The 57,671-nt window shown below is 41.2% G+C and carries 55 protein-coding genes (2 of these 55 cut by a window edge); 24 read left to right on the top strand and 31 right to left on the bottom strand.

Annotated features, from left to right (window positions below; all coding sequences use genetic code 11):
* Positions 1 to 1,501, top strand: partial view of a PAS domain-containing protein gene (locus tag IEY40_RS17410; RefSeq protein WP_188958435.1) — the 3' portion only. The gene continues 749 nt to the left of window position 1, outside the view; only the last 1,501 of its 2,250 coding nucleotides appear in the window; its start codon lies off the left edge, out of view; its stop codon occupies positions 1,499 to 1,501.
* An 83-nt stretch (positions 1,502 to 1,584) separates the two neighbouring features.
* Here IEY40_RS17410 and IEY40_RS17405 read toward each other — a convergent pair whose 3' ends face one another.
* The 9 genes from IEY40_RS17405 to tkt all read right to left on the bottom strand — a co-directional run bounded on the left by IEY40_RS17405 (position 1,585) and on the right by tkt (position 12,876).
* Positions 1,585 to 3,036: a hypothetical protein gene (locus tag IEY40_RS17405; protein WP_188958433.1), complete on the bottom strand. Its 1,452-nt coding sequence runs from the start codon at positions 3,034 to 3,036 to the stop codon at positions 1,585 to 1,587.
* A 73-nt stretch (positions 3,037 to 3,109) separates the two neighbouring features.
* Positions 3,110 to 3,703, bottom strand: a complete 594-nt coding sequence (locus tag IEY40_RS17400; RefSeq protein ID WP_188958431.1) for a hypothetical protein — start codon at positions 3,701 to 3,703, stop codon at positions 3,110 to 3,112.
* Positions 3,696 to 4,403, bottom strand: coding sequence for a hypothetical protein (locus tag IEY40_RS17395; RefSeq protein ID WP_188958429.1), 708 nt, complete (start codon positions 4,401 to 4,403; stop codon positions 3,696 to 3,698). Before IEY40_RS17395 ends, IEY40_RS17400 begins: the two co-directional genes overlap by 8 nt.
* A gap of 288 nt (positions 4,404 to 4,691) precedes the next feature.
* Positions 4,692 to 5,432, bottom strand: coding sequence for a DUF481 domain-containing protein (locus IEY40_RS17390; protein WP_188958427.1), 741 nt, complete (start codon positions 5,430 to 5,432; stop codon positions 4,692 to 4,694).
* A gap of 197 nt (positions 5,433 to 5,629) precedes the next feature.
* Positions 5,630 to 6,970, bottom strand: a complete 1,341-nt coding sequence (locus IEY40_RS17385; protein ID WP_188958425.1) for an MATE family efflux transporter — start codon at positions 6,968 to 6,970, stop codon at positions 5,630 to 5,632.
* A gap of 186 nt (positions 6,971 to 7,156) precedes the next feature.
* Complete coding sequence (gene fba, locus IEY40_RS17380) at positions 7,157 to 8,221, bottom strand: class II fructose-bisphosphate aldolase (RefSeq protein WP_188958423.1); 1,065 nt, start codon at positions 8,219 to 8,221, stop codon at positions 7,157 to 7,159.
* A 148-nt stretch (positions 8,222 to 8,369) separates the two neighbouring features.
* On the bottom strand, positions 8,370 to 9,545 hold the full coding sequence (locus IEY40_RS17375) for a phosphoglycerate kinase (RefSeq protein ID WP_188958421.1): 1,176 nt from the start codon (positions 9,543 to 9,545) through the stop codon (positions 8,370 to 8,372).
* 128 nt (positions 9,546 to 9,673) lie between these two features.
* On the bottom strand, positions 9,674 to 10,696 hold the full coding sequence (epd, locus tag IEY40_RS17370) for an erythrose-4-phosphate dehydrogenase (RefSeq protein ID WP_188958419.1): 1,023 nt from the start codon (positions 10,694 to 10,696) through the stop codon (positions 9,674 to 9,676).
* Between the two features lie 185 nt (positions 10,697 to 10,881).
* Positions 10,882 to 12,876 (bottom strand): transketolase, encoded by a 1,995-nt coding sequence (gene tkt, locus IEY40_RS17365; RefSeq protein ID WP_188958417.1) that lies wholly within the window; start codon positions 12,874 to 12,876, stop codon positions 10,882 to 10,884.
* Between the two features lie 594 nt (positions 12,877 to 13,470).
* On the opposite strand from tkt, the gene metK reads away from it, so the two are divergent.
* Positions 13,471 to 14,622 (top strand): methionine adenosyltransferase, encoded by a 1,152-nt coding sequence (metK, locus tag IEY40_RS17360; RefSeq protein WP_188958415.1) that lies wholly within the window; start codon positions 13,471 to 13,473, stop codon positions 14,620 to 14,622.
* 73 nt (positions 14,623 to 14,695) lie between these two features.
* A complete protein-coding gene (locus tag IEY40_RS17355) occupies positions 14,696 to 15,259 on the top strand; it encodes a GNAT family N-acetyltransferase (RefSeq protein ID WP_188958413.1) in 564 nt (187 codons plus the stop codon).
* A 37-nt stretch (positions 15,260 to 15,296) separates the two neighbouring features.
* Here IEY40_RS17355 and IEY40_RS17350 read toward each other — a convergent pair whose 3' ends face one another.
* From IEY40_RS17350 to IEY40_RS17340, 3 genes are all read right to left on the bottom strand, one after another.
* Complete coding sequence (locus IEY40_RS17350) at positions 15,297 to 15,653, bottom strand: hypothetical protein (protein WP_188958411.1); 357 nt, start codon at positions 15,651 to 15,653, stop codon at positions 15,297 to 15,299.
* A 69-nt stretch (positions 15,654 to 15,722) separates the two neighbouring features.
* The gene (locus IEY40_RS17345) at positions 15,723 to 16,271 is read right to left on the bottom strand and encodes a GNAT family N-acetyltransferase (protein WP_188958409.1); all 549 of its coding nucleotides are present in this window, start codon (positions 16,269 to 16,271) and stop codon (positions 15,723 to 15,725) included.
* Positions 16,272 to 16,274: 3 nt separating this feature from the next.
* Positions 16,275 to 16,493 carry a hypothetical protein gene (locus IEY40_RS17340; protein WP_188958407.1) on the bottom strand — a complete coding sequence of 73 codons (219 nt, stop codon included), beginning with the start codon at positions 16,491 to 16,493 and terminating at the stop codon, positions 16,275 to 16,277.
* 122 nt (positions 16,494 to 16,615) lie between these two features.
* Here IEY40_RS17340 and IEY40_RS17335 point away from each other — a divergent pair, with 122 nt between their 5' ends.
* Positions 16,616 to 17,056: an META domain-containing protein gene (locus tag IEY40_RS17335; RefSeq protein ID WP_188958405.1), complete on the top strand. Its 441-nt coding sequence runs from the start codon at positions 16,616 to 16,618 to the stop codon at positions 17,054 to 17,056.
* Positions 17,057 to 17,226: 170 nt separating this feature from the next.
* Positions 17,227 to 17,697, top strand: a complete 471-nt coding sequence (gene argR / locus IEY40_RS17330) for a transcriptional regulator ArgR (protein WP_160053518.1) — start codon at positions 17,227 to 17,229, stop codon at positions 17,695 to 17,697.
* A 133-nt stretch (positions 17,698 to 17,830) separates the two neighbouring features.
* On the opposite strand, the gene IEY40_RS17325 is transcribed toward argR, so the two are convergent.
* The 6 genes from IEY40_RS17325 to IEY40_RS17300 form a co-directional block, all read right to left on the bottom strand.
* A complete protein-coding gene (locus IEY40_RS17325) occupies positions 17,831 to 18,769 on the bottom strand; it encodes a Dyp-type peroxidase (protein WP_188958403.1) in 939 nt (312 codons plus the stop codon).
* A 208-nt stretch (positions 18,770 to 18,977) separates the two neighbouring features.
* A complete protein-coding gene (locus IEY40_RS17320) occupies positions 18,978 to 20,012 on the bottom strand; it encodes an ABC transporter ATP-binding protein (protein WP_188958401.1) in 1,035 nt (344 codons plus the stop codon).
* A 1-nt stretch (position 20,013) separates the two neighbouring features.
* The gene (locus IEY40_RS17315; RefSeq protein WP_188958471.1) at positions 20,014 to 21,645 is read right to left on the bottom strand and encodes an ABC transporter permease; all 1,632 of its coding nucleotides are present in this window, start codon (positions 21,643 to 21,645) and stop codon (positions 20,014 to 20,016) included.
* Positions 21,646 to 21,729: 84 nt separating this feature from the next.
* Positions 21,730 to 22,737, bottom strand: a complete 1,008-nt coding sequence (locus IEY40_RS17310) for a Fe(3+) ABC transporter substrate-binding protein (RefSeq protein ID WP_188958399.1) — start codon at positions 22,735 to 22,737, stop codon at positions 21,730 to 21,732.
* A 188-nt stretch (positions 22,738 to 22,925) separates the two neighbouring features.
* Positions 22,926 to 23,675, bottom strand: coding sequence for a ferredoxin--NADP reductase (locus IEY40_RS17305; RefSeq protein ID WP_188958397.1), 750 nt, complete (start codon positions 23,673 to 23,675; stop codon positions 22,926 to 22,928).
* 133 nt (positions 23,676 to 23,808) lie between these two features.
* A complete protein-coding gene (locus IEY40_RS17300; RefSeq protein ID WP_188958395.1) occupies positions 23,809 to 24,402 on the bottom strand; it encodes a DUF5610 domain-containing protein in 594 nt (197 codons plus the stop codon).
* A gap of 195 nt (positions 24,403 to 24,597) precedes the next feature.
* On the opposite strand from IEY40_RS17300, the gene IEY40_RS17295 reads away from it, so the two are divergent.
* Both IEY40_RS17295 and IEY40_RS17290 read left to right on the top strand, forming a co-directional pair.
* Positions 24,598 to 26,085, top strand: a complete 1,488-nt coding sequence (locus tag IEY40_RS17295; protein WP_188958393.1) for an FMN-binding glutamate synthase family protein — start codon at positions 24,598 to 24,600, stop codon at positions 26,083 to 26,085.
* A gap of 156 nt (positions 26,086 to 26,241) precedes the next feature.
* A complete protein-coding gene (locus IEY40_RS17290) occupies positions 26,242 to 26,436 on the top strand; it encodes a hypothetical protein (RefSeq protein WP_188958391.1) in 195 nt (64 codons plus the stop codon).
* A 219-nt stretch (positions 26,437 to 26,655) separates the two neighbouring features.
* Here IEY40_RS17290 and IEY40_RS17285 read toward each other — a convergent pair whose 3' ends face one another.
* A complete protein-coding gene (locus IEY40_RS17285; RefSeq protein ID WP_188958389.1) occupies positions 26,656 to 26,874 on the bottom strand; it encodes a hypothetical protein in 219 nt (72 codons plus the stop codon).
* A gap of 512 nt (positions 26,875 to 27,386) precedes the next feature.
* Positions 27,387 to 29,180 (bottom strand): ABCB family ABC transporter ATP-binding protein/permease, encoded by a 1,794-nt coding sequence (locus IEY40_RS17280; RefSeq protein ID WP_188958387.1) that lies wholly within the window; start codon positions 29,178 to 29,180, stop codon positions 27,387 to 27,389.
* A gap of 350 nt (positions 29,181 to 29,530) precedes the next feature.
* Between IEY40_RS17280 and IEY40_RS17275 the strand changes: the two genes are divergently transcribed.
* On the top strand, positions 29,531 to 29,707 hold the full coding sequence (locus tag IEY40_RS17275; RefSeq protein ID WP_188958385.1) for a hypothetical protein: 177 nt from the start codon (positions 29,531 to 29,533) through the stop codon (positions 29,705 to 29,707).
* 39 nt (positions 29,708 to 29,746) lie between these two features.
* Here the strand turns inward: IEY40_RS17275 and aroG are convergent, their stop codons facing one another.
* Positions 29,747 to 30,802, bottom strand: a complete 1,056-nt coding sequence (gene aroG, locus IEY40_RS17270; RefSeq protein WP_188958383.1) for a 3-deoxy-7-phosphoheptulonate synthase AroG — start codon at positions 30,800 to 30,802, stop codon at positions 29,747 to 29,749.
* Positions 30,803 to 31,281: 479 nt separating this feature from the next.
* Here aroG and IEY40_RS17265 point away from each other — a divergent pair, with 479 nt between their 5' ends.
* Positions 31,282 to 32,163 (top strand): transporter substrate-binding domain-containing protein, encoded by an 882-nt coding sequence (locus IEY40_RS17265; RefSeq protein WP_188958381.1) that lies wholly within the window; start codon positions 31,282 to 31,284, stop codon positions 32,161 to 32,163.
* 27 nt (positions 32,164 to 32,190) lie between these two features.
* Here the strand turns inward: IEY40_RS17265 and IEY40_RS17260 are convergent, their stop codons facing one another.
* The 5 genes from IEY40_RS17260 to nrfA form a co-directional block, all read right to left on the bottom strand.
* Entirely contained in the window at positions 32,191 to 33,489 is a 1,299-nt protein-coding gene (locus IEY40_RS17260; RefSeq protein WP_229777148.1) for a tetratricopeptide repeat protein, read from the bottom strand.
* 105 nt (positions 33,490 to 33,594) lie between these two features.
* Entirely contained in the window at positions 33,595 to 33,930 is a 336-nt protein-coding gene (locus tag IEY40_RS17255) for a hypothetical protein (protein ID WP_188958379.1), read from the bottom strand.
* Between the two features lie 101 nt (positions 33,931 to 34,031).
* Positions 34,032 to 35,282, bottom strand: a complete 1,251-nt coding sequence (locus tag IEY40_RS17250) for an ammonium transporter (RefSeq protein WP_188958377.1) — start codon at positions 35,280 to 35,282, stop codon at positions 34,032 to 34,034.
* Positions 35,283 to 35,291: 9 nt separating this feature from the next.
* On the bottom strand, positions 35,292 to 35,630 hold the full coding sequence (locus IEY40_RS17245) for a P-II family nitrogen regulator (RefSeq protein ID WP_188958375.1): 339 nt from the start codon (positions 35,628 to 35,630) through the stop codon (positions 35,292 to 35,294).
* Positions 35,631 to 36,082: 452 nt separating this feature from the next.
* Positions 36,083 to 37,474: an ammonia-forming nitrite reductase cytochrome c552 subunit gene (gene nrfA, locus IEY40_RS17240; protein WP_188958373.1), complete on the bottom strand. Its 1,392-nt coding sequence runs from the start codon at positions 37,472 to 37,474 to the stop codon at positions 36,083 to 36,085.
* Positions 37,475 to 37,758: 284 nt separating this feature from the next.
* On the opposite strand from nrfA, the gene narQ reads away from it, so the two are divergent.
* Positions 37,759 to 39,477, top strand: coding sequence for a nitrate/nitrite two-component system sensor histidine kinase NarQ (narQ, locus tag IEY40_RS17235; protein ID WP_188958371.1), 1,719 nt, complete (start codon positions 37,759 to 37,761; stop codon positions 39,475 to 39,477).
* Positions 39,470 to 40,099, top strand: a complete 630-nt coding sequence (locus IEY40_RS17230; RefSeq protein ID WP_188958369.1) for a response regulator — start codon at positions 39,470 to 39,472, stop codon at positions 40,097 to 40,099. Before narQ ends, IEY40_RS17230 begins: the two co-directional genes overlap by 8 nt.
* Positions 40,100 to 40,177: 78 nt before the next feature.
* Here IEY40_RS17230 and IEY40_RS17225 read toward each other — a convergent pair whose 3' ends face one another.
* Positions 40,178 to 40,549 carry a YacL family protein gene (locus tag IEY40_RS17225; protein ID WP_188958367.1) on the bottom strand — a complete coding sequence of 124 codons (372 nt, stop codon included), beginning with the start codon at positions 40,547 to 40,549 and terminating at the stop codon, positions 40,178 to 40,180.
* 189 nt (positions 40,550 to 40,738) lie between these two features.
* On the opposite strand from IEY40_RS17225, the gene IEY40_RS17220 reads away from it, so the two are divergent.
* Entirely contained in the window at positions 40,739 to 41,704 is a 966-nt protein-coding gene (locus tag IEY40_RS17220) for a zinc transporter ZntB (protein WP_188958366.1), read from the top strand.
* Positions 41,705 to 41,842: 138 nt separating this feature from the next.
* Here IEY40_RS17220 and fkpA read toward each other — a convergent pair whose 3' ends face one another.
* Positions 41,843 to 42,598 carry an FKBP-type peptidyl-prolyl cis-trans isomerase gene (fkpA, locus tag IEY40_RS17215; protein WP_188958364.1) on the bottom strand — a complete coding sequence of 252 codons (756 nt, stop codon included), beginning with the start codon at positions 42,596 to 42,598 and terminating at the stop codon, positions 41,843 to 41,845.
* A 167-nt stretch (positions 42,599 to 42,765) separates the two neighbouring features.
* Here fkpA and IEY40_RS17210 point away from each other — a divergent pair, with 167 nt between their 5' ends.
* The 6 genes from IEY40_RS17210 to pepN all read left to right on the top strand — a co-directional run bounded on the left by IEY40_RS17210 (position 42,766) and on the right by pepN (position 49,324).
* Positions 42,766 to 43,737, top strand: coding sequence for a WD40 repeat domain-containing protein (locus IEY40_RS17210; RefSeq protein ID WP_188958362.1), 972 nt, complete (start codon positions 42,766 to 42,768; stop codon positions 43,735 to 43,737).
* A gap of 21 nt (positions 43,738 to 43,758) precedes the next feature.
* Positions 43,759 to 43,971 carry a SlyX family protein gene (locus IEY40_RS17205; protein ID WP_188958360.1) on the top strand — a complete coding sequence of 71 codons (213 nt, stop codon included), beginning with the start codon at positions 43,759 to 43,761 and terminating at the stop codon, positions 43,969 to 43,971.
* Positions 43,972 to 44,064: 93 nt separating this feature from the next.
* Positions 44,065 to 44,577: a peptide deformylase gene (gene def, locus IEY40_RS17200; protein WP_188958358.1), complete on the top strand. Its 513-nt coding sequence runs from the start codon at positions 44,065 to 44,067 to the stop codon at positions 44,575 to 44,577.
* The gene (locus IEY40_RS17195) at positions 44,571 to 45,941 is read left to right on the top strand and encodes a COG3014 family protein (protein WP_188958355.1); all 1,371 of its coding nucleotides are present in this window, start codon (positions 44,571 to 44,573) and stop codon (positions 45,939 to 45,941) included. The genes def and IEY40_RS17195 overlap by 7 nt, the downstream gene beginning before the upstream one ends.
* A 48-nt stretch (positions 45,942 to 45,989) precedes the next feature.
* Positions 45,990 to 46,583 (top strand): penicillin-binding protein activator LpoB, encoded by a 594-nt coding sequence (gene lpoB, locus IEY40_RS17190; RefSeq protein ID WP_188958353.1) that lies wholly within the window; start codon positions 45,990 to 45,992, stop codon positions 46,581 to 46,583.
* Positions 46,584 to 46,660: 77 nt separating this feature from the next.
* The gene (gene pepN, locus IEY40_RS17185) at positions 46,661 to 49,324 is read left to right on the top strand and encodes an aminopeptidase N (RefSeq protein WP_188958352.1); all 2,664 of its coding nucleotides are present in this window, start codon (positions 46,661 to 46,663) and stop codon (positions 49,322 to 49,324) included.
* Positions 49,325 to 49,437: 113 nt separating this feature from the next.
* Here the strand turns inward: pepN and IEY40_RS17180 are convergent, their stop codons facing one another.
* Together IEY40_RS17180 and IEY40_RS17175 are read right to left on the bottom strand one after the other, a co-directional pair.
* Entirely contained in the window at positions 49,438 to 50,232 is a 795-nt protein-coding gene (locus tag IEY40_RS17180; protein ID WP_188958351.1) for a ribonuclease H family protein, read from the bottom strand.
* Between the two features lie 125 nt (positions 50,233 to 50,357).
* Positions 50,358 to 51,161: a DUF4097 family beta strand repeat-containing protein gene (locus IEY40_RS17175; RefSeq protein ID WP_188958350.1), complete on the bottom strand. Its 804-nt coding sequence runs from the start codon at positions 51,159 to 51,161 to the stop codon at positions 50,358 to 50,360.
* Positions 51,162 to 51,420: 259 nt separating this feature from the next.
* Here IEY40_RS17175 and yjjX point away from each other — a divergent pair, with 259 nt between their 5' ends.
* From yjjX to IEY40_RS17145, 6 genes are all read left to right on the top strand, one after another.
* Positions 51,421 to 51,993 (top strand): inosine/xanthosine triphosphatase, encoded by a 573-nt coding sequence (gene yjjX, locus IEY40_RS17170; RefSeq protein WP_188958348.1) that lies wholly within the window; start codon positions 51,421 to 51,423, stop codon positions 51,991 to 51,993.
* Positions 51,977 to 52,489, top strand: a complete 513-nt coding sequence (locus IEY40_RS17165) for a GNAT family N-acetyltransferase (RefSeq protein ID WP_188958347.1) — start codon at positions 51,977 to 51,979, stop codon at positions 52,487 to 52,489. Before yjjX ends, IEY40_RS17165 begins: the two co-directional genes overlap by 17 nt.
* Positions 52,490 to 52,632: 143 nt before the next feature.
* A complete protein-coding gene (locus IEY40_RS17160) occupies positions 52,633 to 53,673 on the top strand; it encodes an NADP(H)-dependent aldo-keto reductase (RefSeq protein ID WP_188958346.1) in 1,041 nt (346 codons plus the stop codon).
* 125 nt (positions 53,674 to 53,798) lie between these two features.
* Positions 53,799 to 55,058 carry an aminotransferase class V-fold PLP-dependent enzyme gene (locus IEY40_RS17155; RefSeq protein WP_188958345.1) on the top strand — a complete coding sequence of 420 codons (1,260 nt, stop codon included), beginning with the start codon at positions 53,799 to 53,801 and terminating at the stop codon, positions 55,056 to 55,058.
* A 37-nt stretch (positions 55,059 to 55,095) separates the two neighbouring features.
* Positions 55,096 to 55,557, top strand: coding sequence for a SufE family protein (locus IEY40_RS17150; protein ID WP_188958344.1), 462 nt, complete (start codon positions 55,096 to 55,098; stop codon positions 55,555 to 55,557).
* A gap of 39 nt (positions 55,558 to 55,596) precedes the next feature.
* The gene (locus tag IEY40_RS17145; protein WP_188958343.1) at positions 55,597 to 56,778 is read left to right on the top strand and encodes a membrane dipeptidase; all 1,182 of its coding nucleotides are present in this window, start codon (positions 55,597 to 55,599) and stop codon (positions 56,776 to 56,778) included.
* Between the two features lie 55 nt (positions 56,779 to 56,833).
* Here the strand turns inward: IEY40_RS17145 and IEY40_RS17140 are convergent, their stop codons facing one another.
* A protein-coding gene (locus IEY40_RS17140) for an SLC13 family permease (protein WP_188958341.1) crosses the window boundary here: on the bottom strand, positions 56,834 to 57,671 show its end. It continues 887 nt past the right edge of the window; only the last 838 of its 1,725 coding nucleotides appear in the window; the start codon falls outside the window, past its right edge; it ends in the stop codon at positions 56,834 to 56,836.

Here is a 57,671-nt window from a genome sequence, read left to right as displayed (position 1 = left end):
AGGCTCGAGTTTAAAACAAACTTACCCTGACTTATGGAAAGACATGGCAATGAATAACTTTGGCCAGTTTTATAGTACAAATGCGACTTTTGTTTATTTAAAGGTGGAACTGACCAGCCAATATGAAACCAAAAGAGAGTATTTCTTACTGTCTTATATTCGTCACGATGATATTGCAGCACGGTATCTTGAGTGGCGAATGGTGATTCTGATTGCAGGGATACTCATTGCGTTACTGGCATCTGCATTGATTGTATTGCGTCACTTATTCGTGCTTGAACGACGCGCTAAGCACAACAGTTTGCAACTCAGCCATGGATTATTTAACAGCGAAATAAGTTGCCTGATTATTAATGATAATGGCCGTATAGGCAGTGCCAACCCTAAAGCATCAAAAGCGCTTGGCTCGCCGGTTGAGACCCTAATCGATCGCAGCTTTCAGCGAGTATTAAACCTCGATGACGAACGCTTTAAGCAAATTAAAGAAGCCTTAGCACATCACCAACAATGGCGTGGCGAAATCAGCATACAAAATACCAATAGTAGTACCTTGCAAACCCATATACGCAGTGAAATATGCCCACACAGCAAAGAGCATTATTGGCTGGTGACCTTTGACGACATCACCATTCTTTACGACAGCCAGCGCCAAGCTTACTTATATCAATTACTCAGTGATAGTGCGGTTGCAACTGCGTTAACCGATGCCAATGGCAAACTGATAAAATGCAACAGCAAGTTTGATCACTTAATGTCTTTAAATGGGGAAACAAATATTGCCATCACTGAGTTACTTGGCAATGAACTGCATAATCAATGGCAAAATATTTGCGCGCAAATAAGTTTACAAGGCGAATGGACCGCTCAGATAATGCCTTTTACTAAAAGTCGCTACAGTCAATGCCTAAAAACGACTTTAGCCGGCCAGTTAGCATACGACGGTGATATTGAGTACCTGATTTGTACTTTCGAAGAAACGTTGCCAACGGTTGCGGTCAATAACAGCAGTAACGTATTTGGCCATCGTAGCGCGATAGTGCTGCGATTAAATGAACTTGAAAACCACTTTAATAACCTCAGCGAGCAAACTAAAGTGCAATCGAGCTTAATGGTGATGGATATAAACCCAGAAGGTGTTTTCAGCCATATGGGCAACATGAGCCAATTAGAAAAACGCCAAAAAGACATTGAGTTACAACTCTTAATTGAACTGCCATTAAACTATCAAATATCACAATGGCAACTTGGCAAATTAGTGATTCTACTGCCAGATACTGATGCCACTAGCGCATACCAGTATGCACTTAGTGTCATGCAATGTTTAACTGAAAATAACCTTTGTGAAGGTATCAACATGGGGATTGCAGGCTACGTGTCACCGCAAACATTAGATCAATATTTAGCAAATGCTGAAATTGCACTTAAGCGAGCTAAGCAGTCGGTTGACCAAAATATTTGCCAAGCATTTACACGCCCAGCCCATACTGACCATCTTAACTAGCGGTAAGCTCAATTAACGATAACCTCAATTCACTATAAATTGAACCCTGACTCAAGTTGCGCTTAGATCAGGGCTATTCTTGGTTAAGGCTCGACTTGATGATGGTCCACTACTTGGGTGTCTTCATTTAAGCTGCTTTCTGACTCCAGCGTAAAAGGCTGAATGTTATCGGGCAATTTACTTTCGGTAATTTCAACAATACTGGAACGATTCATTGTAACTTTAAAGCGCGCATATTCAGGTTGTTGTTTGCCATCTCGTAACACTGCAACCAGGTTAACCTGGTAACGACGTTCAACGGATTCATTACTTATATTACCGTCAGACTCTTTATAAATTTTGGCTTTACCGCGCTCTAAATGACGCGCAAATGGCACTAAGCTAAAGTTAACTTGCTCTTGAATTTGTGAATACCCCGCCTCAAACGGTTTATTGGCCACTTTCGTGGCAATACGATAATGCAAAACCGTAGAGTCGACTTTGTTTTGGCTATGACGTTGTTTCATAATTTCAGACACTGTGTCTGGGATGTCTTGCGAACGCATAAATTCAAGCCAGACTAACTGCTTAGCAACAATCGCCTGAGTCGTAGTATCACGTAAAATACGGCTCCAACGCGGACGCCCTCGCTGTATAAATCGCCACATTGCATTACGAAAATCTTCTTTAAAAATTTCCCTGAAACCATAAATAACCGCAAGCGTAAGTAATAATGTTAACGTTAAACCATTAAAAAAGCCTTGAGCTTTAATAATTAACGCCGAAACGACCAGCATCACTAAACCGGTTGCAAGACCTGTTACAAACTTTTTAAGTCCCACTCCCAGCGGTTTTAGCTCTTCTTTTAATACAACGCCTTGCTGGATCAAGCGGCGCAACAGCAGCATCTTATTCGAAATCCGATTAGCATCTAATTGAGTTTGCATCGAATTGTATTTGCACACCATTTCACGGTAATGATTCTCACTGCGGCATAAATTCAGCACCTTCTCTTTCACTTCGCTAAAATCTGAGCTGCGCGGCGAATACGCTAACGTTTTCAGTAACTGCTGCTCACAAAACCAGGAAAGATAATTATCGGCATGTTCAAAATACGATTTCCATTTTGGATCGCTAGGTTCATTACGGCGAAACTTTTTGAGTAGTTGGATTACGACATCGCACAGTTCATCTAGTGCCAAATAAAACTCACTGGCATCACTTTTTTGGCGCAGTTCTTTGCCGTCGGTCTCAATGGCTACCGCGAATTGATAAGCAAATAGATTAAGGTATAAACGAAACTCCTCGAGAGTGCGCTTATTTAAACTGATAAAACGTGATTGAACCAGCGGCAGGTGTAATCCTTTAGAATAATAAGAACGACGTCCAAGAATACCACTGTGATAGTATTCTTCTTCATCAAGTGTGTGCGAGCCAATACCCATCTCAGTAGGCAAATAGAAGTACAAATCAAATGTACGTTGATCCCCTGGTGCCATTTGATGACTAAATTTAATTGATAATGCTTCTTCTTGTTTTACTTTAACTTTTGCCACAGTTTTTGATTACTTACCGTTAAAATTATTCTCTATGTAATGGATAGTAACCTAAAAGGCAATTTATTCAATGTTACTGATGCGGATCTGCAGACATAGTCTGACAAGACCATAAACTATTGCTTGGAATAAACTTCACAGTGGCGCGTGAATGATTATTATCAATATCGAGTATTTGCACCTTAAGTGGAAAAGCATCAAACAGCTGTAATCTATCTTTTGTTAATGAAAGCTCATTTAAAAGATATGGCTGCAAGAGACTGTCGCCTTGCCATTGCCGTACTTTTATCTGTAGTGCCAATTGGTAAGTCAGCGAACCTAAATCAACATTAACCACCTCACCTTGTAATACGGCAAACTCGGCTATCGCCGCGTCAGTCGCGAGTTGATAATGTAATGAGGCTTGTTGATGTTCAATTTCAAAGAGCAGCATTAAATCACTAGGCATTGCATCTTGTTTAAGCGGATCTGCATTAGATAAATATCCATCTGCGTAGCATGTAAAACGCCATAGATGATGTGGGGTTACCCATTTCTCAAGTGCACTGGCGCCGCCAAATACGAGTAACAAAAGACTGAATATCAATGTTAGCTTACCGCGTTTTGATTGCACAAAACGGCGAGTTTTTCTGCGCCATCGGCGCATGCGCAATGATAGCTTAACCACAAATATGCACCTTATGTAGCCACTGCTCAGTAATAAATGGCAAGTGCATATTATCTACCCTAACTTTCACATTTTTAAAGCGCCACATCGGCTCATTAGATTGAGATAGCATAAAGCTCACGTAGTGACGATCAGTTGAAATTGCCGCACTAATCGAATCCCAGCGCACATCATGACATAAGCGCAATTGTGTAGATAAACATTCAGCGTGTAAAAGAGCATCTTGCGGATGTTTTCCATCAAATATCGACAGTTGAATCACTTTGCCAGTGGGGGTTATAACCTGTCGTAGAACATCGGCTTTGGCAAGCAAGGGGGGAGTAATATGTGACCAGAGAAAAAACAGTAACGCTAACAAAGCCCCAATAATGACGCCATATTGACCCAACGATAACAAGCGATTTGGTAAATCGAAAATTCTGGGGTGTTTAACTTGAGTCATGGGATATAAAATCACCCCTTGCTCTGGGATATATTCGATTAAATCATTGTGGCTATTACACAGGTAATCGCTGATATGGTAGATAATATTGACTAATTCAGTGTGGTTGAGTTGATGGGCAATTTCACCTGAAATCACCACAGCCTCGAGCATACTCAAAGGCACAACTTGACCCCGATGCTGAACTAATTGAGCTAATACCCAAAACTCATTATCGTTTAATTGCCACTGAGTCGACTTTGTTTGATCAACTAACAAACGTCGCTCATTATCAAACCAACAACATCCTATTTGCATCGTCCTTTCTCAGCGTCGCTACTGATAAAAAAAGTATACTCTTAAACTAATGGCCTTATGGGTAAATGGGCTTAAATCATCAGATAAAATTACGGTTCCGTGAACCTAGGCTCGAATATGGTTGTTTTTTGAGCCAGATATCATTGCGTAATTGCAAATGTAGCGAACACTAATGCGATGGGTATTTTGATATAAAGCAGGTATAAAAAAAGCTGGCTAAGCCAGCTTTTTAAACGTTATCACATTGAATTAAAATGCGTAAAGCAATGTCATGTTGGTTTCAGTATCAGTGCTTTCTTTGCCATCAAGTGGGTCACTGTTGTAACGTACAATCACTGCAAATTTCATCGCTAATGCACCCACGATGTTTGCCGTTAGTGATGTTTCAGAACGTGCATCTAATTTTTCACCCCAGTCGGCAACAAACTTCTGTTGAAACTTAGACGATTCGCCAAGCTTAGTTTGAAAGTCAACCACGGCGTGAACAACCACACTGTCATCACTATCATAACCTTCTGAAACAGCTAACTCATCATCAAGTTGCTGATAAATATAACCAGGACCCGCTTCTGCTTTTAATGACATTCTATCAGTGTCGATAAAACGATAACCATAACCAGCAGAAGTTGTAGAGGTAAAGTCGTAACCGGTGAAAGGGTCTACTTCGTAGTTTGTGTTAGCGAACAAGTAGCTAAGATCATCAATTTGATAGTCACCCTGCACACCAAAGAAGTATCGTTTAGCTGTGACTTCTTCAGTATCTTCTTTGTATAAACCTTCGGCTATATATTGGTTTTCCCAATCACCTAACTCTTGCTTTAATGCTAAACGAGCTTTAAATGAAGAGGTATCGGTGTTACCTGTGGTTAACGTAGCGCCCAATTCAGCTTCGCCAGCTAGCGTAGCATCGCCTTCAACAAACTCACTTCCAGCATGTGCTGCAAATGGCATGGCCAGTGTAATAGCTGCAGTCAGTAGCAGTTTCTTCATGTCATTTCGTCCTTTAATTACGATTTACTAAAACGTTTGGATGGCTATTTTGTCCAAATTTGTTCGCATATTAACACTTTAACCACTGGATTGAAAAAATAGTGGTCAAAATCAACATTAACTCTCTTACATTAACGCCAAATACTTAAACGAGACTATCGGTTCAACTCAATAAAATCTAAAACGATTTAACGCATTTAAGCTATCAAGCTTTTCGTTTGCCAACGACCACTGCGCCAGCGCCACAACATCGCAAGTCCTCTCACCCACTCATCTAATGCTAATGCGGCCCATATGCCTAACAAGCCTAATTCATAATGAATGCCAAGCAAATAAGCGCCAGGAACAGCAATACACCACATTGAGAACAATCCCATAAAGAATGGAAACTTAGCATCACCACTCGCTCTTAATGCATTAATCACAATAAGATTAAATGTTCGCCCAGGTTCCATCACCAACGTCAGTATAAATAATTGGCCAACGAGCAAAGCGATGTCTGTTTCATCGGTAAATAAACTCACAAGATTAGGACCCCAGATAGCCACAAATAAAGCCACTACCGTGGTAACAATTAAGCCCAACTTTAATGCGCGATACAGCTGATGTTCAGCTGCTTTAAACTTTTTAGCGCCAACCATATGGCCAATAATGATTTCGTTACCGATACCAATAGATAACCCAAACAGTAAAATGAACATACAAATCTGAAAATACAATGACTGTGCTGCCAGCGCTTTATCACCCATTAATCCCACAAATGAGGTCACCACCATAAATTGCAGCATCCATGACACGTTTTCACCTGCCGCGGGCAAGCCAATATGGAATACTTTTTTAAGCATCTTCGTTTCTGGCCGTAATATGCTTGGAATATGTAATTTAATACCGGTGTAGCGCACAAACAGCACCGCCATGATTGTCATGCCCACGAGTCGACCAGCAACAGTACTAATAGCAACCCCAGCAACCCCCATTTGCGGTATGCCAAACCATCCGTATAGCAATAATAAATTACCCACAAAAGTAATCACGTTCATTGACAACGTGACCCACATGGCTTGTTGAGTATATCCATGAGCACGCATACCTGCAGCCAAACACATTGCCATCGCTTCTGGAATAAGGCACAAGCCGACAATTTGCAAGTACAGCTCACCATCTGCCATTAATTCTGCTGGTAGATTCATTAAATTCAACATCATTGTTGAACCGGTTAAAATACCAACAGCGGCAACTAATCCCACCAAAAAGTTGAACCCAATAGACGAGTACACCACAGCACTGGCCGCAGACTTATTTTGCGAACCTAAATATTGGGTGATCACCACACTCGCACCAATACTCACGAAACTAAATAACGTAATTGCCAGTTCAAAGACCATATTACCAACAGATAAAGCGGCAACACCTTGATATGACACATGGCTGATCATAAACGTGTTAATTGCTGCGGTTAAAAAATGCAGAGCAAAATCAACAAATAGTGGCCAAGTTAATGAAAATAATGATAAAGGTTTATCTGAACTTGAATGCATTACATGTTCTACTATGAAATTTATAAGGGGATTGGAATAGGTTTATATCAATATAATATGACATTTTAAGGGCGCAGATCATGCGGGATGACGTTTAAAAAAACAACATATTTTGTAATTTATTTACAAAAAAAATGGCCAACTGAATTCAGCTGGCCATTTAATAACAATATTTGCTAACTTGGTTTACATGATCTTTGGATCAAGTTCACCAGATTGATAAGCTTTATACATAGCTTGTAAAGACTTTGGCTTAATTTTAGACGCCATACCCGCACAACCAAAAGCTTCGTAACGAGTAGTACAAATGTCGGCCATTGCTTCCATCGATGCTTTTAAGAATTTACGTGGGTCAAATTCAGCAGGATGTTCAGCTAAGAACTTACGAATAGCACCTGTTGATGCTAAGCGTAAATCGGTATCGATATTCACTTTACGCACACCGTGCTTGATACCCTCAACAATTTCTTCTAACGGCACACCGTAAGTTTCTGGGATCTCACCACCGTATTGGTTAATGATTTGTAGCCACTCTTGTGGCACAGATGAAGAACCATGCATAACCAAATGGGTATTTGGAATACGTGCATGAATTTCTTTAATACGGTCAATTCGTAATACATCGCCTGTAGGTTTACGACTAAACTTGTAAGCACCATGGCTAGTACCAATCGCAATAGCCAATGCATCTACGTGAGTATCAGCTACAAAACGTGCAGCTTCTTCTGGTGTAGTTAGCATTTGATCCATACTTAAAATGCCTGATGCTCCAACGCCATCTTCTTCACCAGCCTGGCCAGTTTCTAAACTGCCTAAACAACCGATTTCACCTTCAACTGACACGCCACATGCATGTGCAAATGCAACGGTACGACGAGTCACATCCACGTTGTAATCGTAAGATGCAGGTGTTTTACCGTCAGCCATTAACGAGCCATCCATCATTACTGATGACATGCCTAACTGAATTGAACGCTGACAAATGTCAGGATCCGTGCCGTGGTCTTGATGGATGCATACCGGAATATCAGGATACTGCTCAAGAGCAGCTGCCATAAGGTATTTTAAAAACTGTGGACGAGCATATTTACGCGCACCTGCAGATGCTTGCACGATCACAGGACTGTCAGTTGCCTCAGCCGCTTGCATAATTGCACGCATTTGCTCAAGGTTATTTACGTTAAATGCAGGGACGCCATAACCATGCTCAGCAGCATGATCAAGCAGTTGTCGTAGAGAGATAAGAGCCATTTTGTTCTCCATTAATAGGGTGATTACTCACCTAGGTCGCTATCGTTTGGACGGATTTTTAACGCTGATACAACTTTATTCCTTTAGGTTGTAACAGCGCATTTTTTTATAATAATTATAGTTTACTTACAATAACTTAAGACGTGGACTAAGCGCCACGTTTTTCAAGCATTGCTACTGCAGGTAATTCTTTGCCTTCTAAAAACTCAAGAAAAGCTCCACCACCTGTAGAGATGTAAGACACTTTGTCAGCAATATTATATTTATCTACCGCTGCCAGCGTGTCGCCACCGCCTGCAATAGAAAATGCTTTTGACTCTGCAATTGCTTGCGCAATGCGTTTAGTGCCTTCACCAAATTGATCAAACTCGAATACGCCCACAGGGCCATTCCAGACTATCGTACCGGCTTGTTCAATTATTTTTGCCAGTGCTTCTGCACTATCAGGACCGATATCAAAAATCATATCTCCATCAGTGACATCTGCTACTGATTTAAGTGTTGCCGCGGCAGTTGGGCTAAACTCACTGGCCACAATCACATCTGTAGGCACCGGAATATCACCACCACGGCTTCGCGCGTTAGCCACAAGACGTTTAGCTTCTTCAACTAAGTCTGCCTCGAATAATGATTTACCTACTTTATAACCTGCTGCAGCTATAAAGGTATTGGCAATACCACCACCCACAACCAGTTGGTCAACCTTAGTAGATAAGCTTTCAAGCACGGTTAATTTAGTCGATACTTTAGAACCACCAACAATGGCAACCATTGGGCGGGCAGGATTATCAAGCGCTTTGCCTAATGCATCTAGTTCTTGTGATAATAGTGGGCCAGCACAAGCAATAGGAGCGTAAACACCTACACCGTGTGTAGATGCTTGAGCACGGTGAGCCGTACCAAATGCATCCATTACATAGACATCACATAAAGCCGCCATTTTTTTAGAGAGGGCTTCATCGTTTTTACCTTCGCCTACATTAAAACGCACGTTTTCAAAAACTACAACTTCGCCAACATTTACATCTACGCCATCGAGATAGTCACTGACTAAACGTACAGGGCAATCTAATGCTTTTGCTAAATAGTCGACTACTGGCTGCAGTGAATATTCAGCATTAAATTCGCCTTCAGTTGGGCGGCCTAAATGCGACATCACCATCACGGCAGCGCCTTTTTTTAGTGCGAGTTGAATGGTTGGCAACGATGCACGTAAACGCGCATCACTGGTTACAACGCCATCACTGACAGGTACGTTTAAATCTTCACGAATAAGCACACGCTTATTTTGCAGATCTAAATCTGTCATATTAATAATTGCCATAATTAGCATTTCCTTTTTAAGTTAAAAACAAAACTTGTATTGAGTTAGATGGCGGCTAGGCTCTACATTAAGCCTAATGCTCATCTCTCAAGTAACCGGCTTAGCGCCCATTACCAAAATATTTGACTTTATTGATCTGAGTGCTTGGCCTGGATCATCGCTAAGCTAGTATCTAGCATGCGGTTCGCGAAGCCCCACTCGTTATCACACCATAAAAGCAATTTAACCAAATGCCCTGCGCTAACACGTGTTTGAGTGCCATCGACAATGCTTGAACGCGGATCGTGGTTAAAGTCGCACGACACCAACGGCTCGTCAGTATAGCCTAAAATGCCGTTAAAACTGCCGTTTGACGCACGTTGCAAAACATTATTGATTTGTTCAATATTCACTTTTTTCTCAAGCGTGACCGATAAGTCAATCGCGGTCACATTAATGGTCGGTACTCGCACAGAGATGGCTTCAAACTTATCTTTCATGTGCGGCAAAATACGCTCAATACCACGCGCTAATTTGGTATCAACAGGAATAATAGATTGCCCAGCGGCGCGTGTACGACGTAAGTCATCATGATATGCGTCAATGACTTGTTGATCGTTCATTGCAGAGTGGATGGTAGTAATGGCGCCACTTTTTACTTCAAAATGCCTGTCTAATACATCGATAACCGGCACAATACAATTGGTTGTACATGACGCATTAGAAATAATGGTGTGCTCAGGGCGCAATAAATCATGATTAACACCATATACGATGGTGCCATCAACATCTGCTGACGATGGGTGACTAATCAGTACTTGTTTAGCACCAGCATGAATATGCGCTTCGCACGCTTGACGTTCAATTAAACTGCCTGTGGCTTCATATACTATATCGATATCAAGCTCTGCCCAGGGCAATAAGCTGGCATCAGCTTGATTGAGTAATTGAATGCTGTCATCGCCAATCAGTAACTTATCGCCGTCGAGTTTAACGGCATACTGGAAACGACCATGAGTGGTGTCATATTGAGTAAGATGACAAATAGCCTCAGGTTTGGCTAGCTCATTAATGGCCACTATTTGAATTTGCTGACGTTTTCCAGACTCGTACAATGCACGAAGAATTGAGCGGCCAATCCGGCCATAACCATTAATTGCAACTCGAATCATTTAGGGTCCAGAGTAATTAACCAACGCAAAAAAGGGGTTACGCATAAGTAACTCGCCACTAAGCGATTGATTTATTTTATCAAATTACGTGAAATTGCAGACATAAAAAAACGACCTACAATTGCATTGCAGGTCGTCATTATACAGATTAAACACTTAATAGATAAGTGTTTAATGGCACGCTATTATCCTAAAGACTGGACAGTTTTTACGACATTATCAACAGTGAAGCCGAAATGCTTAAGTAAGTCACCGCCTGGAGCCGATTCACCAAAGGTGGTCATGCCCACTACGCCGCCGTCAAAACCAATGTACTTGTACCAAAAATCTGCATGTGCGGCTTCAATTGCCACGCGCTTAGTAACTGCTTTTGGTAGGACAGATTCTTTATATGCTGCATCTTGCTTGTCAAACTCGGTTGTTGATGGCATAGAAACCACACGCACTTTTTGACCTAGCTTGGTTAACTCTACAGCAGAATCCATGGCTAATTGCACTTCACTGCCGGTTGCAATCAAAATCACATCCGCGCTGCCTTGGCAATCAGAAAGTACATAACCACCTTTAGCTACATTTGCTAATTGCTCAGCTGTACGAGCTTGGGCTTTAAGACCCTGGCGGCTAAAAATTAATGATGTTGGTGCATTACGACGTTCAATTGCCGCTTTCCAAGATACTGCGGTTTCAGCAGCATCACATGGACGCCACACAGCCATATTTGGCGTTAAACGTAAGTTAGCTAATTGTTCAACAGGTTGGTGAGTTGGACCATCTTCGCCTTGACCAATAGAGTCGTGGGTATAAACGAAAATGTTTTGAATGCCCATAAGAGCAGACATACGCACAGCATTACGCGCATATTCCATAAACATCATGAAAGTTGCACCGTAGTTAATAAAACCACCATGTAATGATGCGCCGTTCATAATGCCACTCATACCGAACTCACGTACACCGTAATAGATGTAGTTACCGGCTGCGTCGTCTTGAATGCCTTTTGAACCAGACCAAAGCGTTAAGTTTGAACCCGCCAAATCTGCGCTACCGCCTAATAACTCTGGCAACATAGCACCAAAGAAACCAATTGCATTTTGTGACGCTTTACGACTCGCAATACCTTCGGCTTTATCTTGGCTTTCCTGGATAAAGGCTTGTGCTTTAGCTTCGAAATCTGCAGGTAAATCGCCTTTTAATACACGGCGATCATATTCTGCAGCAAGCTCTGGGAACGCAGCTTGGTAAGCAGCAAACTTATCATTCCATAATGATTCGTTAGCCACACCTTTTTGCTTAGCATCCCAACCAGCGTAAACGTCAGACGGAATATCAAACGGCGCATGTGGCCAATTTAAGAATTCACGTGCAGCTGCAATCTCAGCATCACCAAGTGGTGCCCCGTGACAGTCATGACTGCCAGACTTGTTAGGCGAACCAAAACCAATAATAGTTTTACAACAAATCATAGTTGGCTTATCTGTTACAGATTTAGCTTCTTCAATTGCAGCACGGATAGCATCTGGGTTATGACCATCAACACCAGCAATAACATGCCAGCCATATGATTCGAAACGCTTAGGTGTGTCGTCAGTAAACCAACCTTCAACATGACCATCGATAGAAATACCGTTGTCATCCCAAAATGCCACTAACTTACCTAGGCCTAAAGTGCCGGCTAATGAACAGGCTTCGTGAGAAATACCTTCCATTAAACAACCGTCACCTAAGAAACAGTAAGTGAAGTGATCAACAATATCGTGACCAGGACGGTTAAATTGCGCAGCTAACGTTTTTTCAGCAATCGCCATACCGACAGCATTACTGATACCAGCACCTAAAGGACCGGTAGTTGTTTCAACACCAGGAGTATAACCATACTCTGGGTGACCAGGCGTTTTAGAATGTAACTGACGGAATTGCTTTAGCTCTTCAATGGGTAATTCATAACCAGATAAATGCAGTAAAGAGTAAATAAGCATTGAGCCATGACCGTTTGATAAAATGAAACGATCGCGATCAGCCCAATTTGGGTTAGTCGGGTTATGCTTTAGAAAATCGTTCCATAGCACTTCAGCGATATCAGCCATCCCCATTGGGGCTCCTGGGTGACCAGAATTAGCTTTTTGAACCGCATCCATACTTAGGGCGCGAATGGCATTAGCGAGTACTTTACGAGAAGACATGCTCTCTCCTGCTTGTTTGTGAGATCTAACGGCAATTGTGGATAGGCATTTTCCCCTACTAGGCGATGGGACGCAAATTAAAATTTTTCCGATTGTTTTTAATAAGAACCTATTTACTCTTATAAGATGCATTTTTAGCATGCTTAAGGCAAAAACAACTCTTTGATTGAACCGATATAACGCCATATTTCACCGTCACAAGAATAATTATCGACGATGGTTACAAATAAAAACATCATGGCATCGCTTCAAAATCCCCAGTAATGAATTATTGACACCTAAGGGCAGAAAAACGCTCGTTGACCAAGTTATCGGCCTTTTTTTCTCTGTAAAAGAAAGGCAATACGCAAAAATACTGTTCAATTATGACTAAGATAGCCAACCAAAATATAAGCTAAAAAACAAAAAAATTGTTTTGAGTCAATAGATTAATTAACCATCACAACAAACACGCTTATCGACTGCCAAAAATATTTCTGAACTAATGCACAATTATGAAGTTAAATTCGTATTGGGGGGTGTTATCGATTTCGATTTCGACTAAAATAGACGTCTAGACGTATATTCAAATGCAACCAACGAGATTTTCCTATTATGGCAAAGCACTTGTTTACCTCTGAGTCGGTCTCAGAAGGTCATCCAGATAAAATCGCCGATCAGATTTCTGATGCGGTATTAGACGCAATCCTTGAGCAAGATCCAAAAGCTCGTGTTGCGTGCGAAACATATGTTAAAACAGGCATGGTATTAGTTGGTGGTGAAGTCACGACTTCTGCTTGGGTCGATATTGAAGAGATTACTCGTAAAACAGTACGTGAAATTGGCTACACTCATTCTGATATGGGTTTTGATGCTGATTCATGTGCAGTTTTAAATGCGATTGGCAAACAGTCTCCAGATATTAACCAAGGTGTTGATCGTGCAGATCCGGCAGAGCAAGGCGCAGGCGATCAGGGCTTAATGTTTGGTTATGCCAGCAATGAAACCGACGTATTAATGCCAGCACCAATTACTTACGCTCACAAATTAGTGAAGCGTCAGTCTGAAGTTCGCAAAGACGGCACATTACCTTGGTTACGCCCTGACGCAAAAAGTCAGGTGACCTTTGCATACGATGACGGCAAAATTATTGGTATTGATGCAATCGTACTGTCAACTCAACACCGTGAAGATGTTACCCAAGCTGACTTGATTGAAGCCGTAATGGAAACCATCATTAAGCCGGTATTACCTGCACAGTGGTTAAATAAAGACACTAAATACTTTATTAACCCTACCGGTCGTTTTGTGATTGGTGGCCCAGTTGGTGATTGTGGTTTAACAGGTCGTAAGATCATTGTTGACACCTACGGCGGTATGGCTCGTCACGGTGGTGGTGCTTTCTCTGGTAAAGACCCATCCAAAGTAGACCGTAGCGCAGCTTATGCTGCACGTTATGTTGCTAAAAACATTGTTGCAGCCGGTCTTGCTGATCGCTGTGAGCTACAAGTGTCTTATGCAATTGGTGTTGCAGAGCCAACGTCAATCAGTATCGAAACATTCGGAACTGGTAAAGTGTCTGAAGAAGTATTAATTAAGTTAGTACGCCAGCACTTTGAGCTACGTCCATACGGCTTAACTGCAATGTTAGATTTGGCTCGCCCAATCTACCAACAAACGGCAGCTTATGGTCACTTTGGTCGCGATATATTCCCATGGGAAGCGACAGATAAAGCTGAAGCATTACGTGCAGACGCCGGTTTATAATTAACCGAGCAGTCTAGCTAATACAAAAACCGCCGTATGGCGGTTTTTTGTTAATGTCAGTAAAATAAATATTATGATAAATATCCACTGGGTAGATACCAACCTACCACCTCAATATGAACATTGCGTTGCATCGTTGCAGCGAATAAAGCAATGGTCAGCAGTTAAGTTATTTTATCGCCAACATATGCCTTATGCCAGAGTATCAACCAAGGAGTCTATTGCTGTTATATATCAGGATGTTGCCAAAGAATTCGACACAGATAACCAACACGAGCTCAAACAAAATTCAATTAATTCGAACGTGAAGTCAGAGGCATCTTTAGAGTCTGGCGAGATCATTGCAGCCATAAGAGTTAAACATGTCGGTCAATATCAGCTGATAAGCGGTTTATTAGTTGCACCGCAACACAGAGGCAAAGGGCTAGCCACAAAATTAATTCAGTTTATTGCCCCCATATTGGTACCGAAAAAGTGTTTTCTGTTTACCGATATCAGCTTACAGCCGTTATATATGCAACAACAATTTCAATGGGTACAACCTCCAAAAATCGCTCAATTACCTGCAAATATACTGCAATTGTACCAACGTTATCACAGCGAAAGCCGGCCACTTATTATTATGCAGCTACCATGAAGCAATAGAGAATAAAGTGAACCGCATAAGCTCTTGATTAACAGTGATCGAAATGGGCACTTTCAACACACATAAACCCAACTTGTTGCATCGTCATTACAGGGATATTGATACCGGTGAGTGATGCCATATCGATTAGTTCTATCTCAGTAAACAACACGATAGAAGCTGAATATGAGTTAGTTAACCCACAAAATAGCCATGCATCATGCCAACGTACAAAATACCCCGAACCCATAGAGGCATTTACAGACGATATTTTCATCTTAGCTTCAACACATTGGTAGGGGTCATTAATCTCAGACAACACTGCAACAACAAGCTTCATATTATCGAAAGCCGACAGCTTCAGCGCCAAATAGGGGTCAAAAAGTGCGTTAAAACGAGTTGTCATCAGTGCTCCTCTGCAACATTGATTTAAGAAGCCGCCACTTAACACACGGCCATTAAATGGAACAACAGTTTACTTTTGTGTTTCAGTGACCAACAATTGATAATCACGCTGCTCAAAGCTAAAGCCTTCTAATACATGCATTGCTGCTTTGTTCTGGTGTGCAGCTAATGAACGAGCATTATCGGCTGCAATATATGTCACCATAAATGGATAACGGTCTTTTATAAGCCGTTTAAGCTCACTAACCATAGCCTCAAATATACCGTTACCTCGATATGATTGATTAATCCAAATTGGTCCGTATTGACAAGTATTAGTGGTCGATAAAGGACGCCCTTCAAATTCAGCAAATTTAATTCGCTGAATAATATTACGATACAATGGTTGAGAAGAAACAAAGGCCCATTTCGCGGCCACAACATAACCGATAATGTCGCCTTGTTGCTCGGCAACCACCAACCAATGTAGATTAATTAATTGTTTAACTTCGCTAATGGTTAACGAATGAGCATGTAAAATACCATTTGGGGTAGTGAGTTCGTCATCAACATGAGCACGTTCTAAGTGCGTGATGGCTTTGGCGTCGGTTAATACTGCTTTACGGACGATGAATGACAATGATTATTCCTTTGGATTTAAAGAAGAAGGTTGTTTTTGTGCCCACTCAATAACAAGTGCAACAGGTAAAGGCGACATAATTAACGTGCCAATTCCAATCAGCAATGCAATCACTAACATGCCACTTACTTGCTGGCCTAGGTCTGTCTGCAGGTATAAATACACACCCACCAATAACATGGCGATGCCAACAAAGTGTAAAATTTTGAGTAGTTTGATCATATGTTGTACCCACAATCAGGTTAAATTATGTTAATTAAACCAATAATTCACCTATTATCCCCCTAATTGCACCGAACAAATAGTAGAATAATGGCTTTTGTTATTTTAGGAACATTAACAATATGATAAAGCCTATTCTTACTGCTGCCGTTTTATTCTTTGGCCTTAGCGCTTGTCAAAACCAGCCATTACAACTCTCAAGCGATCAACTGATTGGCACTTGGCATGTTGAAACGGTTCTCAATACGCCAGCTATTAACCACAGCCCTGCCAATATCGTGTTTGCTCAAGATGGACAACTCACGGGTAACAACAGTTGTAATCAATTTTTTGGGCAATATATTCAACAAGGTAATCAGTTACAGCTCACCACTGCGGGTGCAACGATGAAAGCATGTATCGATTCATTAATGGCGCAAGAAGCTGACTTGATGCAAGCAATATCATTAGTACAGCATGCTGGTTTTTCAAATGGTAAGCTCAATTTACTGGCTAAAAATGGTGAGACTCTACTAGTGCTCAGCCGTTTAAATTATCCAAGCGATCAGCCTAAAACATTATAATCGCCATAACGCGGTGATAATTGTTCATAATACCTGTAAAGTGTCAGCATAAAGTTCCACTTTTAATTTGAATTTTTATTCAAAAAATATGATTCTTTCTTGACTTAATAAGAGGATCTATTCAAAATGTGCAAGTTTTTTGAATAACAACTATAAGATGAAATATCATTATGCCAGCAACAAGAAATCAGGATGAGCTCGTTAAAACTTTTAAAGCGATTCTGAAAGAAGAGCGTTTTGGAAGCCAAAGTGAGATTGTTATTGCGCTTCAAGCCGAAGGATTCGGCAATATTAATCAATCAAAAGTATCTCGTATGCTTAGCAAGTTTGGGGCGGTACGTACACGCAATGCCAAACAAGAAATGGTGTACTGTTTACCAGCAGAGCTAGGTGTACCAACCGCTGGCAGCCCATTAAAAAATCTAGTGCTAGACGTTGATCACAACCAAGCAATGATTGTGGTGAGAACTAGCCCAGGTGCAGCACAATTAATTGCCCGCTTACTCGACTCTATAGGTAAGCCAGAAGGTATTTTAGGCACTATCGCAGGTGATGATACAATTTTCATCTGCCCTGCTAGTATCAAAACAATTGATGATACGTTAGAAACAGTCAAATCTTTGTTTAACTATAGCGAATAATAAACCACTTAAACTGAATTTTAATTCCAGCGTTAAGTTTGCTTTAGCAACGGTTAGATATAAAAAGCAATGCTTCTGCATTGCTTTTTTATTACCTAAAGCTGAACACAAAGACAAAGCGGCAGAGAGCCAACTACGCATCGTCAAACTGAGTTAAAAAATCCAAAGATGGAACAAAGAAAGAAGAACCTGTTAAGGCTTTGGTAAACAGCATCAAATGATCATGATTACCATGAACATCACCGTGCACCATACTGCGTAACATTTTTTCGAAATGTTCTGGTGTGCGGCACACAGATATGAACACTAACCCCTGCTCTTTTACCGAACCAAAAGGCATACTCTGGCGCAAAATTTCTAACGAGTTCCCTTGGTCATCTTTTAAATTAACCCGCTTAGTATGGCTTGTTAACGGCTTATCTTCAGATTCATATTCAATATCATCGACCTTAGTACGGCCATAAATATCTTCTTGCTTTTTAAGCGGTAATCGATGCCACTTGCTGAGGTTATGTTTGTATTTTTGTACATGCACATAGCTGCCTGAAGTAAACTCAGGATCTTCATTGCCCACTAATGCGACTTGCTGACGATGACGTCCTTTAGGGTTTTCCGTACCATCGACAAAGCCAGTTAAATCACGGCTGTCCATAAAGCGGAAGCCACGTTCTTCATCAACGAGCTCAACTAGGTCTTCAAACATTTGGTTAACTTCATTGGCAACTAAATGCAAAATATCGTAACGGTCACAGCGGATATGTACAAAAATATCATACTCCATTGCTGGCGCGTCGCGGTTACCTTCGTTCATTGCTGGAAACGGTTTTAATAATACTGGGCGTGCTTGAGGATAAAAAGTATCCCAGAAGTTAGCACCAATCCCCACAAAGCCATTAAAAGCACTGTCGGCATATTGGTCCGTGAGTTCATATATGTATTGCGCCACATTAGCAATTGATGGGCGTAATTGTTCTTCAACACCCTCAATAGCGTTAAACATCAAGTACACACTGTGTAAATTACCTTCTGCGCAAATTCCTAACTGTTCACGAGGCATAACTTGGTTACCCATATAAACTCATCCACCTTAATACTGTTTGTCGGCCTAAATGCTTATTACTTAACAAATTGATGATATTAGATTTGTTACCATTAAGCCAAATCACTTTAGCCTAAATCACCATAAATTACTTGAAGTGTACTCACATTTAGATGATTAACTAGCATTCGTGCTCAATTATGCCCACTACAAGTAAACTATGGCTAAAATGAGTAATACTTTAATCAATAAAAACCACCAGAGGATGCTCAGCAACGGTAAGGTTGACGCGCTGGCCCGCTGCAAAACTCATAATAGGGCTACTCACGTCTAAATAAATATCATTTAATTTAACTTGATAATGACAAACTGTGCCTAAAAATCGTCGGTCTACTACTTCGGCTAAGCCCTGCGGGTCTGCTTGCAACATCATTTGTTGCGGCCTCAATAATAATTGCCCTTGCACCTCTACAGCATGGCTTAATGCGGTAGAGCTTGTTAACACACCTAATGGGCTCTTTACCTGGTAGTCGCTTAATACCGTAACGGGTAAATAATTTGTGGTGCCCAAAAAGTCTGCAACATAGCGGCTATTGGGGTTGGCATACAAGGTTTCTGCTGCACCATGCTGCACGATATGCCCTTGCTCAAATAAAGCTAATTTATCGGCAAACACAAATGCTTCATCTTTACTGTGTGTAACAAACACCGCACTGACATTACGCTGTTTTAATATAGCGCGAATTTCTAGCATCATTTCATGTCTAACTTGTGCATCAATATTTGAAAAAGGCTCATCAAGCAACATGATCTCGGGTTGGTAAGCCAGAGCGCGAGCTATCGAAACTCGTTGTTGTTGTCCGCCCGAAAGTTCATGAGGATACCGTTCAGATAAACCGGCTAACTTAACCAATTCGAGCATTTCGATAAGTCGTGTTTTGCGCTCATGCTGAGCAAGCCCTTTGACACCAAATAAGATATTGTCGCCAACTGTCAAATGTGGAAATAGCGCATAATCTTGAAAAATCATTCCAACACCGCGCTGCTCGCTGGCAATAAAAACACCTTCACCACTGAGAACTTGACCGTTAATTTTTATACATCCCTGGCTAATACCTTGCAAACCCGCGATGGCTTTCAATAACGTAGTTTTACCGCAACCGCTTGGGCCTAACAATGCAACTATTTCGCCCTGTTGTAGGGTTAAATTTAACTGTTGTAATATAACTTGACCTTGATAGTCACTTGTCACATTACTGATAGATAAGGTCGACATATTAGTGTGACTGCTCCAAAGAACGATTTAAAAAAATCAACGGGATTAACCCAACAATAACAATCACAATGGCCGCTAATGCGCCATGCTCTAGCTTTTCATCTGAGACAAATTGAAATACATACGTCGCCAGATTTTCGAAGCCAATTGGCCGTAATAATAATGCCGCAGGTAGTTCTTTCATGCTTTCAATAAACACCAATAATGCTCCAGCAAACATACCTTTACGTAATAATGGCAAGTGTACTCGTGACAGTAATTGCATCGGCGATTGCCCTAGTGTAATACTCGCCATGTCTAATGAATGTGAAATCCGCTTGTAACTATTTTCTAAGCTACCAATAGCGATGGCAACAAAGCGTACACAAAAAGCAAATACCAAGGTAAATACACTGCCGGTAAATAATAATCCAGGGCCTTGTGCACCAAACCATTCCATAACATCATTGATGGCAAAATCGATATAGGTGAGTGGTACCAATACACCAATCGCCAAAACGGTTCCGGGTAATGCATAACCTGTACTACTCAAACGTGAGGTTAGATGATCACTCGGGCGTGGGCTCACTCGCCTTAAAAACATTAATAGTACAGCTAATACAACGCAAACCGCACTCACAATGGCGGCAATATACAGACTATTTAAGCTGTATTGCCAAAAGCGTACATCCCAACTTTCGGCAAAATAATCGATGGCATAGCCACATAACACTGCAAATGGTAATAAAAATGAGACGGTTAATAAACTAAAGCAATAACTCCATGCAGCCCAAGCTTTAATTGACGTTAGGCGATACCTGTCAGACTCATCTAATCTGGCTTGCTTTTGAAATAATTGTTGTTTACGCCTAGCAAAGCGCTCTACACCCACCATGCTAAATACGACTAATAACATGATTGCCGATAACTTGGCCGCAGCGGTTAAACTGCCATAACCTAGCCATGTGTCGTACACCGCTGTGGTTAATGTTGGTACAGCAAAATAGCTGACAGTAGCAAAATCGGCAGCGGTTTCCATAGCAACTAACGCAACGCCTACCGCTAAAGCAGGCCTTGCCATTGGCAAAGCTAATCGCCAAAAACTTCGCCAAGGAGCACATCCCATGACTTTAGAAGCATGCAGCAAATTAGACGACTGCTCCATAAATGCAGTGCGAGCTAATAAATAAATATACGGGAAGAGTACCAGCGACAATACAATTGCTGCGCCACCAATACTGCGAATGGCAGGGAAGTAATACTCATGGGGTGTTTGCCACTCAAACCAAGCTCTCAATGCACGTTGTACTGGGCCGGCATAGTCAAGCATGTCGGTATAAACATACGCGACAATATAAGCAGGCATGGCTAAAGGTAATAATAACAACCACTGAAAATAACGTCGTCCAGGAAACTCACAACGGGCAATAAACCACGCAGCAGGTAAGGCAATCATTAATGAGCCAAAGCCAACGAGCAACATTAATATCAGGCTATTAAAGATATAGGTGGGTAATACTGTATTAAACAGGTGAGAGAATACCGCTTCGTCTGGCAATGTTGCCTGTACGATTAATGCTAAAAGTGGTAACAGTAATATTGCTGTTATCGCATAACCAGTAAGCGACCAGCCTCTGGTTAACCCTAAAATCATAACGTTTACCGAATTAATACGGCACATTATTACTTATAATAATGTGCCGACATTGTTTTTATATGATTTCTGTCCTGTAATCAATTACAGATCAAATTTGACTTCATCAAGCAGCTTAACCGCTGCTTGATGGTGCTCAGCTAGTTTATAGATAGGCAATGAGTCAGCTTTAAAATCGCCCCAAGAAGCCACAAGTTTAGACGGTGGCACATCAGCTTTAACCGGATACTCCATGTTGACTTCGGCATACATACCCTGGGCAACATTTGAGGTTAAAAATTCCATTAACTTAACCGCGTTATCTTTATGAGGGGCATATTTAGCTAATGCCATACCCGATACGTTGATATGCGCGCCACGGTTCTGTTGATTAGGGAAATTAATATATACAGCTTCAGCCCAACTCTTTTGGTTTTTATCCATTAGCATATTGCCAAAATAGTAGCTGTTACCGATGGCAACATCACACAAACCTTCTTTTACCGCTAGTACTTGGTCACGATCATTGCCTTGTGGTTTACGCGCAAGGTTTGCTTTTACGCCTTCAAGCCAGGTTTTAGTTTTCGCTTCGCCATCATGGGCAATCATTGAAGCTACTAAGGCGACATTGTAAGGATGCTTACCGCTACGAGTACAGATTTTACCTTTATATTGTGCAGAGGCTAAATCTTGATAATCAATATCAATCTTACCCGTGCGCTCTTTTGAAGAGTAAACATTACGTACGCGCATGGTTAAGGCAACCCAATCATTTTTAGGCGAACGATATTGAGCTGGAATATTTTCATTAATTACAGCGCTATTGACAGGGCTAACAAGATCTTTCTCAACTAGCTCCATTAAGCGAGAGAAGTCAGATGTTAATACGACATCTGCAGGAGATAGTCGACCTTCGCGTGCAATACGTTCTGCAATACCATCTTTAGCAAAGACCACATTAACCTTAACGCCAGTTTGCTCAGTAAACTGCTCTAAAATAGGTTCAACTAAAAATGCTTGGCGATAAGAATAAACGGTCAATGGTTCTGCAGCACTGACTGAAAAAGCCATACCGGCTAATCCTAACAATGCGACGTTATTGAGCAATTTCATTATGGCACTCTCCTGTGGTCAAGCTTAAATAAGCCCTTCAAAATGTAAGTGATAATAATTATCAATTGCATACATGATAAATAAACGTCACATATTGAGCAAGTGTTGTTTGATCATTTCGAAGTTTTATTCAACAGAGAGTAAGACAACATCGTCTCAAATAAGAGCAATATTGGCTAAAATAACAATCACCAATACTTTTCAACAGTAATTTGTCCTGGGGCGCGGCGTAGGTTTTTGCTCAACCCTTTTTCGATTAATGCTGTTTGCGCGTCACTAATCATCCCAGGATTACCACAAATCATTACTTGCGAATCTTCTGCATTAATCCCTAGACCTGCCTTTTGTTCAATTAACCCACTATTTATTCCATCAGGGATCCTGCAAGATAATGCATCAGCAAAATCTTCACGAGTCACAATAGGGATAAACACAAATTGTTGCGGGTGCTCTTGCTGAAGCTGCTTAATGGTATCAAGATAAGCTAAATCCTCACCCAGCCTTACGCCATAAACAAGCACCACTTTTTCAAATCGTTGCCAAGGTTCTTGTGTGGCCAACATTGAAATAAATGGCCCTACCGCAGTACCAGTTGACAAAAACCATAAATGTTTACCTTGCAATGCGCCTTGAGGGATTTCATCTAAGGTCATAAACCCTGTGGCTTTAGGAGTTATCTCTATGGTGTCACCAGGTTTGAGATTTTGTAGATCTGGCGATAACTGACCATCTTCTACTGCCACCGCAAGCACTTCAACATAGTCTGTGCCGGGCGGATTTACGAGGGAATAAGCTCGAGCTATACGCTTATCGTCGCGTTTTTGGCTTAACTTAATGAATTGCCCTGCAATAAAGGGCTCAATATCTGCTTTGATTCGCACAGAGAATAATTTGTCATTCCAGTCTATGCGTTTAAGTACGGTACCGTTAATCCACATGGCTATTATCCTTTTAGATTGGCGATAATTAATAATACCAATCTATATAGATATTTGCTCAATGAACAGTCTAAGTTTGTTTATGATATTAAACTAAACCTCGTAATAAGATCGTAATGCTCATTGCTTATGGTTACGCCTCTTTTGTCTCAGTTTTAGCCGTATTTGCATCTAGTCTGTCTTGAGCAAACTGAGCGAGCTTTTGCTGGATCAATTCATAGGTTTGGTCTACACCTTCGGCAATATCACCTTGCAATACTTTGAGTCCGGACAAAATATCACTGGCTTCTTTAAAGCCTTGATCGATAGCGTCACCAATTTTCACCATAAAACTACTCACTTGATCATCAAAACCCATTGATTGATTTTGTTGTTGATGGGTAGCAAAAAACTTTGTAGCAAAACTCACAATGCGATCAGCGGTTGCTTCAGGCGAGTAATCAATGCCTTCTTCAGCATTTTTTTGTACCGAATTCTCGCCCATGGTCGGCGCAAGCTCTTCGTTAATGGCTTCAATAGCCGCGCGATAAAGTAGTGCCATCGACTTATCACCAGCGGCAATACTCACTTCTTCCTGTGCGGCTAAAATCGAGTTATTCATCATTTGGCGACTAATTTGACTGTTAGTCATTTTAGACTCTGATGTGGTGTTTTGTGTTGCTTGTTGGCTAGTTGCCGTCTGAGTAGTCGTTTGCGTATTTACGTTATTAGTGGTTTTAATATCCATAATCTTGACTCACTTACAATGGTCGATAGCTTAATTATCGACCAAATCTTTTATTTCTGAAGTCATAGTCTCCATATTTTTCTGCCATTTTCATCAAGTAACCTTAGCCTATTGATTAGTATCACCAATTTAACTTGCCCAAAGGCGTCTCTGCTAATATGGTAATTAGAATATTTGTTAAACGAGGATAGCAACATGCCGCAACAACATTGGTTTATGTGGGGGATAGATATTTTTTCAGGTCTATTTCTGGTGCTATTTTGGCTATTATTGATTGCCGTTGTTTACATGTATATCGCCGACAAACTGCAAACAAAACAGGCAATTAGACATAACTACCCTGTCGTCGGGCGTTTTCGATATTTATTTGAAAAACAAGGCGAATTTTTTAGACAATATTTTTTCTCTCAAGACCGTGAAGAACTGCCTTTTAATCGTGCTGAACGTAGCTGGGTGTATCGCGCAGCCAAAAATGTTGATCGTACGATCGCGTTTGGTTCAACCCAAGCTTTGGATAAGCCTGGCACTGTGATGTTTATGAACTCCGCCTTTCCTATCAGTGATCACGACCAACATCACACCGTCGCGGTTACAGTAGGGCCAGACTGCCTGCATCCATACAGCACTGACAAAATTTGTCATATCTCTGCTATGAGCTTCGGCGCCCTGTCTCGCCCGGCGGTCACAGCATTATCGCATGGGGCTGCTCAAGCGGGTTGTTGGCTAAACACCGGTGAAGGTGGATTGAGCCCGCACCATTTAAAAGGTCATTGTGATTTGGTCTTTCAAATCGGTACAGCCAAATATGGTGTGCGTAACGATCAAGGTCATTTAGACCCTAAAAAGCTAGCCGAAGTAGCAGCCCATCCTGAAGTTAAAATGTTCGAAATTAAATTAAGCCAAGGAGCCAAACCAGGTAAAGGCGGAATTTTACCTGCAGTTAAAGTCACCGAAGAAATTGCAGCTATAAGAGGAATACCTATTGGGCAAGATTCTATTAGTCCAAATGGTCATATCGAATTGACCTGTGTGGCCGATATTATTGACATGATTAATCAAGTACGCGACATCACCGGCAAACCAACTGGGATTAAAGCCGTATTAGGTGATATCACTTGGGTTAACGATTTATGTGATGAAATTGAACGACGTGGTATCGAGTCAGCTCCTGACTTTTTTACCCTCGACAGTTCTGACGGCGGCACTGGTGCAGCACCTCAGGCCTTGATGGATAATGTCGGCTTACCGCTAAAACAAAGCTTACCTTTATTGGTCGATTTGCTTAATGAACGCGGTTTAAAACAGCGGATCAAAATTATTGCCACTGGTAAATTAGTCATGCCATCGTATGTTGCATGGGCATTAGCGACAGGAGCTGATTTTATTGCCTCAGCTAGAGGCAATATGTTTGCTTTAGGTTGTATTCAATCATTACAGTGCAATAAAGACACCTGCCCTACTGGCATCACCACCCACAATACACGCTTACAGCAAGGATTAGACCCTAAAGACAAATCCGCGCGAGTGGCTAATTATAATCATTTTCTGCATTATGATTTAACGATGATTGCCCATTCATGTGGTGTCACAGACCCTAGACATCTAACTCGCCATCATGCCCGTATTGTGCAAACAACCGGCGTCGCTGTAACCCTCGATAAACATTACAGGCACATGCAATAGAGCCGCTCGCTTAGACTAATTAGGTAGTACTGATATATCTTTTTTTATACAGCATGGCTTTGCTGAAAATACTAATAAGGTGTAGAATATAATTTGATATTGATCACATTAACTGCGGATGATGTGATTTAGGAACACTTGTAAGCCAAGGATCATATGTTGAAAGTAGCAGCGGAAAATATACCTGTTAATGAAAAAAGCTTGAGTGCTAGCTGTAAAAACTGCGATCGCATGATTGAGATCGAAGGTGAATTGGTGTGCTTTGAACACGGTAAGATTAAGCGTTTAGTTCCAGACACGTCACCAAAATCATTGATCAAAATGGTTTGTATCGGTTGGCGTAAAAAATAGCCTTTAATATCAGTAACACCTACTTTAGGCTTACCCCTCAGTTAATAAGAATATAACACTTATTAACTCACTTCTTAAATCCATTATGTTCTTTCTGTTGATATTTATACCTAAAAATGAGTAAACGTTCTGCTGAATTATTTTAGGTGAAGTAAGATATGAGTCACTCATATTAGTGATTAAAATCGGCGTAACATTTTGTCTGTGTGAAGTGTATATCTACTTTACAATATTCTCGTTCTGCTGCTTTTCAACAGCCTTGGCTAATGTTAGCCCGCGAGTAGTCACGCGTAACCCTGCGCATAAATCATTGTAAACAATCTCTATAGCATCGTCTGACATATTGCGTGTTTTCAGCATAGCCATGATTGCAAACCAATCCGTAGTTACTTGATGTCGGGTGCCTTCAAGCGCAGCTATCAACGCAATATTATGCACAAGTCACCTCCACACATTATTTTGCACCTTAAATTAAAAATTAATTGTTCCGTAGAATGTATCAATACAAAACAATAAATAACGAATATGTTGTATCACTGATATTACGAATATGGCCAATCAACCTAAAAATGCTTGCCTTAAAGCTTCACCGTATTTTCAATACTAGCTGCGCCAATGCTGTAATGTCGGTACCTTTAAAATTAGCGCAACAACGTAATAAGAGCACAGTGAAACTCCCAAAGGGCAAATTTGCACGGCTTTATGTTGTGGTTATTGTTAATTTAGCTGATTTTGGAAAGATGAAGCCATTACTTGCAATCAATGCCTTACCTCAATACGTGTAAATTCTTACTGAAATCGGGCATCTTCAAGTTAATCGGGTATAAGAGTAACTGCGTTAATCTTTGTCGTCAAAAGAATCATTCATTATAAATGTAACAATACTCATCAATGTTCAATAGCTAAACAAAGCGCCTGCATTAATACGAAGAACAGTTAGCAGTTGATCATTAATCTGCCTGCAAATTATTTTGCTCATGTTGAATATGCCATAAACGTGAATACAAACCTTGTTGAGCTAATAAACTGCTATGAGTTCCATGCTCAACGATACATCCTTTACTGAGTACCACGATTTGATCTGCATCGATAATTGTCGACAATCGATGTGCCACTACTAAACTCGTATGGCCTTTGGCCGCATCACGTAATGCATTTAATATTGCTTGCTCCGAGCGGGAATCTAACGATGATGTCGCCTCATCAAAGACTAAAATTGGTGCACCTTTTAGGACTGCACGAGCAATAGCGACTCGCTGCTTTTCACCTCCCGACAGCTTTAGGCCACGTTCACCAACTTTGGTGTTGCCTTTATCTGGGAGTGATTCAATAAAGTCGCTTAAATGTGCTAGTTGAGTTGCTTGCTTAATGTCCTCTTCTGTCGCGTCTGGACGACCATAACGAATATTCTCATAGATTGAATCGTTAAATAACACAGTATCTTGCGGCACTATAGCAATAGATTTACGTAAAGCAAGCTGAGTCAAATCTCGGATATCAACACCATCAATGGTAATTGCACCACTTTTTACATCATAGAAACGGAACAAAAGCTTAATAATGGTCGACTTACCCGCCCCACTATCGCCGACTACCGCAATTTTTTTACCTGCGGGTACATCAAAACTCACCTGCTTTAAAATAGACCTTTGATCATATTGAAAACTCACATTATTGAATTTTATCGCACCAATACTTGGACTTAAAGGTGAAGCGGTATCTTGATCTTCTACTTGCGGTACGTTGGCCATAATGTCAAACATACGTTCAATATTGGCTAATGCGCCACGAATTTCACGATATACAAAACCTAAAAAGTTGAGCGGAATAAACAACTGCATCATAAAGGCATTAATCAATACAAAATCACCAATGGTCATCACATCTATTGCAACTTGGTGTGCAGCTAATGCCATCATTGCGGTCATAGCGATAGCAATAATCAACGCCTGGCCACCATTAAGCGCTAATAATGATAAACGGTTTTTACGCTTAGCGACTTCCCATTGGGCTAGGGCATCATCATAACGTTGTGATTCGTAATGCTCATTATTAAAGTATTTTACCGTTTCATAATTCAACAGACTGTCTATCGCACGGGTATTAGCGAGTGAATCCGCTTTTGCTGCATCACGGACATACCCTGTGCGCCATTCTGTTGCTCTTATCGAATAACCAATATAAATAATCACAGAAACCAAGGTGATAAGCGCAAAATTAATACCGTAATTAAAAAAGAAAATTCCGATGACTAAAGTAATTTCAAGCAGCGTAGGCACAATATTAAACACCATAAAGCGCATTAAAAAGCTCACACCACTAGTGCCACGCTCAATATCTCGAGATAAACCACCAGTGCGACGATCAAGATGAAAATCAAGGTCTAATCGATGCAAATGTTCAAATACAGCCAATCCTAAACGACGAATGGCTCGCTCTGTCACTCGGCCAAATAAGGTATCGCGTACCTCACCAATAATCACGTTCAAAAAACGAATTGCGCCATAGGCGATAACCAAACCAAATGGCACAGCTAAGATCTGCGACGAACTTGATTTATCTAAGGTGTCGACAAGATCTTTTAGAATAAAAGGCAAGCCTACACTGGCAATTTTGGCAATAATAAGGCACAACATAGCCAATAGTACTCGACCTTTAAACTCAATGAGATAAGGCCATAATAATCGTAAAACCTGCCAGTTTAGTTTCCCTACTGGGCCTTCAAAATATGCAGAAGGTCTCATCGTTACTCCAATGTTACGCCGCTCAACGTGGCAATGTGATCATGTGGTTTATCAGTATTGTCTTATTATAAAGCAATTTCTTATCAGACTTGCGTCACATTCTACTGGATTAAACTCGAAGACGTAGGCTTTAACTTTATTTGTTTATAACAAAAAATGTAAAACTTTAGACTTACAAAAATACAAACAAGACTACACCTTTAGACTATAATTTGGTTTTATTTCGTCATTTTGTGCTTTTAAAGCCCAAATAGAGTTATTTCTGTGGATATTATTTGATACTCTTCAGATATAAATAAATGACTGTTTGGTAATAAGCAAACAACGATTTACAGTTTGAAGGATGCTTTATGTTGGATAGCACGAAAGTTCAATACCCACCATTACAACTAATACAAACCTGGGTATGGATGATGATCGAATCAGGCAACCCTGAATTACAAGATAAAGGCCGTAATAATCTTATTTCAGCCTTTGGCAGTTTGGCAAAAGCAAATGAATACCTAGTCGAACAGGTAAAAAAATAAGGCGCATATTGCGCCTTATTTTCTATTAATATTAATGAGTTACTTTTTGCGACGCTCAATCACACTTTGACTAAGTGTCGCAAGTAATGACTCGGTATCACTCCAACCTATGCAGGCATCGGTAATACTTTGTCCGTAACACAACTCTTTACCTGCCACTAAGTCTTGACGACCTTCTACCAAATGGCTTTCAACCATCACACCAAAAATAGCTTGATTACCTGCAGCGATCTGACTTGCAACATCATTAGCAACGAGCATTTGCTTTTTATAATCTTTGCTACTGTTTGCATGACTAAAATCGATCATAATATTGTCTGCAACACCTGATTTTTCTAATTGCGCTGAGATCTCTTTGACATGCTCTGCGCTATAATTTGGCTCACGTCCACCACGTAAAATAATATGGCAATCAGGGTTACCTTTGGTCGAAACAATCGCAGAATGACCAAACTTGGTAACAGATAAAAAATGATGAGGTGCATTAGCAGCACCAATCGCATCAATTGCCACTTTAATTGTGCCATCAGTACCGTTTTTAAACCCAACAGGGCAAGATAAGCCAGATGACAGTTCACGATGCACTTGAGATTCTGTCGTACGGGCACCAATCGCTCCCCAACACATCATGTCAGCCATGTATTGCGGAGTAATCATATCGAGAAATTCGCCAGCTGTTGGCATGCCATGCTCATTTAAATCAACAAGAAGCTTACGAGCGGTGCGTAAACCATCATTTAATTGAAAGCTATTATCCATATAAGGGTCATTGATCAACCCCTTCCAGCCGACAGTAGTTCGAGGTTTTTCAAAATACACTCGCATCACAATTTCAAGCTGATCTTTATAGTGTTCACGCAATGCCACTAAACGTTGGCCATACTCAAGCGCTGCTACAGGATCATGAATAGAGCAAGGACCTATAATAACGAGTAGCCGGTCGTCCTTTCTGGTCAAAATATGATGAATATTATTACGCGCATTAAACACGGTTGCTGATGCATTTTCAGTTGCCGGAAATCGTTCAAGAATCGCAATGGGAGGTAGCAATTCTTTTATTTCATCGATACGAATATCGTCATTTTGATAATACATAGTGGTTACAACTCCGGCAAAACCAACAGAAACTCTGATTCAAGATATTGAAAAACAGAAAATTTAATTCATAAAAGTGATATAGAAAACGAGTAGAATACATCAGGAAAATGAACAACAATCTTCAATTTAACGAGTATTTATCGACAAATCAATCAAGTATTATTCATCACAGCCGATAATAAGTAATCGTTATAATTAACGCTAGGTTATGTGCTGTAAAGTCATATTCGTGCAAGCTAACCGCATATTAATACAATTTTTTAACAATGAGTGTTAACCTGAATACACCATTAGATCATCATAGATACTAAACACTAGATATTGAACAATAGGTGTTTAACTCTAGCAACTAATCATTACGGCTAATGATTTCAGCTTAATTATAGTTAAACCATAACAAGGAAGTGACTTTCTCAATATACATTTTTAATACATCTGTTCTTTGTTAGCAGGTAGCATCAAAAGGAAGTTAACGTTTGAAACTCGGCATTATTTTTTTGCTCATAACGCTTAGCTCCGTCATCGGCCATGCTCTTTCAACGGTCGCTATCGCAGTTAATCATCCAGAAGCAATTAATCCTTCTGAACAAAAACACCCATTAGTTGCTCAACATGCAGAGCACTATCTGCAAGCATCATTGCCAAATTTACAACAAATCAGCTTCTCAACAAGTAACAGTATTGCACCATATTTTTTTGCTGATCAACCACAGGGCGTACAATATGACTTACTAGTTGCTGCACTTGAACTTAATAACATAACAATTAAAGAGTTAGTTCATGCGCCTAATTTACGTGCACAACGATTAGTTAATACAAAAAAAATCGATTGCATGGTAAATACGCCTGATAATGTCGAGGGGCTGTTTTACACTCAAAGCTTAATTGAATATCAAAATATTGTGTTTTATTTAACTAAAAATAATCTACAAATTACTCATATACAAGATCTTGAACCTATCTCTATTTTGGGATTTCAAAACGCAAAACATTACCTCGGCGACGAATTTGAAGCATTAGCGGAAACAAGTCCAAATTACAGCGAAATATCAAATCAGAAAAGCCAAGTGGTCATGTTATTCAACGGTCATACACAATCGATTGTGCTTGAACGTCGTATTTTTGAGTATTATCGCCACCAACTTCGACACAGACTAAATACCAACCTTCCCGTTACTGAAGTTGCATTATTTGCCCCTGCTGAACGTAAAATTGCTTGCCATGACAAACAAACCGCCGCCATCGTAGACCGCGCGATATCAATGTTAAAACAATCTTATCGTTATCAAGAAATACTCGATTTAGCAGAGCAAAATAGTTACCAACCCACACAATATAATAATCAACTTTCTCGATAACGCTTTAATCCACTCAGCGTTAACGTGTTAATCTTGTTTCATTGCCTGTAACTTACTTTGATAGCGCTGTTTATTATTGCCGTCACTTAACGCTAAAGCCCGTTTCATATTTTTCTCAGCCAAGCGCTCTTCACCCGTTGCCCAATACGCTCGCGATAAACCAAAATAAAACTCATGGCGATAGTCCGCTTTTTCAACAGCACGTTTATACCACACTAGAGCATCTTGATATTGTTTATCAAAATAAGCTTGTTGAGCCATATCAAAATAATAAAAAGGATTATTAATTCGTGCAAGTTCAAGCACTTTATGCACTTGTGCCCACTCTTCTAAACGGTCTTGCTCACCTAATATTAACGCCAAATTATACAAGGTAGATAAGTCAAACGGATCAACATGCAACGCGGCGCGATATACCTGTTCGGCGGCATCGTTATAGCCTTTATGACGAAAAATAACTGCAAGTGTATTAATTGCAGCAACATAACGTGGATGTAAAATTATGGATTTTTTAACCAGAGCATAAGCCTTGTCATAATCATTATTAACTAAAGCTTCAGCGGCGATATTGTTATAATACATTGCACTAAGTTGGCGTTTATTGACCTGCTTTTTCTTGTATGCTCGAACTGAACGTTCAGGTAAAAAATCAACCAACACCTCAGAGCCTCTAAATAACACGGTATGATTATTTTCTGGCGGCATCAAACTTAAATTTACATGCCCATTAACCAAGAAAAAACCGCCTCGACGATCCCAAATAGGTTCAACATCAATATCATTAAACTCAACAGGAATGCCTAAAACATCGGCTAACGCTGCAGTCAACACAACCAACGACATACAATTGCCTTGTCGATTTAACACTGTTTCACTGGCAGAGCGAGTATAATGGTCTCGATATTCAAACCCACCCGCCTGTGCACCAATGTATTGCGCTAACCATTCGTTGGCTAATTTATTTTGACTTCGAAGAGAGTTCTCTGCTTGATATTGGCGTCTAAATTTAGCGACGAAGGATTCAGGCAAACGATATATATCATCAACATTGATGGTGCTTACTGGCGTAAACAGCTCATCTCTAAATAGGGTCTGTACATCAAGTTGCTTTACTTCTGATGAGGTAGACTGACAAGCGGTTAAGCTAAATATGAAGCCAATTAAGATACATGACCTAGCACTCAGCACTGTAAAGCTTAACTTTTTTAAACTCGGCTTTTTTAAACGTAGAGCGATAAAAATCAACTCTTTCAAACTAGATAAAAATCCATTTCCGTTTAGGCGTAATGCCTTATTGGCGCTCCTGCTTGGGTGATAAACGATCATAATTCAACCCTCAGATAGGAATAAGCTATCTAAAAGCGTAGTCAATAGTCCTGCCTTAAGCCACTAATCAGCACTCATTACACAGAGTATTACACACTATGCGGCTTATTTAGGTAATGAAGGATTACGTTGATTAGGGTCAACTTCAATAAATAATTGTTGGTCTTGATACTGGTAAGGTCGGTAACGATGTTGGCCACATTGAAAGTAGAGATAGGTAGTTTCGACTGAAATGCAGTTTAAAGGGAGTGATTGCAAAATATTCAATTGCTGTTGTTGTCTAATTAATTCTTGCCATTCATGTTGCAAAAGCACTTCATTACGCACAGCAAATGCATCGAATTCCTCAGATGATTTACGCACTACAACAGTGCCTGCATTAACGATACAACTCAACACCACCAATGGTATCACCCAAGCAAACCTAAATTGATTCACCATTTCGACAGCCTCTTTATTTATATGATATGGCACTAACTTACTACAGATATAAAAAAACAGAACCCGAAGGTTCTGTTTTTATGCGTTATTGACGAATCAAATTAATTTGCTGATTTAACGCTCACAAACTCAGGATACGCATCTACACCACAGTCAGACGCATCCATACCGTTATACTCTTCTTCTTCTGTCACTCTGATACCCATGGTCATTTTTAACACAAACCATACTAGTAACGATGCAGTAAATACCCAGATAAAGATAACCGCTGCACCATATAACTGGCTACCAAAGCTTGCATCTGCATTTGATAAAGGCACTAACATTAAGCCTAAGAAACCTGCTACGCCGTGGACAGAGATAGCACCCACTGGGTCATCAATTTTAATACGGTCTAATGCGATGATAGAGAATATAACCACTGCACCAGCAACTAAACCAATCACGGCAGCCATAAGGAATGATGGCGATAGTGGGTCTGCGGTAATGGCAACTAAACCAGCTAACGCACCGTTTAGAATCATAGTTAAGTCAGCTTTACCCCAAACAACCTTACATACCAACAGAGCAGAGATAGCACCAAAAGCCGCTGCTGAGTTTGTGTTTACAAAGATTTTAGCCACTGCTGTTGCGTTTTCAGCATCAGACACTAGTAACTGTGAACCACCGTTAAAGCCAAACCAACCCATCCATAAAATGAACATGCCTAACGTAGCCATCGGTAAGTTTGAACCTGGAATAGGATTAACTTGACCATTAGCACCGTACTTGCCTTTACGTGCTCCGAGTAACAATACACCCGAAACTGCAGCAGCCGCACCAGCCATATGCACAATACCACTACCAGCAAAGTCAAAGAAACCAGCTTCTGATAAAAATCCACCACCCCATGTCCAATAGCCTTCAACAGGGTAAATAACAGCTGTCATTACTACTGAAAATGCTAAGAAAGACCAAAGTTTCATACGCTCTGCTACCGCACCAGATACGATAGACATCGCTGTTGCAACAAACACAACCTGGAAGAAGAAGTCAGACTCTAATGCATGATCTGCGTCGCTTGCTTGCGAGCCAATCAATGAACCAAATGAAGGTAGAATTCCGCCTTCAGTATTGTCCACGTACATAATGTTGTAACCGACAAGCAAAAACATTGCGCAAGCGATCGAATATAAACATACGTTTTTAGTTAAAATTTCCGTGGTGTTTTTAGAACGGACAAGTCCTGCTTCTAACATAGCAAAACCTGCAGCCATCCACATGACCAACGCGCCTGAAATTAAAAAGTAGAACGTATCTAATGCGAAACGTAATTCAGTGACTGTGAGCCCTAATTTTGTTAACTCTTCCATAACTGCCCCCTATAACGCTTCGTTATCAAGTTCACCCGTACGGATACGGATTGCTTGTTCTAATTCAGTCACAAAAATTTTGCCATCACCGATTTTACCGGTATGAGCCGCGTTGGTTATCGCTTCAATTAACATCTCTAAGTTTTCAGATTTAGTGGCAATTTCCAACTTTACTTTCGGTAAAAAATCCACTTGATACTCTGCACCACGATAAAGCTCTGTATGCCCTTTTTGACGTCCAAAGCCTTTTACTTCAGTAACAGTCATACCTTCAATGCCCATGCCTGCAATAGCTTCACGGACATCATCCAATTTAAATGGCTTGATGATAGCGCTGACGAGTTTCATCTCGACCTCCAAAAGTGTGATAAATGTAGTTGTTATTGATTTGTTGTGTTAACTAATTCAATCATCAGGCCACTTTTTTAACGCTATGTTTTAAAACAACTTAATTTATATTCGTTGATAGCAGGCGCATATAAAAGCACCAATGGTGTGCATTATAAAATCGTCTGCGCTTTATTTTGGTGCAACAATAGTGTCAATGAATTTACATGAGCCACAGAATGAAAACTGTTCATTAAAATTATGGCAGTAAGAGCAACAAGTTGTGATGACGAGAATGGTCAAGAATGAGAACAGTGAAAAATGAGAGTAATGAAAGAGGCGTATCACTTAAAATGAGCAATATTAAACCGCAATAATAAAAAACCGCTCACTAGGGAGCGGTTTTGCTTAATCAATCACAAGCTCAATCATTAACGAAATAACGCTATAAGTCGCTATTTCGTCATCACAGATTACTTATAAGTGGCTTCGCGTTTTTTAGCTTCTTCTTTCCACTTAGGTACAAGCGTTTTCTTGAATTCAGCTTTTTCAGCATTCATAGTTTTCATGTCCATGCCTAATGCTGCTTGCGCTTTTGCTTTAGTAGAAGTATCAGGATATGCAATAGGTTGTTTAACACCTTTAGCACCTAATACCTGAGCCAATTTAACACGAGCATCAGCAGCTTTATCTAAAGCAGTACCTAAAATACGCAATACTTCAGCTGGAGCATGAGTTGAGGCACCATGTGATGCAGTTGCAAAATCCCAACGCCATTGTGAATGACGAATATCCATTAGAATTGGCTTCATTTCAGCTTCAGTCGCACCAGCATCCCAAGCCGCTTTCGCTTCAAAGTGAGCTTTAACTAATTGTGCTTCAACACGAGCTTTTAAATCTGCTGCTTTATGCTTACTCTCTTCAACTTGCTTAACCATAAACTCTTTGCTTTGGCTATGACATGTTGCACAGGTTTCTTCAAAGCGATCAAATGGATTACCCACTTTATGGTCAGTATATTTGCGCCCTTTGTCATTAGTCACTTTAGGCATATGGCAATCAACACAGCTCACATTATTTTGACCGTGAGTACCCATTTTCCAAGTTTCATAACCAGGGTGTTGAGCTTTTAACATAGGTGTTTTAGACACGGCATGAGTCCAGTCAGAGAACTCCATGCTGTCATAGTACACTTCCATTTGCTCAACAGTGGTTCCCATATCCCAAGGGAATTTAACAAAACCAGGACGCTCTGCTGTTTTCTCGAAATAGTATTCAACGTGACACTGAGCACACACCATTGATTGCTTGTCTTTACGAGAAGCTTTATCAAATGGGGTATTGATTGTGTTCATTGCGCGTTCAACATATGGACGTGACATACGTAACTTTGGTGAACCCTTCTCATGACAATCGCCACAACCTAGAACATTAACGATTTCTGGTCCGCCTTTAGCCCACTTACCGCTAAAGTAACCATCTTCACCTTGCTCTTCAATTACGCGAGGTACGTCTGGGCTTTTACAGCTCCAACATGCCATTGGCATTGGACCATCTTCAGCATTTTTAGGTGCGCCAGTACGTAATGTGTTGGTCACATCTGTTACAGCGTACATATGGCCGCGAGGTGCGTTATAGTCTTTTGCGAAGCCATAACCAGCCCACAAGACAACTAGGCTAGGTACTTGTTCCAACATATCAACAACTTCTTTGCTTTCCTCAGTAGAATGCCAGCTGTTATATTGATTTGAAAATTTATCTTTATAAACCTCATTACGAGGCTCTGTTTTATCACTTGCCATTGCGCCTGCAGCCATAAAGCTGGTAGCGATAACGGCACTAAGTGCAATTGATTTTACGTTCATCTTCATCACCCTTTATCTCCGTGTTACATTATATTTATGTTAATAATCACGACATCTCCACAATCAAAAGTAGCGATTAACCTCAAATTTAAACATACCTCCAATGGGGTATAGAGAAGAAAGTTTGCGCCAGATCAACATGTAAACAGGATGTATCTCACAATTCTGTAAACTAGTTAATGTAAAGCAGACACACCTAATGTAGAACACACGATTAGACAGGGGTAAAAACCATACTTTTGTCTGATCAACATTCCACTTTTTGTCATGTTAAGTAGGGTTTTATGTTTACTCGAGGCAGTCTTACCTCCACCATTTTAAGCTTAATGTTGTTATTGATTTTATTGTCATCAAGCTTAGCTGTGTTTTCTATCGTTAACTTAACTTTCAGCCTTGGCGATGCGAAAGGTATCAATGCCTCTGGTTCAATGCGTATGCAAAGTTATCGCTTATTATTATTTACCAATGCCGGCAGCATTAATACACGTGAAAAGATCGTCGAATTCGAAAATACCCTTAATTCAGATGCACTTAAAAGAACACTCGATTGGTACAGTCCTCAAGAGCTCAGTGACCAGTATTTGTTGGTTATTGATAAGTGGCAAGTTATGAGGAGCTACATTGAAGAAGGTAATGCGCGCCTTTATTCTGCGGCGTTAAAAGACTTTGTCGATACCATCGATACTTTAGTATTGAAAATGGAACTGTTTGCAGCATTTAAGCTAAAACTGCTGGTCATTGGTCAAATTATTGGTTTAGTGATTTTATTGATTATTGCATTTGTTGCGGTGGTATTTACACGTAAACGAGTTGTTAAACCTCTACAACTATTGATGGATAGCGCTGCAACAATATCTAAAGGTAACTTCAAAGTTAAGATACCTAAAACGGGTTATATCGAACTCACCGCACTGGGTAATGCGTTACAAAAAACTGCATCTGAATTAGCCGATTTGTACGACGATTTAGAAGGCCAAGTTAACGAGAAGACCTTAGCTCTAACTCGAGCCAATAATGAACTGAGCTTTCTGTACGATAATCTCGTCATGCTCCATGCCGATAAACTAGACTACAAAGCATTACAATCTGCAATTAATCAACTTAAATACTATGAAGATCTGGATTTTCTAAGGCTAGTGATTAAGCATGAAGACGGATCAAGTGATGTAATAAATGCAGAGGGTGGATGGCCAATAGAAGCAACTAACATTAACTCGGTACAGTTTCCATTAACAATAGAATTGACGCAACTAGGTTATTTAGAGGTCATATCCGCTCGGCCATTAAACCGCCAACTATTTGAAAACTTTGCCATGATGTTATCTCGTTCAATCACCATACACAACGCAACAGAACAGCGTCAACAGTTAGCGCTAATGGAAGAGCGTGCTGTTATCGCCAGAGAATTGCATGACTCCATAGGCCAACTATTATCGTTTCTAAAAATCCAAGTTAGTTTACTTAAAAAAAGCTTAGACCTGAGTTGTCGCAGTCCGGAAGTAGATGGCCAGTTGACAGAGATCAATGAAGGTGTGAGTACTGCGTATGTACAATTACGAGAGCTATTATCTACATTTAGATTAACGATTAAAGAGCCTAATTTGAGCCAAGCGATTGAGGTGATGCTCGATCAATTACGACAACAAAGTGATGTTGATATTAAATTAAACTATAAAGTGTCAGCTCATTTACTCGAAGCTAAACAGCATATTCATATTTTACAATTGATCCGCGAAGCTACGCTAAATGCAATAAAACACGCCAGTCCAGCCCATATAATGATAGATTGTCAGCTAACAAAAAATGGTATGATAACCATAGCCATATGTGACGACGGAATTGGTGTCTCACATCTACAAGAACGCGACCAACATTTTGGTATTGGCATCATGCACGAGAGAGCCAATAAATTAAATGGGATAGTGTCGTTCAATAGTAATCAGCATGGCGGTACTACCGTTACGCTCAGTTTTCCACCTCAACAGGAGCCTTTAAATGGGTAAGCCGTACTCCGTACTTGTTGTCGATGATCATCCTTTGTTACGCCGAGGGATATGCCAACTTATCACTTCTGACAGTGACTTTTTACTTTTTGGCGAAACGGGCACCGGCTTAGAAGCGCTCACTGCCGTTGCCGAAAATGAACCCGATATTATTCTGCTCGATTTAAATATGAAAGGCATGTCGGGCCTTGATACACTTAACGCCATGCGCCAAGAAGGTGTAACGGCAAGAATTGTTATTTTAACCGTATCTGATGCTAAGCAAGATGTAATACGCCTACTTCGTGCCGGAGCTGACGGTTATTTGCTTAAAGATACTGAGCCTGATTTGTTACTTGAGCAACTCAAAAAAGCCATGCTAGGCCATCGAGTGATTAGCGAAGAAGTCGAGGCTTATCTTTACGAGCTAAAAAATGCAACGGATGATAATACTTGGATTGAAAACCTCACTCCACGTGAATTACAAATTTTGCAAGAGCTTGCCGAAGGTAAGAGTAACCGCATGATTTCTGAAGACTTACATATCAGTGAAGGCACAGTAAAAGTACATGTAAAAAATCTGCTGCGTAAAGCTAATGCAAAATCACGCACCGAAATGGCTGTACGCTATCTTAACAACTAGTCCGGTAAGCTCAGTTAACCGCACTCATGCCATATTGTTGCGTTAGAGGTATTCCCACATTATTGTGTGGGAATATCATTACTTTTGATTAATAAATGCTAGCCAACTTTGCAACACAGACTCAAAGTCTTCTAAACCGCAATACGACTCCGACTCCGCATCATATAAATTCATTGCCTCATCTAAATCGTGCTCTTCTTCAAAATCAATCACATTGGCAAATACCCTAACCTGTTCAGTATCAATATCTATGGTCAAATCGGCACCGACATGACGCCAATGGTTCTTACCGCCTGTTTTAATTAAGATAATTTGAGTTAGAATGTTATTAGCACGGCTGTTATCATCACCTAGTTCTTCAGCAAACCAGCGGCCTAAGACTTCATGATCCATACTAAACTCAGCAAAAACCGTTCCTTCTAAACGATTACGACGAAATTGATATTCCATTATTGTTGCTCTGTAATTAGCGTTACTATTATTTTAACTGAAGAAACCAAAACCTGCTGCTTGTAATGTCGTCTGATCAGTCCATATCAGATTAAATGTTAGATAAATATACAGTTTCATTCGCTATAATCAGTTTACACTTGGGTAAAACTCAATGGCTGTGATAGCGAACACTTGGAATGATAAATAATGAATACTGGTTTTATTTATAGCTTACTACTAAATGGTCCAAATGCAGGCCAATCGCTCAGCGAGGAGCAAGTAGCTCAATGGCAACCACAAGATGGCTTATTATGGTTGCACCTTCGCTATCGTGAACCTAAAGCCCGTAAATGGATCCTTAGCTCTGGGCTCGATCGTGTTGAAACGGATACTTTATTAGCCACAGATACTCGGCCTCGAGTTGTTAACTCAAGCAAAGGCGTGTTGTTAGCGCTTCGCGGAGTAAATTTAAACCCTAATTCTGATCCTGAAGATATGGTCGCGATACGCATTTATGCAGAAGAGCATAAAATCATTTCAACATGCGAACGTCAGTTACAATCGGTTATCGATATTGCAGATGCGATTGCACAAGGTAAAGGCCCTATCGATACGGCGGCATTTATCATGGCCATTTGTGAGCGTTTAACGCATCGAAAAGTTGAATTTATCGGTAAGCTTGAAGAGCAACTCGACGAGTTAGAAGAGCGCGTTGTAACCAAAGTGAATAAAAGCTTACGTACAGATATTGCCGAACTACGCCGACAAACCGTAGTACTGCGCCGTTATTTAGCGCCGCAACGTGAAGCATTTTCGCGGATGTTACACGAAACCAGTGAGCTCTTTGACGATAATGACAAAGTCCGTTTACGTGAAATTCATGAAACCTTAATCAGAGTGATTGAAGATCTTGATGCCATTCGCGACAGGGCCAGTGTGACGCAAGAGGAATTGCAATCGCAACAGTCAGAGCAAGTGAACCAAAGGCTGTACTTCCTATCGTTGATATCGGCCGTTTTCTTACCGCTTGGTTTTTTAACTGGTCTGCTTGGTGTCAATATTGGTGGCATTCCTGGTGCAGAGACCAACTGGGCATTTGCCGCGTTTTGTGGTGGTTTGTTTGGTCTTATCGCCTTGCAAATGTATTTATTTTATCGTTTAAAATGGCTGTAAACGTGACATTTATTAGCAGATAATCTGATTGTATTAACCAAATAACACGCAATAAAAAAGGACGCTTAGCGTCCTTTTTGTTTTAACTCAATGGCTTGGGCGTTAACACCAAGCACGAGTCAGCAATTATTCACAATATTACTTGGTCACAGCTGCGGCAGCAGCAGCTTTTTCAACAGACACAAGTTCAACTTCGAAAACTAATGTTGAGTTAGCTGGAATAGTACCAGTATCACGATCGCCATATGCAAGTTCTGCAGGGATAACAAACTTATACTTAGCGCCTACAGGCATTAATTGTACACCTTCAGTCCAACCAGGAATAACACGGTTTAATGGGAATTTAGCCGTTTCACCACGAGCATATGAACTGTCGAACTCAGTACCGTCAATTAACGTACCACGGTAATGTACTTCAACAGTGTCTTCTGCAGCAGGTTTGTCGCCTTTACCAGCTTCTAATACTTCGTATTGTAGGCCAGACTCAGTCGTAGTTACGCCTTCTTTGGCTTTATTGTCTTCTAAGAATTTTTTGCCTTCTGCAACTGATTTAGCAGCTAACGCTTCAGCTTGCTCTAAACGCTTGTCGTTTAATTTTTTGTCTAGGTCTTGTAATACAGTTTGCATTTCTTCTTCAGTTAACTGCATTTCTTCGCCTAAGCCATCGCTAAAGCCTTTGATAACCATAGTACGGTCAACAGCAAAACCTAACTCTTCTTGCTCTTTAATGTGACCAGACATGTACTTACCAATTGAACCACCCACACTGTATGCTTCTTTTTGAGCGTCAGTTGTTAGCTCTACTTTCTTTTGTGCTACGTCTTGTTCTTGGTTACATGCAGTCAATCCAACAACAGCTAATGCAACTAACGATAATTTGTAAATAGATTTCATTAAAGCTTCCTCAGCATCCTTTAGTGGTTACAATAACCTAATACATTCTAACTATGAGATGTTTTAGTGGTCATGTTCGCTTGCCACTTTATACTAGTTAATGGGGTTATACCATTGGGTCAACCTTATATCACAAGGTTTACGACAATAATTCAAGGGGCAAGTTCATGACACGGGTTTCAATGCTGTTTTTTTGCTCAACTTGGCTGTGCGTATGGCTTTTATCAGGTTGCCAACCTGCACCAAACAAGGTTATCGAGATCACGACAGATGCCAGTTACAGCGCTAGCCTGTCTGACGACGGCCAATTAGTATTAGTGAGTACCGCCAACAATGGTGTGCAAGTTTGGGATTTAACCGGCCCGAACATGTCCTACCAATGGCTGCAGGGTAAGCAAGATAACACCAGTAACGTCATCGATACGGCAATATCAGCCAATAATGCTTTTGCCGCAACCATTAGCAGTAACTCATTAGCTATTTGGCGCTTAGATGACGGCAGTTCAGTTGGCTGGTGGTCATTGCCCTCTTATGCCCAGAGTGTCGCCATCGCCAATAATGGCCAAACATTAGTGGGGCTTGTTGATGGTTCAGTGATGTCGTTATCACCACAAAAAAATCGCTTAATTCAATTTTTAGGTCATCAAGAAAAAGTTAATAGCGTATCGATAAGTGCCGATGGTCAAATGGCGCTAACAGGCGGAAATGATGGCAAAGTGATGTTATGGAATAGCCAAAGTGGCCAACCTATTAATCAATGGCTGTTGAATTCACGTATAACCAAAGTTCTTATCAACGACAGTGGTAGCTTAAGTTTTGCGGCAGATATCACCGGCAATGCCACTATATGGCAATCCGCTTCTGGTAAACAAATCAACAAGCTGAATATCATTCGCCGTCAAATGAACTTTTCCTCGGCACGCTTTGTCAAAAATGATACACAGCTGCTCACGGGCACGCCCTCAAAAGAAATTTTTTTATGGCAAGTTGATTCAGGTAAATCCTTAAAGCACTGGCAAGTTCAGCTGAGTAAAAACACCCAAAACAGAGGCGCTGTAGTATACTCTGCCGCAATGACAGCCCAAGGCACCATTGTCAGCATTAGTAGCCAAGGTTTAATTGAATATTGGCAGCAGTAACAGAAATAAATAGAGGCCCATATGGAGCACGTTTTGCAAAAGATTGACGACCTTGAAATGAAACTTTCTTTTCAAGACATCACCATTGAAGAACTTAATCAAGAAGTGATTAAACTCAATACATTAGTTGCCAGACAACAACATCAAATGCTATTAATGGTCAACAAAATGCAAGCGATGGAGCCAAGTAATATGGCTTCCCAAGCCGATGAAACACCGCCACCGCACTATTAATAACGTCATACTAAATACCATGACAATCCGTGCGCGGCTTGACCCATTGGTGAATAGCTTATCATTGATCCCCTTAACGATTAGCAGGCATACATGGACTTAAATCAACACCTCACAATAGCCACTACAGGCGATGATATTCTCACGCTGATGGCTGAGCCTGTGACGGTGTTTGATGATAAACTACGTGCATTGGCCGATGGTATGCTTAACACAATGCTCAATGCTAATGGAGTCGGTATAGCAGCCACACAAGTGTTTAGCAGAGCAGCAATGTTTATCATGGCTTCCAACCCCAACGAACGCTATCCAGATGCCCCCATGATGTCGCCAACTGTAGTTGTTAACCCCAAGATATTATCAACCTCAACCGCCACAGAAGCCGGCATTGAAGGCTGCTTATCAATCCCGGGAAAACGCTTAACTATTTTGCGCCATAGCCAAATTGAAGTGCAATACCAATCTCTTGACGGACAATTGCAACAACAAGTGTTAACCGGTTTTGTCGCGCGTATTTTTCAGCATGAATATGATCATCTGCAGGGCATTACCTTGCTTGAACGCATTAACTTAATGGCGTCACAGCCAGAGGTTATGCCATGTTAAAATCACTATCAATGGCGTTTTTACTCATGGTCGGGCTGTCGGGCTGTGCTTATAACAGTGTATTTGTAAATTACCCCTCACAAATCGCCCCTTATAAACAACAGTTGAGCAGTGACTATCCAACGGCAAACATCAACGATTTAGCAGACAACATTAACGGCAACGACGGCCTGCTTTATGCACAAGAGTCGGGGCGGATTATGCAAGTTGCTGGCGACTTTGAGCGAAGTAAGGCCTATTACCAACAAGCTATTTCGGCATATCAAGCTTTTGACGACAAAGCCATTATCAGTGCCAGTAAACTTGGCTCAGGCGCAAGCAGTTTATTATTAAATGACAACGCCATACCTTATCGAGGCCCAGGTTATGAGCGCATTATGGTGCACCAGTATCAAGCATTAAATTATTTATTTAGTGGTGATGCACAAGGCGCATTAGTAGAGGTGCGCCGCAGTAATGAGTTGCAAAGCATCGAGCAAGCACGTTATCAAAAATCGCAAAAGTCAGTGCAAAACATGGCTAATGGCACCATTGATGCGCAAATGGCGCAATTAAGCCAATCAACGGGCAGTGTTACCAGTTCATTTTTAAATGCATACAGCTACTACATAACTGGTTTGTTGCACGAACTGGCTAACGAGCCAAATGATGCATTTATTGATTACCGTAAAGCTGCGCAAATCACACCTGACAACCAATATTTACAACAAGATTTAGTGCGCTTAGCAAAGCAATTGGCCATGCCTCAATTGGATGAGTTTCAACAACGTTGGGGCGAGGCAGTAATGCCAAGTGAAGGTCAAGGGCAAGTAGTATTTATTGTTGAACGAAGCTTTGTACCAGAAAAACAAAGTATTACCGTACCGTTTCCGATTAATGGCAATATACAAAGCGCGTCACTCGCCACGTATCAACCGCAGCGACAATTAACCACTGCAAGCCTAATTCAAGGCTTAGGTGATAATCTAGAAGCGCAAAACATTGCCAATATCGATGCATTAGCGATTAATGCCTTGAAAGAAGACCTACCTGCAGCGTTATTTCGCCAAGCAGCAAGGATTTACGCCAAGTACGAATTAAACCAAAGTGTGCAAAGTGGTAGCCGACGCGCCAACAATCAAGTTGATGCTGGCGCACTTGTTATGCAAATTTTTAACGTGATTAGCGAACAAGCAGACCGCAGAAGTTGGTTAACCTTGCCGCGCCAAGCACAAATAGCAAAACAATTTATCGATGCTGGCGACTACGATATACGCTTAAATAACAGCCAAAATGTAAAAATTGAAGTAAAACCAAGCCGTACAACATTAATTTGGGCAATAGAGACTGGAAATCGTACCCGTTTTTATTCGATAATCATCTAATAGATGATAACCCTTATCAACTGTCACTCATCACCAATGGAATTTATTATGAAAAACTTGAAACTGATATTTGTGTTAGCCGCAGTGATAGGGCTGAGCGCCTGTCAATCTAAAGTAGAATACGGCGATGCCACTGAAGTCGAAACTGTTAACGAAAACTTTGGTTCAACCGATTTGCAAGACATTGCAGCTAAAATGGTCGACAGCATGATGACATTCCCACCAGTGGTTGTTATCACCCAAAATAATCGTCCAATTATTTTTGTAGATAAAATTAAAAATAAAACCTCTGAGCATATTGATACTGAATCTGTTACCGACACGATTAGCAACAAGTTATTACGCTCTGGTAAGTTCCGTTTTATCGACATGACGAAAGTGGACACAGTGCGTAAACAGCTAGACTATCAAAATAATGCAGGTATGGTCGACCCAACAACTGCCATAAAATTTGGCCGCCAAATTGGCGCTCAGTATATGTTATACGGCAACTTATCGAGCATCGTTAAGCAAGATGGCAGCACTAAAGACGTTTACTACAAAATGACTATGCGTTTAATGGATCTTGAAACAGGCTTAATTGAATGGTCTGATGAAAAAGAAATTCGTAAAGTTAAGTCGAAGTCATTTTTGGGCTTGTAATACACAAGCACATAGCAATAAAGCCGACATTGATGTCGGCTTTTTCATACACCCAATAATAAGTTAGGAACACTAACGTGAAATTGTTATCCACTGAATTGTTTAGTCCACGGGTTATTAAAACCGCTTTTGTTGCATTATGTTGTGCCAGCGTGTTCAGCTGCAGTAGCTCACTTTCAACCTCATCATTACAACGTGATGGTTCGGCTTACATCAGCCAAGCACAAGCGCAAGCACGCGCCAAAGTAGTATCAAATGTACAATACGATTTAACCTTCTTTTTAAGTGAACACAGCCAATTCAGTGCCATCTCAACAGTACACTTTGACTTAAGCAGTGTGCCTAAATCGTTAACGCTCGATCTCAATAAAGCCAACATTAAACAATTTATCATTAACGGCACCAAGGTTTACCCTAACTACAACGGCGCTTACATTGTTATTAATCAAAGTTTATTGGTCAGTGGCAACAACACAGTGATTGTCGAGTTTACCCGCGAGCACAGTACCAATGGCGAAGGATTGCATCGCTTTGTTGACCCAGTAGACAATAAAGTTTACCTGTATTCACATTTTGAACCTGCTGCCGCGCAACAAATGTTTGCCGTTTTTGACCAACCAGACTTAAAAGCCACCTACCAAATAAATGTACATGCTCCAAAAGACTGGCAAGTGATCAGCGCCATGCGTGAAACCAATGTGGTGGACCAAGGCGATACCAACCTTTGGAGCTTCCCTGTTACCCCAAAATTAAGCCCATATAACTTCTCGATGCATGCGGGCCCATATAAAGTCTGGGAAGACAATTCAGGCCGCTACCCTATGCGCTTATTCTCACGCCAATCGGTTGCCGAGCAAGTCACCCCACAAGATTGGTTTACTTACACCAAACAAGGCCTAGACTTCTTTGACCGCTACTTTGGTATTGCTTACCCATTTAAAAAGTACGATCAAGTATTAGTACCAGACTTTTTATACGGCGCGATGGAAAATGCGGGGGCAATTACCTTCTCAGAAGATCGTTTCTTATTTAATGCCAAAATGACCGCCGAGCAAAAAGAACGTTTAGCCGGGGTTATCATGCATGAAATGGCTCACCAATGGTTTGGTGACCTAGTTACCATGAAATGGTGGAATGGCTTATGGTTAAACGAAAGTTTTGCTTCATTTATGGGCACATTAGCCACCAGCGAAGCGACTGAGTTTAGCCATGCTTGGCGCACTTTTTATGCCTCTGGTAAACAAGCGGCATATCATCAAGACAGCCTAGTGACCACTCACCCAATTGAAGTGCCTGTGGCTACTAGCCAAAATGCATTTGATAACATTGACGCTATAACCTATCAAAAAGGCGCTTCAACCATTAAACAGTTGCGACACCTTTTAGGCGAAGAAACCTTCCGCCGTGGTGTGAGCCAATACTTGCAACAGTACAGTTACCAAAATGCAGAACTCAACGATTTTATCAATAGTTTAGCCAAAGCCAGCGGCCGCGATTTATCGCTATGGACCAAAGAGTGGCTATACGCAGCAGGCGTTAATACCATCAAGGCGCAATACACTTGCCAAGGCAATCAAATAGCCTCATTTGCTCTAATACAAACCGCAGAAGACAGCCAACACCCTACTTTGCGCGAGCAACGTGTACAAATCGGATTGTTTAACAAGCTACGTTATGGTTTAGAAATGCAGCAGTCAATCGCAGTAACCTATAAGGGCGCTTATACCGAGGTTAAAGAGCTGATTGGAGAGATTTGTCCAGATTTAGCCTATCCAAACTACGACGACTGGGGTTTTGTTAAAGTAGAATTAGACCCAAAATCATTTACGACGGCTAAACAATTACTAAGCCAAGTAAGCGATCCGCTTCTACGTTCTATGTTATGGCAAAGTATGTGGGACAGCGTGATAGACGGTAAGACATCACTGGATCAATTCTTAAATATTGCCCTGATTAATGCACCGCTAGAAAAAGATTACACCATTTTAGGTCAAGTGCTAGATAACATGCAGCGAGCCAAAAGCTACCTTGATCTTATGGCACCAATGCATGCCAGTTATAATAGTAAAATATCAAAAGCACTCAGCCAAATGAGTTTGCGTATGAGTATGGAAAGCTATCGTAACCGCGATTTTCAACGTCGCTGGTTTGATGCCTACATCAGCTTATCAAGCCACGGAGATGCGCTTGGTCATATTCAATTGTTACTGCAAAGCAAGAGCCATATTAAAGGCTTAAGCATAGATCAAGACCTCCGTTGGGCTATGATCCGCCAGCTAAATCGTTATGATTACGGCGACGCTCAGGCATTATTAGCGAGAGAAAAACACCTTGACCAATCAGACTCAGGTGAAAAAGCCGCGATTGCTGCTGAAGTTGTTCGTCCGCAGTCATCACTAAAGCGCCAGTGGTTAAATACCATTGAACATAACGACAGCATGGCATTTTCAAAAGTGCGCGTTGCAATGTATAACCTATACCCTGCTGAACAAAAGCTATTAAGTGCTGCCACTGCCGAACAACGCTTTGCAAACTTACAGCTTATGGATGATAAAGGGCCAGTATTTATGCGCAGCTTTGCAGCACAGCTTATTCCAACCGATTGTAGTTCGAGCAATATCGATGCGATAAGCCAGGTACTAAACAGCGAAACAGGTTTATCACAACTGGCCAGACGCGCGCTGCTAGAAGCTCGCCAACAAGAACAACGTTGTGTGAGTATTAAACAAAAGCTGAACTAATATCCATAATGTAATCAACACGTAAAAAGCCGGAGCAATCCGGCTTTTTTATGCTTGTATCTATAATGATGATAAATTGTGGCGGTATCTCTGAGATAGTAATCCTATCAATATTAACCCGTACGTAATGCTAATATTTTGCTGATATCTAAAGGCGGTTGAAACTGACTAAATGATTTATGGGTTTGATCAACAGCATGAATTGACATGCGATCCGCCAGCTCATTGCCTTCTATGCCAATGTGCGCTGCGACATGCTTAATGCAAAGCTTGTCTTTAAGGGTTTCATAGAGCTCATGCGCTTGTTTAATAATATCTAAGTTCGCAATTTCACCGCCTTTGCGGGTCCAGCCTTTTGATTTCCAACCATAAGCCCACTCGCTAATGCAATTAATAGAATATTGCGAGTCACTCATAACACACACCGTTTGACTGTTTTCGATGGCATTTTTTGCCATAAGTAATGCCTGATATAAAGCATTCAATTCGGCGGTATTGTTGGTGCCATTTGGGTTAAACAAACCAAACCATAACTCAGCCAGTTGACCTTGATGATACACCGCAATCCCAGAACCTGCTTTACCAGGGTTAGGTTCACACCCTCCATCGGTGTATATCACCACATCATACCGGCTTATTACCGACTCGTTATCGCTTATGGTTTTGATAGAACCACTAGCATTATTTTTAAGAGACTCTGATGCCGACGGTTTAGCTGCAGGTTTTGCCGCAGCACGACCAATACTGCTGTGCGGCGACTTGGCAAAAGCCGCTTTTGCTTCAGCTTCAGTGGCAAATGATTTGTATTTAGCCTGAGGAAACTTATCAACTGATCGCTTGGTGACATCCCAACTGGTAAAAATACCCGTCTCACGCCCAGCCCAAACTACATAATACTTCTTTGCCATTGTGGTTAATCCTTGCCAAATCAATGTCGCATCATGCCACGATTAATTTGGGCTTTAAAACAAAACCTGCAAGATAAGCAGGTTTTGCTGATTGTTTATTCAAATAAATCCAAGCCACAAGAGCATTAATTGACAACAATAGGTCCATCGATATGCTGATGATTCACCCCGCCAGAGCCTGCACTCACAATCTCAAGCCCTTTAGTATTACTCACGTTAATGCCACCAGAACCATCACTAATGGTCACCTTACCATTAACCTGGTCGATATTAATCGACCCAGAACCATCGCTAACGTCAATATCACCCATAACATGTGAGATATTGATAGAGCCTGAGCCGTCTTGTAATGTCACATTGCCATTAACATCTTTCATATTAATCGAACCCGAGCCGTCAGCCAAGGTAACCGCACCAACATGGTCAATCACAATACTGCCTGATCCGTCTTTGAGCTTAATCGAGGCTGAAACATCGGTTATCTTAATCGAACCAGAACCGTCGGTTATGTCTAACGCTAAAGTCTCGGGTACAGTGATTAGCACATCGATAAAAGGAGATTGTTCCATAAAACCGTTAGACTGAATATCGGCAACAAACATGGCATTGTCGCCTTGCTTGTTTAGGGTTAATTCAATCTCAACATCGTCACTGTCTTTATCAGTATAAATATCCGCGGTGACTTCAATTTGCTTTTGTCCTTCAATACCTTTGACGGTTAATTTACCGGCGCCAGTATTAGCCACTAATTTGCTCAGAGATTGGCTGTCTAGGGTCATTTTTTGTTGGGAATGTGTTAGCTCCGCATTCACTTGTGCTGAATCCGATAACGAAAATACCGACTCGGCTTCGGTGTATGAAGCGCCAAAAATAGTCGATCCTAGTACCAAACCCACAGTTAGGCTAATGGTCGCAATTCGAATAGACATAGGTTAAATTCCTTTTAATAGAGTTTCGAAATAGAATAGGCTGATAGATAAGGTTAGCCGTAAACTGACTAATTCATATCTTCACCTTGATAGCTATGACTAAGCATGTTTCATACCAAAAATGTAAGCAATTGTTTTATAACAATTTGCAATGATTTTTTAAAATATTATTTGAGCTGAAAAATTAACAAATCACCTAAAACAACACAAAGTGGTGAATATCACTATCCATACATTCAATACTGAATAACGACAACTTATGACAACAACTCAACACGATCACCTTCATTGCATCAATATTATTGTCGGCTCTACCAATCCGGTAAAAATAAATGCCGCCAAAAATGCCATCGCGCAGTATTACCCCAATAGCACTGTGCGCTGCCAAGGTATGCATGCCCCCTCGCTAGTGGCAGAACAGCCGATGAGCGAAGCCGAAACCAAACTAGGCGCGATTAATCGCGCTCGATATTGTCAACAACAGGCACAAGCTGCAGACTTTTATGTGGCAATGGAAGGCGGTGTAGACCATTTTGATCATGGCCCTGCAACATTTGCTTATATGGCAATTATCAGTAATGACACCTTATCTGTTGGTCGCAGTGCTAACTTACCCTTACCACTGACAGTATATGATGCTCTAGCCGCTGGCGAAGAACTGGGTCATGTGATGGACCGAATGTTTAGCACCCAGAATATTAAACAAAAAGGCGGCGCAATAGGCCTACTCACACAAGGTTTAGCCACCCGCGAAAGCATTTATACTCAGGCCCTGCTACTGGCCATGACTCCCTTTATTAATGCGGAACTATTTAATGACTCAACACACTAGTACTTCATGCAACGCAGTCGATACCATAATCCGTCCACTCACGGCGCAAGATGATACCGCCATTGCCGCAGTTATTCGTGAAGTGTCGGCAGAATATGGGTTAACCCCAGATAAAGGCTTTAGCGTTGCAGACAAAACCCTCGACTGCTTAAGTGAAGTTTATCAAGCACAAGGCTCACAATATTGGGTGATTGAATACCAAGGTAAAGTGGTTGGCGGTGCTGGCGTTGCAGCGCTTGTGGGGAATATCGGCGTGTGTGAACTGCAAAAAATGTATTTTTGTCGTGCAATTCGCGGTCAGGGTATGGCCAAAAAACTCACTAAACAGTGCATTGAGTTCGCCAAACAACAAGGCTATAAATCGATGTATTTAGAAACTACTGCAGTGTTAATCGAAGCCTTAGCACTCTATGAGAAATTAGGATTTAACCACTGCCAGCATTTAGGTGAAACCGGTCACGATGCTTGCGAAATCGCAATGATAATGGGTTTATAGCTTAAAACGCATTACTTTAATCTCAATAACACGTTGCTATAGAGTGTTTTTTAAGCAGTCTTCTCCTAACAGTTTGATAGCGCTTTGCAAGTAGATAAAAGCTTGGTAGCCTCAAATTAAGCACATTCCATAGGAGGAAGGTAATGGAATATCAACGTATCGGACATTCTACGCTCGAGGTCAGTAAAATTTGCCTCGGGACTATGACTTGGGGTGAACAAAATACCCAAGCACAAGCTTTCGCTCAACTTGACTATGCCATTGGCCAAGGCGTTAACTTTATTGATACCGCCGAAATGTATCCTGTGCCACCTAAAGCTGAAACTCAAGGCGAAACCGAACGCATTCTAGGTTGTTACTTAAAAGCGCAAGGTAATCGTGACGAGCTCGTTATCGCCAGCAAAATTGCCGCACCAGGTGGGAAAGGTGACTATATTCGCGACAATATGGCCCTAGACTGGCGTAATGTGCATCAAGCTGTGGATGACTCATTAAGTCGCTTACAGATAGACACTATCGATTTATACCAAGTGCATTGGCCAGACCGAAATACCAATTTCTTTGGCGAAATGATGTATGAGCACGATGAAGATGAGCATTACACGCCTATTTTAGACACCCTTGAAGCTCTCGGCGAAGTGATAAAGCAAGGTAAAGTCCGCTATATCGGGATTTCGAATGAAACCCCATGGGGCTTTATGAAATACCTTAAGTTAGCTGAAAAACACGATTTACCACGTATTGTGAGTGTGCAAAATCCCTATAACTTGCTTAACCGCAGTTACGAAATTGCCATGTCTGAAATTAGCCATCGTGAAAATGTGCCATTGCTAGCCTATTCACCACTAGCGTTTGGTACCTTAACGGGTAAATATGAAAATGATCAGTGGCCAGAAGGAGCGCGCTTAACGGTGTACAAACGTTTTGCTCGTTACAACAGCACACCGGTTGCATTGCAAGCCACCCAAGCTTATATCGATCTAGCACGTGAGTTTGGCTTAACCCCTACAGAAATGGCTTTGGCATTTGTTAATAGCCGTAAATTTGTGGCAGCGAATATTATTGGCGCAACTGATCTGCATCAGCTCAAACAAAATATCGACAGTCATAAAGTGACATTATCGACTGAGTTAATGACTAGGATTAACGAGCTGTCAGCGCTTTACCGTTTTCCTTGCCCGTAAACTCGCAACATTAAGTTAATTAACTAACTTGTAACATTAAGCTTATTACCGACAAAACCTTGCATTAGGCATCAAGATCACTGAAGATCTTTATGCCTTTTATTTTGATAAAGAACCCCATATTCATGAAGTCGATATCCCCATTTCCGTCTCAAGCGCCATTTGATCACCAGGCCATTCGTGATCAATTCCCGGCACTCAAACAGACTCTAGGCGATCATCCTTTATGTTATTTAGACACCGCCGCAACCAGCCAAAAACCTCAGGCTGTGATTGATGCAATGAATGAGTATTATCAGCTCAACAATGCCAATGTTCACCGTGCAGCACACCAATTATCAGCTCGGGCTACCAGCCAATATGAAGCTGTTCGCCAGCAAGTTGGCCACTTTATTAATGCATCAAAGCCGCAAGAAATTATTTTTACTCATGGCACAACCGAATCCATCAATATGGTGGCATATGGCTTAACAGAACAGCTAAAAGCTAATGATGTGATCTTAATTGATACTGCAGCGCATCATGCCAACATCGTCCCTTGGCAAGAGCTGGCTAAACGCACTGGGGCGGTGATTAAACCGATACCGCTTACAGCTAATGCTCAGCTTGATATTGACGCCTATGACCAACTATTAGCATGCAAGCCTAAACTCGTCGCGTTATGTCATGTATCCAACGCGTTAGGCACAGTAAACCCAATTAACGACCTAATAGCTAAAGCTAAAAATGCCGGTGCATTAACCTTAATCGATGGCGCACAAGCAGTTGCCCACCTTGATATCAATGTACAACACATTGATTGTGATTTTTATGTCTTTTCTGGTCATAAAATGTATGGTCCAACAGGTGTCGGGATTTTATACGGCCGCTTTGAGCAACTAGATGCATTAACACCCATGCTCACTGGCGGCGAGATGATCAAAACCGTTAGCTTTGATCGTACTGAATATGGTGAGCTGCCAAACAGGCTTGAGGCAGGTACGCCAGCGATTGCTGAAGTAATAGGTTTGGGCGCCGCAATTACATTTTTACAGGGCTTACCACGCCAAGACATAGCAATACACGAGCAGCAGTTAATGGGTTATTTACAACAGCAATTGCTTAGCGTGGGAGATATAACTCTATATGGAATTGCAGATAGCCCACAGCAGAACAATATTGGCTCTGTGGCATTTAATGTCGCAGATGAGCACCACCAAGATGTTGGCATATTATTAGATCAACAAGCTGTAGCGGTGCGCTGCGGTCATCACTGCGCAATGCCGCTGATGAGTGAACTTAATTTAGCAGGCTGCTGCCGCGCTTCAATTGGTATCTACACTAATAAGCAAGATATTGATCAATTTATTCATGCGTTAAATACGGTAAAAGAGTTACTGTTATAACTTGGCAACCTACTCGCTTTATGAGACAACACAGTTAATGACCCAAATTAGTGCAACTAACACACCAGACAGTCTGTTATTTATCTCGCTACCTGCAGAGCTAACAACAGCAGTTACCCAGATAGAGCAAGCTAAAAGCTGGCAAGACAAATATCGTCACATCATGCTGCTCGGTAAACAATTACCCACATTAGCTGATGAGTTCAAGCAAGCTGATGCTCAAGTTAAAGGCTGTGAAAGCCAAGCCTGGTTATATCATCATCAAAAAAACGACCAACATTTTTATATCGCAGACAGCGATGCGCGGATTGTTAAAGGATTAATCGCCATTTTACTCGTGGCAACTCAAGGGAAAACCACTGCACAAATAAGCCAATTCGAAGTAGCTACTTATTTTGATCGCTTAGGCCTCAGTGGCCAGCTAAGTCCTTCAAGAACCAACGGACTCAATGCATTAGCCGAAGCAATAAAACGTTACGCCAAAGAGAGTGTCACCTAAAAAAGTGCCACCAATATAGGCCTCAACTAAGGAATAATAATGACCCTAAAAGTCTGCAACCCAACACGCCGCCACATCTTAAAAGGCCTTGGAGCAGCCACATTATTAAGTCCACTTTGTACGCTTCCAGCTTGGGGAGCCCAATCTCACCGTCTGTATGTTGACGGGTTGTCCTTTTTACCCAATGACATCAATGATGTTAAAGCCTCAAAACTCGATGCTTTTATCGCTGACGTTTCGGCAATTGAAACCATAGAGCAAAGCGATGGTACCAAAAACTATAAACGCACTTATCAAGCATGTATTAACAGCATTAAACAAGCAGTAAACTCGGTTAATGCTAACCCTGACGTATACTTGCAAGGCCTCACGGGCACAGATATCGAAAAAGCTCGCTCGCAACAACGCACCGCTGTGTACTTTCAAATCCAAGGTGCTGATTGTGTCGAAGCCGATGGCATCTCAGTAAACGGCAATCTTCCAATTTGGCCACAACTAGACTCACTGCATCAACACGGGCTACGAGTATTACAACTGACTCATCACTACGGCAATCGTTTTGCGGGTGGTGCATTAGATAATAATGGTAACCAGGGCCTTAATAAGCCACTTACCGACGCGGGCCGTGAACTGATTGCAGAACTTAACCAAAGAAACATTCTTATTGATGTCAGTCACTCAAGCGAACAAACCGCACTTGATACAGCCAAAGCCAGCCAATCGCCCATTGTGCTGAGTCATGGCGCAGCCAGACACTTTGTCAATCATGCACGCTGCTCGTCAGATGAGGTAATCCGTGCAATAGGCGACAGCGGCGGTGTATTTGGAGTGTTTATGATGAGCTTTTGGCTAACAAACAACCCCACTCCAACCATAGAAGATTACATCGATCAGCTTGAATATATCGCTAAAGTCGGTGGTGTCGATTGTGTAGCCATCGCCAATGATTTCCCACTTCGGGGCCAAGAAAACCTTATAGCATTAAATAACAATAACAGCGAAGGCGTAAAAGAGTACCTTGACTGGTGGCACAGCCTGCAAAGTAAAAACGTATTAGGGTTTGACGTAGAGCCTAAACACGTAGTGATCCCAGAGTTTAATCATATCGATCGCATGAGCCGCATTGATGACGCGCTCAAAAAAGCCCGTTTTAAATCATCAGATCGCGATCGTTTTATGGGCGGAAACTGGCAAAGAGTGTTAAAGAAAGTATTAGTGTAAATAGACTAGAGGCCGAAAATTCAATATCCAGCCTCTAGTCTATATTGCAACGTTCTTAAAATGGGAAAAAATATGGTATCGCTAGCAATACTATTGCGGAATACACAATAGACAATGGCAGACCTAAACGCACAAAATCGCTTAGCTTATAGTTGCCCGCGTTGTATACCATTAGGTTAGTTTGATAACCGTAAGGAGAAATAAAGCTCGCGCTTGCACCGAACACCACAGCCATAATAAATGGGCGAGGATCTACGCCAAAGCTAATGGCTATAGCATAAGCGACCGGGAATGCTAACGCCGCGGCAGCATTGTTGGTTATCAGCTCTGTGACGATTAAAGTGATAAAGTATACGCCAACAAATGCAGCAAACACACCATAACCACTAAACACACTTAATAAGCCTTGGGCCATTTGATCTGCTAAGCCAGTCGTCACCATTAAGTTGGCTAATCCCAGAGCACTGCCGACGATAACCACTAACTCTAGCGGAAATCGACGCTTGAGTTCCGTTAATGTCACCGCGCCAATTACCACATAGCTTAGCAGTAATAGCACTAACCCTTTGGCTAATGGTAATACTTCAAAGATGCTCGCTAAGATGGTTAAGGCAAATCCTGCTAACACCCAATTACCGCGTTTTTCATCCAATCGAACGCTGAGGTCTAAACCGCTAATGGCGGCAAAATCTGTAGTTAAATTAGGGTATTTAAAAAAACGGTTGCCAGGGGTTAATAACAATATGTCCCCTGGCTGTAAAACGATATCACCCAACCCACCGTTCAAAGGTGTGTGCCCACGGCGAATAGCCATTACCGCAGCGTCAAACACCTCACGAAATCGTGAATCTTTTAAGGTGGTACCCACTAAACTCGATGATGGCGCTAACACA

The organism is Shewanella ulleungensis (assembly GCF_014648315.1).
In the GTDB taxonomy this organism is placed as follows: domain Bacteria; phylum Pseudomonadota; class Gammaproteobacteria; order Enterobacterales; family Shewanellaceae; genus Shewanella; species Shewanella ulleungensis.
The sequence above is the reverse complement of the archived record's forward strand: the minus strand, read 5'-3'. Positions and strand labels throughout refer to the sequence as shown.

Coding starts and splice junctions, on each gene's coding strand:
- IEY40_RS17355 (WP_188958413.1), top strand. CDS start 14,696: ATGATAAATATCCACTGGGTAGATACCAACCTACCACCTCAATATGAA.
- IEY40_RS17375 (WP_188958421.1), bottom strand. CDS start 9,545: ATGGCAATTATTAATATGACAGATTTAGATCTGCAAAATAAGCGTGTG.
- IEY40_RS17245 (WP_188958375.1), bottom strand. CDS start 35,630: ATGAAACTCGTCAGCGCTATCATCAAGCCATTTAAATTGGATGATGTC.
- IEY40_RS17315 (WP_188958471.1), bottom strand. CDS start 21,645: ATGATTTTAGGGTTAACCAGAGGCTGGTCGCTTACTGGTTATGCGATA.
- IEY40_RS17145 (WP_188958343.1), top strand. CDS start 55,597: ATGACCCTAAAAGTCTGCAACCCAACACGCCGCCACATCTTAAAAGGC.
- IEY40_RS17255 (WP_188958379.1), bottom strand. CDS start 33,930: ATGGTGAATCAATTTAGGTTTGCTTGGGTGATACCATTGGTGGTGTTG.
- IEY40_RS17300 (WP_188958395.1), bottom strand. CDS start 24,402: ATGGATATTAAAACCACTAATAACGTAAATACGCAAACGACTACTCAG.
- IEY40_RS17160 (WP_188958346.1), top strand. CDS start 52,633: ATGGAATATCAACGTATCGGACATTCTACGCTCGAGGTCAGTAAAATT.
- IEY40_RS17280 (WP_188958387.1), bottom strand. CDS start 29,180: ATGAGACCTTCTGCATATTTTGAAGGCCCAGTAGGGAAACTAAACTGG.
- argR (WP_160053518.1), top strand. CDS start 17,227: ATGCCAGCAACAAGAAATCAGGATGAGCTCGTTAAAACTTTTAAAGCG.
- IEY40_RS17290 (WP_188958391.1), top strand. CDS start 26,242: ATGTTGAAAGTAGCAGCGGAAAATATACCTGTTAATGAAAAAAGCTTG.
- IEY40_RS17385 (WP_188958425.1), bottom strand. CDS start 6,970: ATGCATTCAAGTTCAGATAAACCTTTATCATTATTTTCATTAACTTGG.
- IEY40_RS17195 (WP_188958355.1), top strand. CDS start 44,571: ATGTTAAAATCACTATCAATGGCGTTTTTACTCATGGTCGGGCTGTCG.
- IEY40_RS17390 (WP_188958427.1), bottom strand. CDS start 5,432: ATGAAGAAACTGCTACTGACTGCAGCTATTACACTGGCCATGCCATTT.
- IEY40_RS17340 (WP_188958407.1), bottom strand. CDS start 16,493: ATGATCAAACTACTCAAAATTTTACACTTTGTTGGCATCGCCATGTTA.
- tkt (WP_188958417.1), bottom strand. CDS start 12,876: ATGTCTTCTCGTAAAGTACTCGCTAATGCCATTCGCGCCCTAAGTATG.
- yjjX (WP_188958348.1), top strand. CDS start 51,421: ATGACAACAACTCAACACGATCACCTTCATTGCATCAATATTATTGTC.
- nrfA (WP_188958373.1), bottom strand. CDS start 37,474: ATGAACGTAAAATCAATTGCACTTAGTGCCGTTATCGCTACCAGCTTT.
- IEY40_RS17325 (WP_188958403.1), bottom strand. CDS start 18,769: ATGGGTAACCAAGTTATGCCTCGTGAACAGTTAGGAATTTGCGCAGAA.
- IEY40_RS17180 (WP_188958351.1), bottom strand. CDS start 50,232: ATGGCAAAGAAGTATTATGTAGTTTGGGCTGGGCGTGAGACGGGTATT.
- aroG (WP_188958383.1), bottom strand. CDS start 30,802: ATGTATTATCAAAATGACGATATTCGTATCGATGAAATAAAAGAATTG.
- def (WP_188958358.1), top strand. CDS start 44,065: ATGGACTTAAATCAACACCTCACAATAGCCACTACAGGCGATGATATT.
- lpoB (WP_188958353.1), top strand. CDS start 45,990: ATGAAAAACTTGAAACTGATATTTGTGTTAGCCGCAGTGATAGGGCTG.
- IEY40_RS17230 (WP_188958369.1), top strand. CDS start 39,470: ATGGGTAAGCCGTACTCCGTACTTGTTGTCGATGATCATCCTTTGTTA.
- IEY40_RS17175 (WP_188958350.1), bottom strand. CDS start 51,161: ATGTCTATTCGAATTGCGACCATTAGCCTAACTGTGGGTTTGGTACTA.
- IEY40_RS17305 (WP_188958397.1), bottom strand. CDS start 23,675: ATGTGGATTAACGGTACCGTACTTAAACGCATAGACTGGAATGACAAA.
- IEY40_RS17320 (WP_188958401.1), bottom strand. CDS start 20,012: ATGTCGACCTTATCTATCAGTAATGTGACAAGTGACTATCAAGGTCAA.
- IEY40_RS17310 (WP_188958399.1), bottom strand. CDS start 22,737: ATGAAATTGCTCAATAACGTCGCATTGTTAGGATTAGCCGGTATGGCT.
- IEY40_RS17150 (WP_188958344.1), top strand. CDS start 55,096: ATGACCCAAATTAGTGCAACTAACACACCAGACAGTCTGTTATTTATC.
- fkpA (WP_188958364.1), bottom strand. CDS start 42,598: ATGAAATCTATTTACAAATTATCGTTAGTTGCATTAGCTGTTGTTGGA.
- narQ (WP_188958371.1), top strand. CDS start 37,759: ATGTTTACTCGAGGCAGTCTTACCTCCACCATTTTAAGCTTAATGTTG.
- IEY40_RS17335 (WP_188958405.1), top strand. CDS start 16,616: ATGATAAAGCCTATTCTTACTGCTGCCGTTTTATTCTTTGGCCTTAGC.
- metK (WP_188958415.1), top strand. CDS start 13,471: ATGGCAAAGCACTTGTTTACCTCTGAGTCGGTCTCAGAAGGTCATCCA.
- IEY40_RS17260 (WP_229777148.1), bottom strand. CDS start 33,489: ATGATCGTTTATCACCCAAGCAGGAGCGCCAATAAGGCATTACGCCTA.
- IEY40_RS17155 (WP_188958345.1), top strand. CDS start 53,799: ATGAAGTCGATATCCCCATTTCCGTCTCAAGCGCCATTTGATCACCAG.
- fba (WP_188958423.1), bottom strand. CDS start 8,221: ATGGCTCTTATCTCTCTACGACAACTGCTTGATCATGCTGCTGAGCAT.
- IEY40_RS17225 (WP_188958367.1), bottom strand. CDS start 40,549: ATGGAATATCAATTTCGTCGTAATCGTTTAGAAGGAACGGTTTTTGCT.
- IEY40_RS17220 (WP_188958366.1), top strand. CDS start 40,739: ATGAATACTGGTTTTATTTATAGCTTACTACTAAATGGTCCAAATGCA.
- IEY40_RS17205 (WP_188958360.1), top strand. CDS start 43,759: ATGGAGCACGTTTTGCAAAAGATTGACGACCTTGAAATGAAACTTTCT.
- IEY40_RS17250 (WP_188958377.1), bottom strand. CDS start 35,282: ATGGAAGAGTTAACAAAATTAGGGCTCACAGTCACTGAATTACGTTTC.
- IEY40_RS17350 (WP_188958411.1), bottom strand. CDS start 15,653: ATGACAACTCGTTTTAACGCACTTTTTGACCCCTATTTGGCGCTGAAG.
- IEY40_RS17165 (WP_188958347.1), top strand. CDS start 51,977: ATGACTCAACACACTAGTACTTCATGCAACGCAGTCGATACCATAATC.
- IEY40_RS17210 (WP_188958362.1), top strand. CDS start 42,766: ATGACACGGGTTTCAATGCTGTTTTTTTGCTCAACTTGGCTGTGCGTA.
- IEY40_RS17295 (WP_188958393.1), top strand. CDS start 24,598: ATGCCGCAACAACATTGGTTTATGTGGGGGATAGATATTTTTTCAGGT.
- IEY40_RS17275 (WP_188958385.1), top strand. CDS start 29,531: ATGTTGGATAGCACGAAAGTTCAATACCCACCATTACAACTAATACAA.
- epd (WP_188958419.1), bottom strand. CDS start 10,696: ATGATTCGAGTTGCAATTAATGGTTATGGCCGGATTGGCCGCTCAATT.